General features: G+C 73.7%; 35 protein-coding genes. 16 read left to right on the plus strand and 19 right to left on the minus strand.

The window, feature by feature from the left end:
• Positions 1 to 815 (minus strand): cation:proton antiporter (locus tag AB0F77_RS39125; RefSeq protein ID WP_361958352.1); only part of this gene is annotated, 815 nt, incomplete at its 3' end.
• A 464-nt stretch (positions 816 to 1,279) separates the two neighbouring features.
• Positions 1,280 to 1,564 carry a DUF3040 domain-containing protein gene (locus AB0F77_RS39130; RefSeq protein ID WP_361958355.1) on the minus strand — a complete coding sequence of 95 codons (285 nt, stop codon included), beginning with the start codon at positions 1,562 to 1,564 and terminating at the stop codon, positions 1,280 to 1,282.
• A 264-nt stretch (positions 1,565 to 1,828) separates the two neighbouring features.
• Here AB0F77_RS39130 and AB0F77_RS39135 point away from each other — a divergent pair, with 264 nt between their 5' ends.
• The 5 genes from AB0F77_RS39135 (at position 1,829) to AB0F77_RS39155 (ending at position 8,161) form a co-directional block, all read left to right on the plus strand.
• The gene (locus tag AB0F77_RS39135; protein WP_361958358.1) at positions 1,829 to 2,785 is read left to right on the plus strand and encodes a HAMP domain-containing sensor histidine kinase; all 957 of its coding nucleotides are present in this window, start codon (positions 1,829 to 1,831) and stop codon (positions 2,783 to 2,785) included.
• 38 nt (positions 2,786 to 2,823) lie between these two features.
• The gene (locus tag AB0F77_RS39140; RefSeq protein WP_361958361.1) at positions 2,824 to 3,522 is read left to right on the plus strand and encodes a response regulator transcription factor; all 699 of its coding nucleotides are present in this window, start codon (positions 2,824 to 2,826) and stop codon (positions 3,520 to 3,522) included.
• Between the two features lie 170 nt (positions 3,523 to 3,692).
• Entirely contained in the window at positions 3,693 to 4,886 is a 1,194-nt protein-coding gene (locus tag AB0F77_RS39145; RefSeq protein ID WP_361958364.1) for an EfeM/EfeO family lipoprotein, read from the plus strand.
• A complete protein-coding gene (efeB, locus tag AB0F77_RS39150; RefSeq protein ID WP_361958367.1) occupies positions 4,883 to 6,130 on the plus strand; it encodes an iron uptake transporter deferrochelatase/peroxidase subunit in 1,248 nt (415 codons plus the stop codon). The genes AB0F77_RS39145 and efeB overlap by 4 nt, the downstream gene beginning before the upstream one ends.
• A gap of 186 nt (positions 6,131 to 6,316) precedes the next feature.
• Positions 6,317 to 8,161 carry an alkaline phosphatase family protein gene (locus tag AB0F77_RS39155; RefSeq protein WP_361958370.1) on the plus strand — a complete coding sequence of 615 codons (1,845 nt, stop codon included), beginning with the start codon at positions 6,317 to 6,319 and terminating at the stop codon, positions 8,159 to 8,161.
• On the opposite strand, the gene AB0F77_RS39160 is transcribed toward AB0F77_RS39155, so the two are convergent.
• Together AB0F77_RS39160 and AB0F77_RS39165 are read right to left on the minus strand one after the other, a co-directional pair.
• Positions 8,143 to 8,910, minus strand: coding sequence for a hypothetical protein (locus AB0F77_RS39160; RefSeq protein ID WP_361958373.1), 768 nt, complete (start codon positions 8,908 to 8,910; stop codon positions 8,143 to 8,145). The genes AB0F77_RS39155 and AB0F77_RS39160 overlap by 19 nt on opposite strands.
• A complete protein-coding gene (locus tag AB0F77_RS39165) occupies positions 8,907 to 9,215 on the minus strand; it encodes a hypothetical protein (protein ID WP_361958376.1) in 309 nt (102 codons plus the stop codon). The genes AB0F77_RS39160 and AB0F77_RS39165 overlap by 4 nt, the downstream gene beginning before the upstream one ends.
• Before the next feature lie 334 nt (positions 9,216 to 9,549).
• Here AB0F77_RS39165 and AB0F77_RS39170 point away from each other — a divergent pair, with 334 nt between their 5' ends.
• The 3 genes from AB0F77_RS39170 to AB0F77_RS39180 are packed head-to-tail and all read left to right on the plus strand — an operon-like array spanning position 9,550 to position 14,635.
• On the plus strand, positions 9,550 to 13,305 hold the full coding sequence (locus AB0F77_RS39170; RefSeq protein WP_361958453.1) for a CHAT domain-containing protein: 3,756 nt from the start codon (positions 9,550 to 9,552) through the stop codon (positions 13,303 to 13,305).
• Positions 13,302 to 13,967, plus strand: a complete 666-nt coding sequence (locus tag AB0F77_RS39175) for a hypothetical protein (RefSeq protein WP_361958378.1) — start codon at positions 13,302 to 13,304, stop codon at positions 13,965 to 13,967. Before AB0F77_RS39170 ends, AB0F77_RS39175 begins: the two co-directional genes overlap by 4 nt.
• Positions 13,967 to 14,635 carry an RES family NAD+ phosphorylase gene (locus AB0F77_RS39180; RefSeq protein WP_361958381.1) on the plus strand — a complete coding sequence of 223 codons (669 nt, stop codon included), beginning with the start codon at positions 13,967 to 13,969 and terminating at the stop codon, positions 14,633 to 14,635. The genes AB0F77_RS39175 and AB0F77_RS39180 overlap by 1 nt, the downstream gene beginning before the upstream one ends.
• A 45-nt stretch (positions 14,636 to 14,680) precedes the next feature.
• Here AB0F77_RS39180 and AB0F77_RS39185 read toward each other — a convergent pair whose 3' ends face one another.
• The 4 genes from AB0F77_RS39185 to AB0F77_RS39200 all read right to left on the minus strand — a co-directional run bounded on the left by AB0F77_RS39185 (position 14,681) and on the right by AB0F77_RS39200 (position 22,340).
• On the minus strand, positions 14,681 to 15,256 hold the full coding sequence (locus tag AB0F77_RS39185; RefSeq protein ID WP_361958384.1) for an FHA domain-containing protein: 576 nt from the start codon (positions 15,254 to 15,256) through the stop codon (positions 14,681 to 14,683).
• A 557-nt stretch (positions 15,257 to 15,813) separates the two neighbouring features.
• Positions 15,814 to 17,901, minus strand: a complete 2,088-nt coding sequence (locus AB0F77_RS39190) for an AAA family ATPase (RefSeq protein WP_361958387.1) — start codon at positions 17,899 to 17,901, stop codon at positions 15,814 to 15,816.
• A 72-nt stretch (positions 17,902 to 17,973) separates the two neighbouring features.
• Positions 17,974 to 19,827, minus strand: a complete 1,854-nt coding sequence (locus AB0F77_RS39195; protein WP_361958390.1) for a hypothetical protein — start codon at positions 19,825 to 19,827, stop codon at positions 17,974 to 17,976.
• Positions 19,824 to 22,340 carry a protein kinase gene (locus AB0F77_RS39200; protein WP_361958393.1) on the minus strand — a complete coding sequence of 839 codons (2,517 nt, stop codon included), beginning with the start codon at positions 22,338 to 22,340 and terminating at the stop codon, positions 19,824 to 19,826. Before AB0F77_RS39200 ends, AB0F77_RS39195 begins: the two co-directional genes overlap by 4 nt.
• 243 nt (positions 22,341 to 22,583) lie before the next feature.
• Here AB0F77_RS39200 and AB0F77_RS39205 point away from each other — a divergent pair, with 243 nt between their 5' ends.
• On the plus strand, positions 22,584 to 23,780 hold the full coding sequence (locus AB0F77_RS39205) for an Appr-1-p processing protein (protein ID WP_361958396.1): 1,197 nt from the start codon (positions 22,584 to 22,586) through the stop codon (positions 23,778 to 23,780).
• 94 nt (positions 23,781 to 23,874) lie between these two features.
• Here the strand turns inward: AB0F77_RS39205 and AB0F77_RS39210 are convergent, their stop codons facing one another.
• On the minus strand, positions 23,875 to 24,582 hold the full coding sequence (locus AB0F77_RS39210; protein ID WP_361958399.1) for a 4Fe-4S single cluster domain-containing protein: 708 nt from the start codon (positions 24,580 to 24,582) through the stop codon (positions 23,875 to 23,877).
• Positions 24,583 to 24,876: 294 nt separating this feature from the next.
• Here AB0F77_RS39210 and AB0F77_RS39215 point away from each other — a divergent pair, with 294 nt between their 5' ends.
• From AB0F77_RS39215 to AB0F77_RS39225, 3 genes are all read left to right on the plus strand, one after another.
• On the plus strand, positions 24,877 to 25,506 hold the full coding sequence (locus AB0F77_RS39215; protein WP_361958402.1) for a hypothetical protein: 630 nt from the start codon (positions 24,877 to 24,879) through the stop codon (positions 25,504 to 25,506).
• A 290-nt stretch (positions 25,507 to 25,796) separates the two neighbouring features.
• On the plus strand, positions 25,797 to 26,561 hold the full coding sequence (locus AB0F77_RS39220) for a hypothetical protein (RefSeq protein ID WP_361958405.1): 765 nt from the start codon (positions 25,797 to 25,799) through the stop codon (positions 26,559 to 26,561).
• Positions 26,539 to 28,128, plus strand: a complete 1,590-nt coding sequence (locus tag AB0F77_RS39225) for a hypothetical protein (protein ID WP_361958408.1) — start codon at positions 26,539 to 26,541, stop codon at positions 28,126 to 28,128. Before AB0F77_RS39220 ends, AB0F77_RS39225 begins: the two co-directional genes overlap by 23 nt.
• A 66-nt stretch (positions 28,129 to 28,194) precedes the next feature.
• Here the strand turns inward: AB0F77_RS39225 and AB0F77_RS39230 are convergent, their stop codons facing one another.
• The 8 genes from AB0F77_RS39230 to AB0F77_RS39265 all read right to left on the minus strand — a co-directional run bounded on the left by AB0F77_RS39230 (position 28,195) and on the right by AB0F77_RS39265 (position 36,140).
• Entirely contained in the window at positions 28,195 to 28,392 is a 198-nt protein-coding gene (locus AB0F77_RS39230; protein ID WP_361958411.1) for a hypothetical protein, read from the minus strand.
• Positions 28,393 to 28,570: 178 nt separating this feature from the next.
• A complete protein-coding gene (locus AB0F77_RS39235; RefSeq protein ID WP_361958414.1) occupies positions 28,571 to 29,815 on the minus strand; it encodes a hypothetical protein in 1,245 nt (414 codons plus the stop codon).
• Positions 29,812 to 30,585, minus strand: a complete 774-nt coding sequence (locus tag AB0F77_RS39240; RefSeq protein WP_361958417.1) for a hypothetical protein — start codon at positions 30,583 to 30,585, stop codon at positions 29,812 to 29,814. The genes AB0F77_RS39235 and AB0F77_RS39240 overlap by 4 nt, the downstream gene beginning before the upstream one ends.
• A gap of 280 nt (positions 30,586 to 30,865) precedes the next feature.
• Positions 30,866 to 32,428 carry a hypothetical protein gene (locus AB0F77_RS39245; RefSeq protein WP_361958420.1) on the minus strand — a complete coding sequence of 521 codons (1,563 nt, stop codon included), beginning with the start codon at positions 32,426 to 32,428 and terminating at the stop codon, positions 30,866 to 30,868.
• Positions 32,429 to 32,711: 283 nt separating this feature from the next.
• Entirely contained in the window at positions 32,712 to 33,104 is a 393-nt protein-coding gene (locus AB0F77_RS39250; protein WP_361958423.1) for a Fic family protein, read from the minus strand.
• On the minus strand, positions 33,101 to 33,295 hold the full coding sequence (locus AB0F77_RS39255; protein ID WP_361958426.1) for a ribbon-helix-helix protein, CopG family: 195 nt from the start codon (positions 33,293 to 33,295) through the stop codon (positions 33,101 to 33,103). Before AB0F77_RS39255 ends, AB0F77_RS39250 begins: the two co-directional genes overlap by 4 nt.
• 92 nt (positions 33,296 to 33,387) lie before the next feature.
• Positions 33,388 to 35,232: a TerD family protein gene (locus tag AB0F77_RS39260; protein WP_361958429.1), complete on the minus strand. Its 1,845-nt coding sequence runs from the start codon at positions 35,230 to 35,232 to the stop codon at positions 33,388 to 33,390.
• 149 nt (positions 35,233 to 35,381) lie between these two features.
• Entirely contained in the window at positions 35,382 to 36,140 is a 759-nt protein-coding gene (locus AB0F77_RS39265) for a hypothetical protein (protein WP_361958432.1), read from the minus strand.
• 329 nt (positions 36,141 to 36,469) lie between these two features.
• Between AB0F77_RS39265 and AB0F77_RS39270 the strand changes: the two genes are divergently transcribed.
• Together AB0F77_RS39270 and AB0F77_RS39275 are read left to right on the plus strand one after the other, a co-directional pair.
• Positions 36,470 to 36,754, plus strand: coding sequence for a hypothetical protein (locus AB0F77_RS39270; RefSeq protein ID WP_361958435.1), 285 nt, complete (start codon positions 36,470 to 36,472; stop codon positions 36,752 to 36,754).
• The gene (locus AB0F77_RS39275; RefSeq protein WP_361958438.1) at positions 36,751 to 37,149 is read left to right on the plus strand and encodes a DNA-binding protein; all 399 of its coding nucleotides are present in this window, start codon (positions 36,751 to 36,753) and stop codon (positions 37,147 to 37,149) included. The genes AB0F77_RS39270 and AB0F77_RS39275 overlap by 4 nt, the downstream gene beginning before the upstream one ends.
• Positions 37,150 to 37,509: 360 nt before the next feature.
• Here the strand turns inward: AB0F77_RS39275 and AB0F77_RS39280 are convergent, their stop codons facing one another.
• Together AB0F77_RS39280 and AB0F77_RS39285 are read right to left on the minus strand one after the other, a co-directional pair.
• Positions 37,510 to 38,850, minus strand: coding sequence for a TRAM domain-containing protein (locus AB0F77_RS39280; protein WP_361958441.1), 1,341 nt, complete (start codon positions 38,848 to 38,850; stop codon positions 37,510 to 37,512).
• Positions 38,851 to 38,963: 113 nt separating this feature from the next.
• Positions 38,964 to 41,057 (minus strand): APC family permease, encoded by a 2,094-nt coding sequence (locus tag AB0F77_RS39285; protein WP_361958444.1) that lies wholly within the window; start codon positions 41,055 to 41,057, stop codon positions 38,964 to 38,966.
• A 374-nt stretch (positions 41,058 to 41,431) separates the two neighbouring features.
• Here AB0F77_RS39285 and AB0F77_RS39290 point away from each other — a divergent pair, with 374 nt between their 5' ends.
• Together AB0F77_RS39290 and AB0F77_RS39295 are read left to right on the plus strand one after the other, a co-directional pair.
• Complete coding sequence (locus tag AB0F77_RS39290; RefSeq protein WP_361958447.1) at positions 41,432 to 42,103, plus strand: TrkA family potassium uptake protein; 672 nt, start codon at positions 41,432 to 41,434, stop codon at positions 42,101 to 42,103.
• A complete protein-coding gene (locus AB0F77_RS39295; protein WP_361958450.1) occupies positions 42,103 to 42,777 on the plus strand; it encodes a TrkA family potassium uptake protein in 675 nt (224 codons plus the stop codon). Before AB0F77_RS39290 ends, AB0F77_RS39295 begins: the two co-directional genes overlap by 1 nt.
• Positions 42,778 to 42,908: the final 131 nt, after the last annotated feature.

Raw genomic sequence — 42,908 nt, forward strand, 5'->3', positions numbered from 1 at the left:
GCGGCGAAGAGGTCACGCAGGGGGGCGAGGAGGTTGTGGGCTCCTTCGGCGACTTCGCCGGAGAGGGCGATGCCGACGAGGAAGGCGCCGACGGCTGCGGAGACCTGGAGTTGTTGGGCGAGGCCCGCCACCAACAACGTCAGACCGAGGACGGCGAGCAGCAGGGTCTCGGCGTTGTCGGAGGACACCGCCCGGCTGACGAGCCGTCCGTGCCTGAGCGCCACGTAGAGCACCGCGCCGACCGTACCGAGCGAGATGAGCAGCGTGACCGTGCCGCCCGCGAGGCTCACCCCGGCGAGCAGGGCGGTGAGGATCGGCAGGTAGACCGCCATGGCCAGGTCCTCCAGGACGAGCACCCCGAGGACGACCGGCGTCTCGCGGTTGCCGAGCCTGCGGAGGTCGCCGAGGACTTTGGCGATGACCCCGGAGGACGAGATCCAGGTCACCCCGGCGAGGGCGACGGCGGCGACCGGCCCCCAGCCGAGCAGCAGCGCGGCGACCGCGCCGGGAACGGCGTTGAGCACGAAGTCGACGGCCCCGGAGGGGAATTGGGTCTGGAGGGTGGTGACGAGTTCGGAGGCGCTGTACTCCAGGCCGAGCATGAGCAGCAGCAGGACCACGCCGATCTCGGCGCCGGTCGCGACGAAGTCCTCGCTGGCGGACAGCGGCAGGATGCCACCGTGCCCGAAGGCGAGGCCGGCGAGCAGGTAGAGGGGTATGGGCGAGAAGCCCACTCGTCCGGCGAACCGGCCCAGCAGGCCCAGGACGAGGATGATCGCCCCGAGTTCGATGAGCATGGTGGTGGTGTGGTGCACGGGCGTCTGACCTCCGTGATCGGTCGGTGGCGGCGTCTGTGCCTGCGCGGGTGCCGACGTCCGGCGCCGGGGCCGGGGCCCCGGGCGGGGCCGGACGTGGCTGCCGTCGCGGACACGCGGGCGCGCGCCGTCCGCGGAGGGGACGGGTGCGGGCCGGGTACGACGGCCGGATCGGATGTCGGAGGGACCGGCGCGGGTGCGCGGTCCGGCCGGGCGTCAGCGCGGGACGCGGTGGCCCGGGGCGGCGCTGTCGGTATCGGGAACGCTGTCGCGGGCGGCACTGCCGACACGCGCGCGGACGGCGGCCGGGCCACGGACGACTCGGTCCATGTCACGCCCTCCCCATCACGGCAGCCGGAAACCGGCACACGTCACCCGACGACTGAGCAAGCCAACGCTCAACAGAGCGTAAGGGCTCGGTAAAGAATTCTAGCGCACCCGGTGTTCGGGCACCCCGGTGATCCTCAACGTCGTATCTTGCGCCGCCCCCCGTTCTCCCGGTGCGGGTCGAACAGCTCCACGGCGATCCCCATGACGACCAGGCCGGTGGCGATCATCAGGCCGTGGGGCAGGAACACCCCCGCGACCAGCACGGCCACCCCGGCGGCCAGCCCCCACCAGGCGCCCGCGCGCCGGTACTCGCGGGGCCGGGCAGGGCGCCCGGCGCCGAGCCCGCGGGCGAAGCGGGGATCGTCGCGTTCGACACGTGCTTCGAGATCGACCAGGCGGTCGTCGTCGGACTGGGTCACGGCTCATCCCTCCCGAAACCTGGCACCGCCACGGAGCCGGTCAGTTCGCGTGCCGTGGCGGTGGCCCCCGTAACTCCAGGCTTTCCCCCTCCTGCGACTGCCGCCATCAGGTCCAGCCCTCATCTTTCTTGGTGGTTGCCCCGTACACGAGCCGTCACGCGTCGTGGGCGGGGCGGGTCGAAGATGGGTGTTGCCACGGATGGCGGCGGCGCGGGGCGGCGGCGAGGCTGGAGGCGGGCGTCCGGGTCGAGGAGGCGGTGTGCCGTGCCCCTGTTCTGGCGGATCTTCCTGCTGAACGCCGTCGTGCTGGTCGTGGCCGCCGCGCTGCTGCTGGGACCGGTGACCGTGTCCACGCCGGTGCTGCTGACGGAGGCCGCGATCCTCACGGCCGGGCTCGCCGCCATGCTCGTCGCCAACGCGCTGCTGCTGCGGGTCGTCCTGGCCCCGCTGCACCGCCTCGCGCGGGCCATGACCACCGCGGACCTGTTGCGGCCGGGACCGCGGGCACGGGCCGGCGGGCAGGGCGAGATCGCCGAGCTGATCACGGCGTTCAACACGATGCTCGACCGGCTGGAGGACGAGCGGGCCACCAGCAGCGCGCGGGCACTGTCCGCGCAGGAGGCCGAACGGCGGCGCGTGGCACAGGAGTTGCACGACGAGGTGGGCCAGACCCTGACCGCCGTGCTGCTCGACCTGGAGCGGGTCGCCCGGCACGCGCCGGACGGCCTGCGCGCGCAGTTGCACGAGGTGCGGGAGACCACCCGGGCCGGACTCGACGAGGTCCGCCGCATCGCCCGCCGACTGCGGCCCGGTGTGCTCGACGAACTCGGTCTGGCCCGGGCCCTGAAGTCGCTCACCGGCGAGTTCACCGGGCCGGACCTCGCGGTGCGGGACCGGCTCGACCCGGAGTTGCCGCCGCTCGGCCCTGCGCGGGAACTCGTGCTCTACCGGGTCGCCCAGGAGGGTCTGACCAACACCGCCCGGCACGCCGGCGCCGCCCGCGCCGAACTCGCCCTGCGGCGCACCCCGTCCGGCGTGGAGCTGAGCGTCCGCGACGACGGGCACGGCATCGGCACGGCCCCCGAGGGCGCGGGGCTGCGCGGCATGCGGGAGCGGGCCCTCCTGATCGGCGCCCGCCTCACGGTGGGGCCCGGCCCGGACGGCGGCACGGAGGTACGACTCGACGTACCGCTGCCGGAAGGAGGCCGTACGGACACCTGACCACGACCCACGATCCCCGACCACGGAAGTCCCCCGCCATGCCCATCCCTTCCCGCTCCTCCGCTCCCCTCACCCACCCCTCCGCCCCCTCCCCCACCCGCATCCTGCTCGCCGACGACCACGCGCTGGTCCGTCGTGGGGTCCGGCTGATCCTGGAGGGCGAGCCCGATCTGGAGGTCGTCGCCGAGGCCGACAACGGGGCCGAGGCGGTCGCGCTCGCCCACGCCCACCACCCCGACCTGGCCGTGCTGGACATCGCGATGCCCCGGCTGACGGGGCTCCAGGCGGCGCGTGAACTCGCCCGCGACGAGCCGGGGACACGGGTCCTGATCCTGACGATGTACGACAACGAGCAGTTCTTCTTCGAGGCCCTCGCGTCGGGTGCCTCCGGCTACGTCCTCAAGTCCGTCGCCGACCGCGACCTCGTGGAGGCGTGCCGGGCCACCATGCGCGGCGAGCCGTTCCTCTACCCCGGCGCGGTCAACGCCCTGATCCGCGCCTATCTGGACCTGGCCCGCGAGGGCCGCGCGCTGCCCGCGAGGACCATCACCGACCGCGAGGAGGAGATCCTGAAGCTGGTCGCCGAGGGCCACACCTCGCAGGAGATCGCGGACCTGCTCGTCATCAGCCCCAGGACCGTGGAGCGCCACCGCGCCAACCTGCTCCAGAAACTCGCCCTCAAGGACCGCCTGGAACTCACCCGCTACGCGATCCGGGTCGGCCTGATCGAGCCCTGACCCGCCCCGGCCCGTCCCGCCGCCGCCCCGGCGGGACGTCCGCCGCCCCGGGAACCGCACGGTGAACCAGGGGGGAACTCTTGGTCATGGGTTCTTCTGGACGTCCGTCCGGGGGCGATCCGGTTCCTAGCATGAGGCGTTCACGCACGTCACGATCCTGGGAGGTCCGGATGCCGTCCGGCCTCAGGGGGACACCCGCGCGCCTGTACGGCGCCCTCGGCCTCGTCCTCCTGCTCGTCATGGCCGTGGTGCTCGCCGTCCGGCACTCGGATCGCCCGGCACGCGCCGCCACGCCCGCAGTTCCCCACACCACCGTCGAGGTGTCCCCCGGCCACTGCGGCCGGGGCTGGTCCGCGCCGGTGCCCGGCGTCCAGGTCTTCGACCTGCACAACACGACCGCGGGCCCCGCCGAGGTGTACCTGGAGGACCCGAAGTCCCAGGCCGTCTACGGGGAGGTGGAGGACATCGGGCCCGGCACGACGCGACCGCTCACGGTCCGCCTCGGCAAGGGTGCCTACGCGTTCAAGTGCGTCCCCGACGACGCCGACGCGGTCACCGGCCCCACGGTCCACCTCACCGAGGGCACCGGCGGCCCGGCGGCGCCCGCGCTCACCGTCCACGACCTGATCCCGCCCGCGCTCGACTACCAGAAGTGGGTCGCCGGGGGCCTCGGCACCACGGTCCGGCTGACCGGGGACCTGCGGGACGCCGTCGACCGCGGCGACCTGGCCGGCGCCCGGAAGGCCTGGCTGCCCGCGCACATGGAGTACGAGCGGCTGGGCGCGGCGTACGACGCGTTCGGCGACGCCGACGGCGCGATCAACGGCACGGACGCGGGGCTGCCCGGCGGCGTGCACGACAAGGACTTCACCGGCTTCCACCGGATCGAGTACGGGCTGTGGCACGGCGAGTCCGCGAGCGCTCTGCGGGGCCCGGCCGCCGATCTGGTGAAGGCCGTCACCGCCCTGCGCGACAGCTGGGCCGAGGCCCGCATGGACCCGGCCCAACTGGGGCTGCGGGCGCACGAGATCCTGGAGAACACCGTGCAGTTCGAGCTGACCGGCCGCACCGACTACGGCAGCGGCAGCAATCTCGCCACCGCGCGGGCCAACCTCGACGGCACCCGCGAGGTGCTGGCCCGGCTGCGGCCGCTGCTGACCCCGCGGCTGGCGGACCTGCCGGGCCTGGACGAGGAGATGGACCGGACGCGGCACACCCTCGACTCCTTCCGTACGGCATCCGGCTGGACACCGCTGGACCGGCTGGACCGGAACGGACGGGAGCGGGTGGACGCGGCGCTCGACGACCTGGTGGAGCGGCTGGCCTCGGTGGCCACCCTGTGCGACCCGCGGAGGACCGTATGAACCCGGCCGAGCGTGCGAACCGGTCCGAGCGGGCCGGCGGTGTGGGCCGCCGGGGCTTCCTGCGGGGCGCGGCGCTGGCCGGCGCCGGGCTGGCCGCGGGCGGGGCGGCGGCGCCCGCGACCGCCGCGTCCGACGCGCGGCCGGCCGTGGCCCCGTTCCACGGTGCGCACCAGGCGTCGGTGATCGCCGCCCCGCGCCGGGTCACGGCCTTCGCGGCGCTCGACGTCACCGCCGACGACCGCGCGGGTCTGACCGACCTGCTGCGCGCCCTGACCGAACGCGCCCGTTTCCTGACCTCGGGCGGTATCCCGGACCCGGTCGGCATCACGGGTCCGCCGTCCGACTCGGGCATCCTGGGCGACCGGCTGCCGTCGGGCGGGCTCGCGGTGACGGTGGGCGTCGGTGCCTCGCTGTTCGACGACCGCTTCGGTCTCGCGTCCGCACGCCCGCGCCTGCTCATGCCGATGACGGCCTTCGAGGACGACGACCTGCGTCCCGAGTGGTGCCACGGCGACCTGAGTCTGCAACTGCACGCCGACGACACGGACACCGTGCTGCACGCCCTGCGCGACATCGCCCGGCACACCCGCGGCGGTATGCAGGTGCGCTGGCGGATGGACGGCTTCTCCAGCCCGCCCCGGCCGTCGGGCACCCCGCGCAACCTGATGGGCTTCAAGGACGGCACGGCCAATCCGGAGGTGTCCGACACCCGTGAGATGGACCGGCTGATCTGGGTGGGCCGGGGCGCGGGCGAACCGGACTGGGCGGTCGGCGGCAGCTACCAGGTGGTCCGGCTGATCCGGATGCTCGTGGAGTTCTGGGACCGGGTCTCCCTCAACGAGCAGGAGCGGATGTTCGGCCGGGCCCGCGAGTCCGGGGCTCCCCTGGACGGCGACGCGGAGCACGACGTGCCGGACTACGCGGACGACCCCAAGGGCGACGTCATTCCGCTGGACGCGCACATCCGGCTCGCCAACCCGCGCACCCCGGACACCGCGAAGCAGCGGCTGCTGCGGCGGGCGTACAGCTACGACCGGGGCATGGACGACAACGGCAACCTGGACATGGGGCTGCTGTTCTGCTGCTACCAGCAGGATCTCGTGCGGCAGTTCGAGACGGTGCAGAAGCGGCTGGCGGGCGAACCCCTGACCGATTACATCAAGCCGTTCGGCGGTGGCTATTTCTTCGCCCTGCCGGGTGTGCGGGACGCCCACGACTGGTACGGACGACGGTTGTTGAGCTGATCACCGGGCCGGGGTGCACTACTGCACCCCGGCCCGATTGGTCAATGCATGGTCAATTTTTGGCCAGCGTTCCCAGACCGGCTGTTCATCCTGGCGCCACCAGCCCTCCGCCGATCGGCGGTCCGACGGGCGGAGCATCCCGAGCCGTACAGCGTTATGACGATTCCGCCCGAAGGGTGAACCAGCATGGCCAGCAGGGGAAGACGTACAACGATCAAGGGGCTGGGGGCACTCGCCGGCGCGGCCGCGCTCACGGTCCTCGGCGGGGCCGCGCCCACCTGGGCCGCCGTGCCGGCCGGCCACCACTCCGGCCACTCCTCGACGGCCACCCCCATCCAGCACGTGGTCGTCATCTTCGACGAGAACATCTCGTTCGACCACTACTTCGGGACGTACCCGAAGGCCGCCAACACGGACGGCACGAAGTTCACCGCGGCGAAGAACACGCCCCGGGACATCGACACCCTCGAGCGCGCCGGGCTGCTCAAGCACAACCCGAACCAGTACGCGCCCAAGCGGCTCACCCCCGCGCAGGCCATGACCTGCGACCAGAACCACTCGTACGGCGCCGAGCAGTACGCGGCCGACGGCGGCAAGGCCGACCTGTACGTGCAGAACACCGAGGTCGACAAGTGCAGCGGCGGCCTGTTCGGTGAGCCGGGCCTGGTGATGGACTACTACGACGGCAACACCGTCACCGCGCTGTGGAACTACGCGCAGCAGTACTCCCTCAACGACCGCTCCTTCAGCTCGGTCTACGGCCCCTCCACCCCGGGCGCGCTGAACCTGATCTCCGGTCAGACGCACGGCGTGGTCTCCACGGACCCGACGACCGGCTCGGAGAACCCGAAGCAGACGTCCACCCCGGACGCCTACACGGTGGTCTCGCCGAACGCCAAGGGTGTCGGCACGGTCATCAACGACCCCGACCCGGCCTTCGACGACTGCTCGGACAAGGACCACACCAGCACCAACGCGCTGGCGTCGATGCAGGGCCGCAACGTCGGTGACCTGCTCAACTCCAAGGACGTCAGCTGGGGCTGGTTCCAGGGCGGCTTCCGGCCCTCCTCCGCGTGGGACGGCAAGCAGAGCGACTACGCCAAGTGCGACACCACGCACACCAACGTGGGCGGCGCCGCCGCGGTCGACTACAGCCCGCACCACAACCCGTTCTCGTACTACAGGTCGACGGCCAACCCGCACCACCTGCCGCCGCGCAACGTGGACGAGATCGGCCACAACGGCCAGGCGAACCACAACTACGACCTGACCGACTTCGACGCCGCCCTGAAGTCCGGCAAGCTGCCCTCGGTCAGCTTCCTCAAGGCCGGTGAGTACCAGGACGGCCACGCGGGCTACTCCGACCCGATCGACGAGCAGCACTTCCTGGTGAACGAGATCAACGCGATCCAGAGCTCGCCGCAGTGGAAGTCCACCGCCGTCGTCGTCGCCTACGACGACTCGGACGGCTGGTACGACCACGCGTACGCCAAGCCGCGCAACGGCTCCAAGGACACCACGGTCGGCTCGAACGGCAAGGCCACCGACTCCGCCGCCTGCCAGTCCGGTCCGGCCGCCGCGGGCGGCTACGCGGACCGCTGCGGTCCGGGCACCCGTCAGCCGCTGCTGGTCGTCTCGCCGTACAGCAAGGTGAACAAGGTCGACCACACGCAGACCGACCAGGCGTCCGTCCTGCGCTTCATCGAGGACAACTGGCACACCGGCCGCGTCGGCGACCACTCCTTCGACGCCACCGCGGGCTCGCTGAACGGGATGTTCGACTTCCGGCACTCGAACGGCAAGCAGGTCCTGCTGAACTCGGACGGTTCGGTCAAGCACGTCGGTGCGATCCACGACGTGCGTCCCGTGACCACGCACGTGACCCCGGGTCCGGCCATGCAGAACACGGCCGCGACCACGGACGCCTCCTTCCCGGCCCTGCCGGTGGGCGTCGGCGCGGGCGCGCTGCTGGCCGCGGGTGCGACCGGCACGTTCCTGACCCTGCGCCGCCGTCAGCGCACCACCGCCTGATCCCCCGGTGACCGGCTCGCCACGCGCCGGTCACCCACCGCGCGCCCCGGTGCCCCGCGTCCGACACGCGGGACACCGGGGCGCGTCGGCGTCCGGGCGGCTCGACCCGCCCCGCCCGGACAGGACTCCACGGCGCGGACGGTGAGGGCGTCGTCGAGGCGGACGCGCACCTCGCCCGCCGCCGTGCGCAGCAGCAGACGGCCGTCGCTCACGCCCCGGGGACGGCCGCAGAAACCGCCGTCCGGGGTGACCACCTCCAGCCGGGGCGCGGACCTGTCCGGCCCGTACCAGGTCACGGCCACCGTCGCGGTGAGCGCGGCGGCGCACAGCACCGTCAGCACCACACCCCGCGTCAGCGCCGCCGCCGCGCGCAGGGTCTCCCGGTGGTCGAGGGCGTCCTCGCCCCACACGAACGCACCGGGCGGTGTCTGCTGCACGACGGTGGCCGCGGGCCTGCCGTGCGCGGCGCGCAGCAGCAGGACGCCGCCCAGCGCGCCCGCCGTCAGGGTCAGGAGCAGCAGACAGCCCACCACGACGTCGTAGGGGGCGGCCAGTTCCCTGATGTCGCTGCGGCCCTTGACCAGGCCGAAGCCGACCATGCCGACGAGCAGCGCGGCGAGGCCCGTGCGCCAGGCGGCCGCGGCCTCGCGGACCCGGGCCAGTTCCTGACGCACCAGGTGCCGGCGGTGGCGGGCGGCGGCGCGGTCCGCGGGCGCGGCGGGCGGCCCCGGGAACGCCCGCCAGCTCACCGGCCGTCCCGTTCCAGCACCAGGATCCAGTAGGCGCCGCAGCCCTCGTCGTCGTCCGGGCGGCCGGGGTGCTCCTCGGCGCAGACGCAGGCGACCTGGACGGAGTAGGTGTCGCGGGAGCGGGACGGCCACGGTCCGCGGAACCCGGTGAGGGGGTGGACGAACTGGAAGGGGTGCCCGCAGCGCGGGCAGACACCGCTGAGCACCGCCTCGTGCCGGCCGCCCTCGATCCGCAGTCCGGCGAGGTGCGCGGTCGCGTAGGCGGGGCGGGTGATCTCCTCGAAGGGCTGGGGGACTCGGGGCATCGGGACCTCCTGCGCGTACGGCGCGCGGCAGCCCGCCCGCCTCCCTCGGCCGATGGTGCCAGGGGGCGGGGGCCGGCATCGTGCCCATGGGCCCGCGGTGCCCGTCGCTGCCCCGCTCACGGCCTCTTCTGCGCAGGTCGGGACGGGTTCGGTCCAAAGCCGGTCGCATTCTGGTCGTACGGCACAAAGCCCTCCCCCGTGCGGGTGAGCCGGAGCATCATGACGCCGTGACCGTGCGGCAGGGGGCCGTGCGATCGCCGGGGGCCGGTACCGCTCGGGGGACGGTATCGGCGCCGGCACGGACGAACCGACCGGACGGGGGCGGCAGTTGACGGTGGACGACGGGCTCGGGGCGGGCGCGGACGGGGAGCGCGTACGACGGCTGCTGGAGCGGGCGGACGGCGCCGGGGTGACGTGCGTGGACAACGTGATGGTGCCGCTCGGCCCGGACAAGGCCGCCCGTGAGGCGCTGATCGGCGAACTCGAAGCGCTCGGCGACGAGTGGGCGCCGGGACCGGCGGCCGCGGTCACCGCGCGGCTCGGGGCGTTGGTCGCGGCCCGCTGGGCGGACGGACGAGACCCCGACGACCGGGTGCGGGCCGTCGGTCTGCTGCGCGCCGCACGGCAGGTGCCGGAGCTGGCCGCCGGTGTCCGCCGGGACGCCGCCCGCGACCTCGCCGTACTGCTGCTGGCCCCGCTGCTGGACGTCCCGTCGGGACAGGGCGGCACGGAGGCCCTGCCGCCCGGCCTCGCCCGCTACCTCCCGCTCGGCCTGCCGGCCGCCGTGCAGGGCATGAGCACCCTCGAGGTGCTGCCCGAGGTCGTCGAACTGGGCCGCGAGGTGGCGGGCGACGCAGGCCGGCTGCCGCCGCACATCGAGGCGGTCGCGGCCATGGTGCCGCTGCTGCGGTCCGCGGAGGACGGCAACACCGGCGCGCTGGCGGACATCGTGGCGGCGCTGCCCGGTCTGCTGCCCGACAGCGGTCCCCTGGGCGGACTGGCCCAGGCGCTGCCGTACATGCTGAAGGCGTTCGACGTGGTGCCCTCCGGTGACACGCCCGGCGGTGCCCCCGACAGTGCCTCCGCCGGCACGTCCGACGGCGCGTCCCGCGGCACATCCGACGGCACGTCCGGTGCCGCCCCGGCGCACGCCGTGCGTCCCGCGCCGTCCACCGGGCCGCCCGGTCCGGCGGAGCTGGAGGAGATCGCGCGCTCGCTGGACGCGCCCACCATCCTCACCGAGATCATCAGCCCCGGTTTCATCACGCTCGACGACCTGCGCGCGCTGACCGGGCGGACGGTCGCCGAGGCCGGCTCCGAGGACGGCCCGGCGCGGGCGATCGCGGCGCTGTCCTGTCTGGCCCTCGGCATGCGCACCGGCGAACAGGCCCACTTCGGACGGGCGTTGGAACTGCTCGCCCAGGTGCGCAACGCGGACGGGCCCGTCGACCACGAGACGGAGTGGCTGCTCCAGGCGACCGTCCCCGCGGTGCTGGTCGGCTCCCACATGACCGGCCACAGCCTCCAGGACGGGCAGACCGCGCAGGAGCTGATCGAGGCGGCGCTGGGCCCCGGCGGGCTGCTCGCCGCGGGTGCGCCCGAGCGGCCCGGCGCACCCGGTCTGCTGCTCATGAACCGCTGTCTGAACGCCCAGTTCGCCGTCGACCGCGCCCAACGCGAGCGCGACCTGTCCGCGTTGGACGGGATCCGGGACGAACTCCTCGCCCTGGTCGAGCAGGAGACCGCGGAAGACAGCGAGTGGCGCGGGCTGCCCCGGATCATCCTGTGCGGCCTCGAACTCGTCCGGGTGCAGCTGACCGCCGACCTGTCCGCGCTGCGCAGCGCGGTCGACCAGCACGCCGCCGCCCTCACCAACACCGACATGCTCCCCTTCGCCCGGCCGCTGCTCACCACGATGGAGGCCCCGCTGCTGGCGCTGGCCACCCATCTCGAACCGGACCCCGAACGGGTACGGCGCTCCCTCGCCTCGGCGCGGGCCGCGCTGGACGCGCCCGCCTCCGTGTCCGGTCAGCGCCCCCGCAACCGCATGGCCATCGCGCTCGCCCTGCGCGCCCTGCACACCCGCGAGGCCGACCCGGCGCTCCTCGACGAGGCCATCGCCGAACTGGAGGCCGCCGAGGCCGACCTGGCGGCCGAGAGCGGAGAGGCCCGGACCGACGCCGCCGATCTCGTGGTGCCGCTGCACGAACAGCTGGCCACGGCCCTCGCGCAGCGCGCCGGCTCCGGCGACCCCGCCCACGACGACGCCGTACGGGACCGGCTGGCCCGTGCGCTCGCCCACGCCCGGCGGGCCCTGCGCGCCTCGGCGGACGACGTGCTGCTCCAGCTCGGTGCCGAGCACGGTCTGCGCGCCGCGCGGGCGGCCGGCAGCCTCGGTGTCCTCGCGGCGGGCTGGGCGGTGCGGCTCGGCAGGCCCGAGGAGGCGGTCGCCTGTCTGGAGGCCGGACGGGCCCTGGTGCTGCACGCCGCCGCGGCCGGGACCACGGTGGCCGACCGGCTGGAGGCGCTCGGCGCGTACGAGACGGCGGCGGCCTGGCGGCAGGCCACGGTCGCCGCGGGCGCCGCGGGACCCGCCGTGCTCGACGAGGTGCTCCACCCGGACGCCACCGGAGTGCCCCGGCTGCCCAGCGCCCTGCGCCGGGAGGCGCTGGAACTGGTGCGCACGGCACCGGGCGCCGCGGGCGCGGCGGCGGGCCCGCCGCCCCCGCCGGTCCTCGGCGCGGCGCTCGCCCGCTGCCGGGCCGACGCCCTGGTGTACCTGGTGCCGGGCACCGGTGACGAGCCGGGCGCCGCGCTGCTGCTGCGGCCCGGACTCGGTGTGCGGGCCGTGCAGCTGCCGGGGCTGTCCGCCGCGCACCGCGGCCCGCTGGACGCGTTCGTGCGGGCCAGGGTCGGGCTGCGGCGCAGCCAGGGCTCGGACGCGGGGGACGTCGACGCGATCCCCGCGGTCCGGCTGCCGGGCAGGAAGCTGGAGAAGTCCCTGGAGCTGCTGTGCGACTGGGCGGGCGAGTCGGTCATGGGGCCGGTGCTGGACGCGCTCGGCCTGTGGGGGCGCGCACTGGCCGAGAGCGGGCTGCGCCCGGACGGCACCGGTGAGGTCCCGGAACCGGTCCGGCTGGTGGTCGTCCCCTGCGGCGACCTGGGTGTCGTACCGTGGCAGGCCGCACGGCTGCGGCTGCCGCACGAAGGCCCCACCGCCTCCACCGCCTCCGCCGCGGACGCGGAGCGGGGCGACGCCCCCGGCCACGCCCACCTGTGCGAACTCGCCGTGGTGACCTTCGCCGCCTCCGGTTCCGAACTGGTCCACGGGATACGGCGGTCGAGGCTGCCGGTCGGACAGGGGCAGGCGCTGGTCTCGGTCCCGTCGGTGGACCTGTTCCACGCCGAGGACGAGATCGAGGCGCTGCGCGAGGCGTACTACGGCGGTGCCCGGGTCCTGGAGGAGGACGACGGCTCCGGGAGCAACGACCTGCCGACCCCCGCGGCCGTGCTGGAGGTCCTGGGCGCCGAGTCAGCGGCGGCCGACGGCCGTGCCGCCGTGGTGCACCTGGTGTGCCACGGGCGCGCCGGCACCGATCCCACCCGTTCCGCGCTGTTCCTGTGGTGCGAGGACGACGCGCCCGCCGCGACCGGCCGCCTCACGGTGACCACGCTGATGGACACCCCGCCGGCCGGGGACCGCTCCGGGCCGCTCGTGGTGCTCAGCGCGTGCGAGACCGACCTCAGCGACGCGGACCACGACGAGGCCCTCACCCTCACCACCGCCCTCGTGCACCGGCTGGCCACGGACGTCGTCGGCTCCCGCTGGCCCGTGTCCGACCGGGTCACCCCGGCCCTGATGACGGTCCTGCACCACCATCTCAACGCCGGACTCGCCCCGCCCGACGCGCTGCGGGCCACCCAGCGGTACGCCCTCACCCCGGCCGAGCGCCGGCCGCCGGTGGCGGGGCTGGCCGTGCTCGACCCGTTCCTCGCACAGCAGGACCTCGGGCGGCTCCAGGACTGGGCCGCCTTCATCCACCAGGGCAATCCCGCCCCCGAGCCGCCCAGGAGGGACCCGGCCCGATGACGCCCGACCGACTGATCGCCCTGCTGCACCGCCACTGGGCGCAGACGCTGGCCGAACTGGACGCGGACGAGCGCGCCCAGCTGCTGCGCCGGGTCACCGCGCTCGGCGACGCCGAGGGCCGCGGCCCGACCCGGCGTGCCGTGCGGGACGTGGGCCGGATGCTGAGCAGGCTCCCCGCGCACCACCCCGTCGGCGCGGCGCTGAACGACACCGTGCGTTACGCCGACACGGACACCGGCCGGGACGTCGTCGCCGACCGGGACCGGCTGACCGATCTGCTCGGCTTCCTGTCCGGGCCGCCGCCGACGGCCGAGGAGGTCCTCGACACCACCCGGCGGCGGCTGCTGGGCGCCCCGGCGCGGAGCGCGGACACGGCGCTCGCGGCCGTGACGGACGCGGCGGCGGACGATCTGATCCGGCTGCACCACCCCGAACTCGGCGACCGCTACCCGGAGTTCCAGTTCACGCCCGGCACGGACGGACTGCGGCCCGTGGTGCGCGAGGTGAACCGGCTGCTGCTCGCCGGCCAGGACCCGTGGGGTGCCGCGGACTGGTGGCTGGGCGACAACGAATGGCTGGACGGCGCTCCGGCCGACCTGCTGGACGCGGTGCCGCACGAGCTGATCCTCGCCGCCGCCCGCGCCCTGGTGGAGGACGACTGATGGCCGGCCACGCCCCGCCCGAGGGTGCCCCTATGGTGCCGCTGGTCCGGGTGCTGCCCGCCGGCACTGAGCTGTACCGCTGCCACCGCGAGGCGCGTCCGCCCGAGTCGTTCAACCCCAGCCGCCAGCACGCGTTCTTCGACGGCGACCGGTTCGGGGCCACCGAACAGGACCCGTTCTCCTATCTGTACGCGGCGCTCGACCCGGTGACGGCGCTCAGCGAGGTGCTGCTGCGGTCGGTGCGGTTCGACGGGCCCGGGGCCCAGCGGCGCATCCCCTGGGCGCGCGCGAGCGCGTACTGCCTGTCGGTGCTGCGCACCACCGCCGACCTCACCCTGGTGGACCTGATGAGCGCGGAGGGGCTGGCCGCGGTGTGGCAGGACTCCTGGCTGGTCGACGCGGAACGGGACGACTACGCCAAGACCCGCTACTGGGTACGGCTGATCAGGGAGCACGCGCCGGGCGTGCAGGGGCTGTTGTGGCAGTCCAAGCGCCACCGGCCGCGCGAGGCGCTGCAGTTGTTCGGGGACCGCTGCGGGACGGCTCCGCTGGAGCCGGTGCCCGGGCGCAGGGTGTGTCTGCGGACGGAGGAGGGCGCGGCCGAGGCCCGGCGGCTGCTGGGCCCGGTGCGCGCGACGGTCTCCGAGCGGGAGCCCGCGGGGAGCTGACGCGGGCCGCCGCGTGATGCTGACGTGAGCCGCCGCGGGGGCCGTTCAGGCTCCCGCGGCGGCCGGGTCCCCGCCGGAGGCGCACAGCGACACGGTCGCCTCGGAATGGAGTCCCAGGACGAGGCGATCGCCGTCGGCCAGCGGCCTGGGCACGGCGGGCAGCAGATAGACGTCGTTGACGCGGGTGCCGTGGGCGGTGCCGTCCCGGTGTTCGGTCACCCACAGGGTGCCGTCCGGGCGCAGGGCGACCTCGGCGTGGCGGCGGGACACCGACAGTTCGTCGGCGAACCCGCGGGCCGTGGTGGGCGCCCATTCCGGGTCCCGGCCGAGGCCCCGTACGTCCCCGGGGCGCAGCCGCACCTGCACCCGGCCGCCGGAGAACCGCAGCACCGCCGCGGCGCCGCCGTCGCCTGCGTCGGCCACGTCCACGACGGGGGCCGAGCAGTTGGGGCACGCCTCCACCGCGGCGGGCACCTTGCGCCCGCACCCGGCGCACCGCACGAGCCGCGAGGTTCCGCCGGTGGCGCCGCGCCGCCGTGCGCCCGCGTCCGCGTCCGAGGACGGGTCACCGCCGCCCGGCCCGCGCCCCCGGCCGGGCCGCCGCGGCGCGATCGTGTCCAACGGCTCGTCGTCGTCCCCGGCGTCCCGGGCGCCTTCGCCGGGCCCCCGGGACGAGGGGCCACCGTCCGAGGGCTCGCCACCATCGCCGGGTGCACGCCCACGCCCGCCCGAGCGCCGGGGCGAGAACGTGTCCGGGGGGTCGTCATCGTCGTCGAACACCCAGGGATTCACGCCGGACGCCCGGCTGTTCCCGTCGGACACCCGGCTGTTCCCGTCGGACACCCGGCCGTCGTCGTCGGGCGCCCGGGTATCCCCGTCAGGCGCCCGGGTGTTCCCGCCACACATCGGGCTATCCCCGTCAGACGCGCGGGGGCTCCCGTCAGACAACCGGCCGTCCGCATCAGACACGCGGGTGCTCCCGCCGCACATCCGGCTGTCCCCATCAGACACGCGGGTGCTCCCGCCAGACAACCGGCCGTCCCCGTCGGACGCTCGGGTTTCCTCCTCGGGCCTCGGCGCGTCCCCGGCCCGGTGTCCGGGGGACGGGGTCCGTGTGGGGGGCGGTGGGCGGCGGGGTGTCAGGGGCTCCCAGGGGGCGTCGTCGTCCTCGGGGGGTGTCATCGGTGGTCCGTGTCGTGTTCGACCCGCAGGGCAACCGAGCCGTTCTCCTTGTCCTCCGTCACCTCGGTCACCCGGAGCGTGCCGCGCAGCGACTGCGGCCGGATCGTGAAGATGGCGCGGGCCAGCGGATTGATGAGGTGGGTCTCCAGGGCCATGCCGATGCCCCGCCCCCCGGCGTACGGGTCACGCAGACAGTACTCACCGAGCTGCCGCCGGGCCTGCGGGGCGATCTCCAGCCGGACGCCCTGGCTCTCCCACAGCGCGGCGGCGATGTTGCGGATCGACAGGTCGAGGACCTCCTCCGCCGCGGTCCCCGTGATGAAGCCGAACACGACGACGTTGCCGCCGAAGCGGTTCATCAGCTCGGGCCGTCCCACCTCGGCCTCGAAGTGGCGCCGGATGTTGTGCTTCACCCGCTTCACGAGTTCGCTGTAGTCGTTCTCGGGATGCACGTCCCACACCCGCTGCTTGGTCTGCGGATCGGTGTGCTGCACCCCGAGGTTGGACGTGAAGATGAGCACGCACTCGCTGAAGTACGTGGTGACGCCCTGCCCGTCGGTGAGCCGCCCGTCCTCCAGGAGCTGGAGGAACTTGTCCATCACTCCCTGGTGCGCCTTCTCGATCTCGTCGAAGAGGATGACCCGGAAGGGGTCGGCGCGCACGGCGCGGGTGAGTTCGCCGCCCGCCTCGTAGCCGACGTACCCGGGCGGCGCCCCCACCAGCCGGTCGGCGGCGTGCGCGGAGGAGAACTCGCTCATGTCGAACCGCAGGTACGCCTCCTCGCTGTCGAACAGCAACTGCGCCACGGTCTTGGCCATCTCGGTCTTGCCCGTCCCGGTCGGCCCGGCGAAGAAGAGCACACCGCGCGGCCGGTGCCCGGCGGACGTCGCCTGCGCCCCGGACAGCCCGAGGGCCGCGCGCTTGAGGATGTCGAGCGTCATGGTGACCGCGGACTCCTGCCCCCGCACCCGCCCGGTGAGATGGTCGTGTCCCTGGGCGATCCGCTCGCGGATGCCCCAGGAGCGCCAGGGGTCCTTCTCCACGCCGAGCCGGTAGATGCGCACCGCGTCCGGCATCGCCTCGAAGGGCATGGTCCGTGACAGGGCGAGCCGGTGGCTCTGCCGCATGGCGTCCAGGGACAGCCCGGCCGCGGCCTTGGCGAACGCGGTCACCGGGTCAAGGCGCGAGCGCCGGTCGGGTCCGGCCTGGGGATCGGCCTGTTCGACTCCGGTGCCGTCCCGACGTACGGCCCTGTCGCCGGCCGGGGCGGGCGGGTGCTCCGAGGCCAGCAGCTCGGCCATGCGCCGGCGTTCGTCGGCGTCCGGGCCGGGGACGGCGACCGCGCGGATGCGTTCGGACCCGCTCACCAGCCAGTGCGGCAGGTCGCGGTCGCTGTCGGCGACCCAGATGACCGGGTTGAACAGTTCGCCCGCGCCCGCCGGGTCGCGCGGAGGGCGGTGCGGGGTGACGGACAACGGCTGGGCGTCCTCGGCGAGTTGGACACAGGCCAGGAAGAAGTCCCGCTCGGCGTCGCTGAGCCGGGTGACGTCGGCGCTCAGCCGGGAGGAGTAGTCGATCAGCAGCGCCAGCCGTAGCGGCTCGGCCTCCCGGCCGTCCCGGCGCTGTGCCGTACGGCGTTCCTGGAAGCCGGTGACGATCTCCCGCAACAGCGGTTCTGCCTCCAGGAGTTGGGGCGTACGGCCGCCGCCGCTCTGCCCGGTGCGGGGACTGCGCAGGGCGTCGTTGAGCAGCTCGACCACGATCTCCTGGTCGGGGCCGACCAGGGTGACGAACCCGGTGATCTGGTCGTAGCTCAGCAGTGCGCCGTAGCCGAGGTGGCGCAGTCCGTCCCACAGCGACTCGGGCAGGCTGCGGTCCGTCTCGACCAGCCTCCCGCCGACGCGGCGCTGCGCCAGGTAGCGGTCGCGGATGTTGCCGTGCACCACGAACTGGCTGTGCACCGGGAGTGTGCCGGTGACTTCGTCGACGAAGGGGGGTGTCGGCCGCTGCGGGCTCGCCGCGGCGTGCCGGGACGGACCGTCCTTGACGAGACGGTCCCCCGCCGATCCGTTGGTCGTGCTCACTTGGTGGTTCCTCTCTCGCCGGTGCGACGCGCCGCACCCGCCGGGTCGGGAGGCGGGGCGGCGGCACGCGGGTCAGTGGTGATCGTCGGACCGGTCGTCGATCAGGCGGTGCCGGGGGCCTTCGGTCCGGCGTCGCAGGTCGTCCCGGGTGCGTCCGCCCGGACGGTCCCGGTCGTGCGCGGACGCCCCCGACATGGCCCGGGCCGCGTCCTGCGGGCTGCCCGGGGCGACGGTCTCCGAGTCGAAGCGGAAGTCGCAGTCCAGGCCCAGGCGGGCGACGGCGTGTTCGAAGTCCGCCGCCCACCCCTTGGCCTCGGCGCAGCGTTCCGCGTCGCGGGGCGAGGGCGGCCCGGCCCTGCGGGTGGCCAGGGCGATGCCGTCCGGGCGGACGGTGACCTCGATCCAGTGGTCGGGTTCCCAGCCGGGCGGCACGTACGTGGTGTACCGCTCGCCGGACGCGGACTCGTACCACTCGGTCCGGCCGCCGCTCAGGGCGCCGAGCAGTTGGGCCGTGCTCTGCTGGACGTAGCGGTGTTCCAGGTGTCCGAGCCGTTCGTCCACCGCCGCGCGCACCCGGTCCCGGTCGGCCGCGCCGAGGGGACGCCCCTCCTCGACGGCCCTGCGCAGCAGCGCCACGACATCACCGGCGGGCGGCTCGGGCTCCACGTCCGAGGGCACCTCGGTGGTGAGGAACTCCAGCTGGGCCGCGGCCTGGACCAGCGCCTCGGCGCGCAGCCGGACCCGCCGGCCGGCCTCGGCGGCGAAGAGCCTGGCCTCCTCCAGGTGCTCCGCCGCGCCGGTGCCGTCGCCCTCACGCGCGCAGATCAGCGCGTAGTGCAGGGCCGTGACGACGGGCTCGGTGTCATCGGCGGTCGCGTCGGCGGGCAACTCGGCCAGCAGGCCGGCGGAGACGGAGGTCACCTCGTCCTCGTCGGCACCCCTGGCCCGAGCGACGGAAACCGGCCCGGACCACGCAGCCGACCCTCCGACTCCGGCCGGCCCACCGACTCCGGCGAACCCGGCGGACCCAGCAGACCCGGCAGACCCGGCAGACCCGGCAGACCCAGCCGACTTGGCCGACCCGGCCGACCTGCCAATCCCAGCGGTCCCAGCGGTCCCGCCGAACTCGCCGACCCCACCGGACCCGCCGACCCCAGCGGACCCAGCGACCCCGCCGGTTCCGTTGCCCCCGCCGGTCCCGCCGAACTCGCCGGTCCCGGCGGTCTCACCGGACCCCGCACCCGGCGCCGTCCGCGCGGCGGCCCGTCGCCCGGCCCGGCGCCGCTCCGCGAGGATCCGCTGCCACGCCGTGTCCCGCGGGTCGGCGACCTCGTCGACGGCCACCGCGCACTCCCAGGCCGACAGTTCGGCCTCGGCCCGCTCGATGGCGCGCTCCGCCTCGGCCACCGCCTCCCGGGTGGCGTCCAGGCGGCAGCCCACCGGCTGGACCGGCGGCGGCAGCACGGGCGCGGGCGGCGGGGGCGAGCCCGGCGGGGTCCCCCGTGCCGCGCGGGCGAGCCGCCCGGCGAGGACGGTGCGGCGGGCGTTGACCCGGGTGGCGGCGAACGCGGCGCTCTCCCACTGCTGGGCGGCGCCGCGGGCGGCCTCCTGCTGCCGCAGCAGACAGCGCTGCTCCTCGGCGGCGCGGACGGCGGCGTGTGCGAGCACCCCGGTGGCGGCCATGGCCGCCCGCCCCGCCAGCAGCGCCCCGCTCATGGCGCCGAGCGCGATGGCGGCCGGTTCCAGCAGTTCGTGCAGCGCGTGGACCAGGCCGTGCACGGCGTGGTCCACGGCGCCGGAGACGTCGACCATGGATATGTGCGGCAGTTGGCTCGTGACGTCGGTGGTGGAGACGGGCGACGACGTGTCGTACCCGTACGTCGGCAGGACGTCCTGGATGCCGGCGTACCCCTCGGCGGAGCTCATGCGGTCCTCCCCTCGGGGACGGCGGGTCGGGCGCGGCCGTCGCGGACGGCGGCCTGGAGGGCCCGCTGCCGACGCAGTGCGCGCCGCCAGGCCCGGTCGCGCCGCACGGTCCACACGGCGAGCGCGACGACGGTCCCCACGGGCCACAGCCACGGCGCCCACAGCAGGACGTACGGCAGGACGACCGTGAACAGGACCGCCACCAGCAGACCGGCGACGAGCCGCGCCCAGCGGCCGCCGAGCACAAAGCGGCCCGGTCGTTCGGCGGTGCCGATGACGAGTCCGGCCAGCGAGTGCGAGGGGTGGTAGCCCGGTGGTCCGATGCGGACCGCGATCCACAGTTCGAGGGCGTGGACGACGAGCGCGCCGGGCATCGCCAGCAGCCAGCCCATGACGACGGCGGACGGCGGGGCCAGTCCCGCGGCGTCGGAGAGGGCGATGACGAAGCCCCACGGGGCGCAGACCAGGACGGCGCCCAGGACCGCCCAGCCGAGGTTCGGCAGCATGTCGAGCCGGCGCATCGCGACGTCCAGTCCGTCGCGGGCGGCGGCCAGCGCGACGGCGGCCTCCTGGCGCTGCCGCTCCTCCAGACGCGCGAGCCCCCGCGCCGCGTCGTCCTGGGCCAGGGGCAGGAGCATCCGCGCGGCGAGCGGGCGCAGCGGGTCGTCGGCCTCGTCGAGCAGCCGCTCGAACCAGGGGACGCGGACGGCGAGCGTCTGTGCCCTCCCCTGCGCCCAGCGGGTCCAGCCGCCGGCGATCTGCGGCAGCCGCGCGAGGTGCAGCAGCCGGGCGTCCACGGCGGTGTCCCGGGCGAGTGCGGCCCGTACGAGGCGTCGGCGCAGCCGGGGGTGGCGCAGGGCGAGTTCGTCGGCCTGCGCGTCCCAGGCGTCGCGCAGCCGCCGCCACTGCTCCTCGGTGGCGGCGAGCTGTTCGCCGCCGGGGCGGACGGCGAGGGCGGTGAGCAGTCCGGGGTGGCCGAGCGCGACGACGAGGTCACGGGCGTCCCGGTCCCCTTCGACCGCCTGCCGTACGAGTTCGGGGAACTGGTGGCCTTCGAGGCCGGCGCCGTGCCAGGTGACGGGCAGGTGCGGACCGAGCCGGTTCAGGAGCCGGGCGAGGGTGACGGGGTCGGGCGCGTCGGCCAGCCGGGTGCGCAGGGCCTCCAGCGGATCGGCCCCGTCGTCGCCGCCCGCCGTGTCGCCGTCCCCGGTGTCGCGGCCCGTCGTGTCGCGGCCCGCCCCGGCCGCTCCCGCGGCTCGCGCCGCGCTCGCGGCCCTCCTCGCCCTCGGGACTCGCGCGGCGCGTGTGCCTCCCCCGGCTCCCGCCGCCGTGCCCCGCACGAACTGCCCCAGCCACTCGACCAGTTCGGCGCGCCGGGACGCGGCGGACAGCAGCCGCTCGGCACTCGGGTGGCAGCGGTCGAGCGCCTCGGCCAGTTCCTCCGGGTCGGTGTACTCCTGCCCCATGAACGTGAAGGGCGGCACCCGCGGTCCGGGCTCGGAGGCCGGTCCGGGCGGGGGCGCCGCCGCCGACCGGGTGACCGGCACGGGGTCCTCCCGCTCCGGGTCGAGCCACTGGTCGACCTCCTCCGCGCCCCAGCGGTGCTTCAGGGACCGGGTGAGCAGTCCCTCGCACAGGGCGCGCAGCCGGGGGTCGCCGATGTCGCTCAGGTCGATGTCCTCGGTGCTGATGCGCCTGAGGACGAGACCGCGTTCCCGCAGCCGGATCGGGTGGGCGCCGAGGGCGAGTTCGGCGGTGAGCATGCCGAGGGACCACCAGTCGACGCACGGGTCGACGGTCTGGACGACGGCGGCGGCCTCGGGTGCGACGTAGAGCGGCTTGCCGGTCCAGCGCCGTACCCGCTGGGACGCCCGCGGCAGGGTGGCGCCGATGTCGACGAGGACCAACCGCGGCTCGCCGTGCGGGCCTTCGCGGACGACGACGTTGTCCGGGGCGACGTCGCGGTGGACGAGGCCGCGCCCGTGCAGCGCGGTCAGCGCCGCGTGCAGTTGCCCGACCACGCTCCGCACGTGCTCGGCGGGCAGCGGGGAGCCCTCCCGTTCCTGGTGGCGCTCGCGGTACTCGGTGAGGGTGGTCTCGCCCGCCGAGGCGCAGACCTCCCACACCATGCCGGTCGCGACACCCCGTTCGAGGACCTGGGTCAGGTGCTCGTCGATGCGCTCGCGCAGGACCTCGTGGACCCTGCGGTCGGGGGCGAAGAAGTGGTGGTAGCCCTTCCAGACCAGCGGAACGCCCGCGGGCCCGAGCCGGGGTTCGCGCTCCACGACGCGCAGCACCACGGCCTGTTCGGGGCGTGGTTCGCCGGTGCGGCCGGCGCCGAGCTCGGCCAGCCGCTCGAAGCGCCCGCGCAGTTCGTCTGGCAGGTCGTGCAGCTCGGGCCGGGCCTCCCGGCCGCGCGCCGGGTCGGGTTCGACGTCCGGGAATTGATCGGTCGGCGGAACGGCGTTCCCCGCCGCGCCCGACGCTCCGTCAGGTGGTGCTTCGGTGCTCATGTGATTCCCCCCGCCGAACAAATACCACGCGAAAATATGCCCTCAACGGCGCCCGTCGAACTTTTATCACTTTCCGATTGCTTCCGATCGAAGAAAGAAGACCCGCGTGATCGCATATGAATAAAACGCGAAAGGGATCGAAAGAGAAACGACAGCGGGGCCGTCGACCCGGCGTCCGGAGGCTTTGTGCGGATCGCGCGAAAACCCTGCACGCCCCGGGGAGCACGGACCTATCGTGCTGGCATGGGTCTGGCACACCGCCCCGCGGCGCCCTCGGAACTCCCCCCGCACCACCAACTCGTCGCCGAACTGCGCGCCCTGCGCAAGGCCGGCCTCCCGCGCGTCCGGCAGACACCGCATCCCGGTCTCGCCGCCGCGGCGACCGCGGCGGGTCTGCCGACGGGCCCGGAGGAACCCGCCGCGGGCATCGAACGCCTGCTGCGGGCGGCGGTCCACTGGCTCGACGGCTCCGCGCCACCGCCGGGCGACCACCTGGCCCCGGTGCCGCCCGACGCCGGCCCGGTCGGTGAACTCGCCCGCGCGGCGGCCCATTCGTTCGGGCTCGTCGGCGCGGGCTCCCAGATCGCGGGCGAGCGGCGCAAGGCGGCGGCCGCGGTGTTCGGCGTCACCACGGAGAGCTTCCGGCACCGTCAGGAACACCAGGTGATGGACCGGCTGGCCGACGCGGTGCTGGCCCTGGCCGGAGCGGGCACCCCGCAGGACGGGAGCCCGGACACCCGGGAGGCGTCCCCGGGCGGCCCGCCCGGGTCGGCCCGGATGACCGACCCGCCGGTTCACTACGACACGGCCGCGCCCGGCGGCCCGCCCGCGCACCCGCCCATCCAGGTGCACCTCTCCCCCATCGAGCTGCTGCGCGGCATCGACATCCTGGTCTCGTCCGAGAACACGTACCTGGAGATGTCGAAGATCTTCCGCAACACCGTCTCCGGGTCGCTGCGCCGCGCGGCTGCCGTGCGGGACGAGACCAACGCCGTCGTCGACGACCCCCTCGCCCGTGAACTGCGCGGCTGGCTGGCCCTGCACCACCGCAGCGGCCTCCAGGTGCCGCCCGGCACGGTCGTGCCCACCGGTCCCGGCGCGCTCGCCGAGCGCGGTGTCCGCCGGGTACTGCACGCGGCGGTCGCGGTGCCCCGGCGCAACGGCAACGGCTACGAGGCGTGCGAGCGGACCGTGGTCGACGCGGTGGCCGCGGCCTTCCGCGTCGCGGCCGGCGAACGGGACGCGTACGACCCGCCGTTGGCGTCCCTGTGCTTCCCCGTGCTGGGCGCCGGACGCGGTGGGCTGCCGCCCGAGCGGGCCGCCCGGTGGCTGCGCTGGGCCGTGGAGGAGGAGCTTCGCGCGGACCCCCGTTGGACCGTCCACCTGGTCACCCGCACCCCGGCCCTGATCCCCGTGCTGCGGGGCGCCGACCAGGACTGAGCGGTGGCCGGGGGCACCGACGGGGGCCGAGCGGCGGCCGGAGGCGCCGACCGGGGCCGAGCGGCGGCCGGAGGCGACCGGGGCCGAGGGGTGGTCAGGGGCGCCAGCTGGGCGCCGAGACCGGCAGTCCACGGCGGGCCCCCTCCCTCTCCCACGCGGCCAGGTCGCCGCGGCGCGGAATGCCGTACCAGCGCACGGGCCAGGTCCCGTCGGGCGCCCGCCGGTCCACCACGACCTGGAGCCCCACGTCCCGCGGGTCCCGGGTGCGGGTGAGGTGGGGGCCGTAGCGCAGGTGCCCCAACTCCGTGCGCGGGCAGAGCCGTTGGTTGGCCGAGCCGCGCCAGACCAGGTCCGTCGGCTCGGCGGTCCTGAACCGGCCGGTGACCACGGCGTCGGCCGGTCCGAGCGCCGCCCGCTGCTCGGCGCCGAGTTCGTCCTCCTCGTACCCGGTGTAGACGAGCAGGTCGGGCGCCCCGCCGTCGGGCGCCGGGCGTACGGCGGGGGCGCGGCGCAGTGCGTCCGCGCCCCTGAGGAGCGCGCCGAGGCCGGCCGGCTGGTCGCACGGCTCCCCGCCGCTCACGGTCAGCCCCGACGCGCCCCGTTCCAGGGCCCGTTGCCACAGGGCGAGCAGGTCGGCCACGGGGACACGGGTGCCGCCGGCGGGGTCCCAGGTGTGCCGTGACATGCAGCCCGGGCAGGCCAGCGCACAGCCCTGCACCCAGATGCCGAGCCGCGTTCCCGGCCCCAGGGTGAGCAGCGGCAGGTGTGCGCCGCTGACATCCAGCCGTTCCGTGTTTCCCAAGGTGTTCCCTCCCCTGTGTACGGGGAGAAAAGTATTCGCCCCGGCCCCCGCGCGCGGCAATGCCGGAGCGGTTCCGTTCCGGATCGGAACCGGACCGAATCCGGAACAGAAACGGACTCATTCCGGCTCCGGGACAGGTGCGGATTCTTTCGCCCCACACGTATGTCTTTCATCACATATTCCGCTACGCTCATTCGCCTTGGCTTTCTCATTCCACACCGCCGACGCGCGGACCGTACGGAAAGCCGATCTTCCGTGCCTCGGGGAAGGCACACGCACATAGGGGGACCTCCGGTGGACACCAGACACAGCGTCACGCGCTGCCTGCGCCAGTGCGGGCTCGACCTGCGCAGCTCGGTGCGCAGCCGCCTGCGGGGACGGCTCGACGGGGACCGGCTGCGGGTGACCGCCGCCGACCACGACCCGGCCTCGCCCGAACTGATCACGCCGTACGTGCAGGAGGTGCGGCTCATCGCGGAGCGCGCCACCGTCGAACTGCGCGGACGGCTGCTGCGCGACCGGCACGCGCTGGCGGCGGGCATCCACTCCGGCGCCGTCGCCGTGGTCACCCAGTACGAGGTGCGCCGCAGCCCCTCGCCCGCGCTGCTGGACCGGTGGGGCCGCTCGGTCGCCGAATGGCGCACGGCCGCGGCGCACTGCCGTACCCGCGCGGAGTCGGTCGTCGGCGGCGCGAACCTGCGGCTGGCGCACTACTGGGACGCCGTCTGGCAGCGGCAGGCCGCCGCGGACGGGGCCCGCCGGGTGTGCCCGCACGCCTGGCTGCCGGGCGAGATCGCCCTCGACGCCGGCTGGCAGGACCCCGACTCCTGGCTCACCGCGGCCCCCGGGGCCACCACGGCGCTGACGACGGCGCTGCGCGTACTCGACACGGGCCACACCCGCACCGGACGACACGCGGCCTAGGGCGTGTTTCGAAAGTAGCGCCGTCCGCCCGGAGGGCGGGGCCCGCGGCGTCTGGTGCGTGCAATCGCAAGGCGGAGGATCGCCCTCGTACTGGATGTACTCGGGCGTTCCGACAACGCGGCGAGTGTGCGTGCCAGGCGTCGCGGGCCAGGCGGGACTTTCGAAACGCGGCCTAGGTCGGGCGCGTACGGCGCCGTTCGTCCTCGCCCGCCGGGCGTCACCCCCGGCGCGCGGGTGCGTCGTCGTGCCGTACCTCGATCCACCCCACCACTGCTGTGAAAGCGAGTCGCATGAACAACGCACTGCATCCGGTGCGCCTCCGTGTCGTCCTGGCGGCCGCGCTGGCCCTGGGCCTCGCGGGCTGCTCCAACCCGCCCTGGAAGTCCGACGACAAGGGCGCGGGCAAGGTGCCCTGCGGCCTCGTCGTGGACGGCTCCGGCTCCGGGACCAGCGACGACACCGGCATCGACGTCAAGAAGAAGCTCCAGGAGACGCTGATCCCGTTCCTGGACGACCGCAACTGCTCCTCGCTCGCCTACGCGCCCGTGACGGCCTCCTCCTGGACCTCGTCGTGCCGTCGCTCGCCCGTCGACCTCGACCCGAGGCCGAGGACGAGCACCGACGACCGCGAGGTGCTGCGGCAGCGGGCCCGCAACACCGCGATCAACGCGTCCGTCGAGATGCTCGACTGCGCCCGGGGCCAGAACGGCTCGGACGTGCTCGGCGCGCTCGGCCGCATCGCCCAGACCCTGCGCGAGACGCAGGACGGCGCGGCGGACCACGCGAGCGTCCTCGCGGTCAGCGACTTCGACCAGGCCGACCGGGAGTTCCGCCTCTCCAGGGAACCCCTGACGACCAAGGCCGAGCGCACCCGGGCCGTCAACAAGCTCCTGGCCGGCCGGGAACTCCCGGCGCTGCGCGGGATGGACCTCTACACGGTCGGCTACGGCAAGAACCCGACCCGCGAACCCTCCACCTACGAGGGCTTCGACCAGTTCTGGACCGACATCCTCACGACACGGGCGAAGGCACATGTCCACCACGACGCCGAATAGCGACCCCGACGAGCCCACTGCGCGGCGCTCCCCGATCGACCGTGTGCTGCGCCGCGAGGACGGCTCGCGGCGCCGCGTCTTCGCCGCGTTCGGCCGGCAGCCCCGGCCCGACGTGCGGCGCATGCCCCTGGTCCTGGACGACCGCGCGCAGCGACGGCTCGTCGAACGGGCGCGGAAGCAGGGCGCCGAGGACGGCGGCGGCACGGCGCTCGACGTCGTCGTGCTGTCCAGCGGCGTCCTGCCGCCGTACGCGGCCGAACTGGCCGCCCGCCGCGACCTCGTGCGCGAACTGATGGAGGAGGAGGCCGCCGACCGGGAGACCCGGGCCTCTGGAGAGGACGCCGAGGCCCGCAACCGGATCGTGCGGGAGGAGGCGGGGGTCGCCCTCGCCCAGACCCGGCTGGTCGAGGCGGAGCACGACGTGCGCCGCGCCCGCGAGCAGCTCGACCTGCTCGCCCACCGGGCGATGCGCTGGCAGCGGCTGCGCGACGCGGTGCGCGAACGCTTCGAGCGGTCGTGGTCCGGCGCCGGGACACGCCCCGGCACCACGGACCGCGCCGACGCCGACGACGCCGCCACCGCCACCGCTCCCGACGCCGGCACGGGTCCGTCGTCGAAGCCGGACGACTTCGACGACGACGATTACCAGAGCCTCAACCCCGTGGCGGCCGACCCGAATCCGGCCGCGACACCGACGCCCGCGCAGGGTGCGGTCGCCGCGTCCGTGGAGGGCTGGGAGGGGCTGCGGGCCCGCGCCGCGATGCCGGAGAAGCTGGTCCTGTTCCTGCTCGTCCTGGTCTTCGCGGTCGAAGTGCCCATCTACTGGGTGGCGTTCGAACCGTTCCACGGCGTGGGCAGCTCCAGCTCCGGGGTGCTCAACGCGACCCTGGCGCTCTCCGTGGGCGTGCTCATGCTGGCGGTGCCGCATCTCGTCGGCCGCGCGCTGCGCGAACGCGGGGCGACGGGCGCCAGCCGTCCGGCGGGACCGGCCGCCCTGCTGTTCCTCGCCTTCTGGGTGGGCTGCACGATCACGCTGGGCATCCTGCGCGCGAAGACGGTCCTGGCCGAGACGCCGGTGGAGGCGCCCACGGGCGCCGCCGCCGGATTCGACGGCGCGGCCACGAGCGTCCCCTCCCTGGCGGACAGGCTGCAACTCCAACCGCAGACCGTCTACTGGATGTTCGTCTCGCTCCTGCTGCTCTCCGGCGGGATCGGCCTGCTGGCCGGGCTGCTGCGCGAGCACCCGTACGTCGACAGCTTCCGCTCGGCGCTCGAACGCCGCCAGGCCCGCGGTCACGAACTGGCCGCCGCGCACACCCGGTTGGCGGCCGCGCGGGCCCGGGTCGACTCGTCGGGCGAACGCGCCGAGCAGCGCCGGCGGGCGGTCGACGCCCGGCTGCGGGCGGCGGACGAACTCTACGAGACGGCGGCGGAGGCGCACCGCCACGGCCTCACCTCGGCCGCGGCCGACCCGGCGATCACGGAGGCGGCCCACAAACGCACCGAATCAGGGGCCCCGCTCCTGCCCCCGTCCACGACCCGACGCCCACCCGCCCCGCGCCGCTGATCCACGCGGCCCCCTCCGGTCGGGCCCGCACGGCCCTTCCGGTCGGGGCCGCTCGGGCCCGACCGGTCAGTCCCGCTCGCGCAAGTACCGGTTCCGGTAACTCCGCACCCGGCGACGGGACTCACGCATCTCCCCGGTGGCCGCGGCCACGATACGAAGACCCTCGGCACTCGGCGCCATCAGGCGCCGGTCCCTGCGCACCAGGACGATCGTGCAGGCGACGACGATCAACACGGCGACGCCGAGAGGGATCAGGAACGACACCACACTCCTCCTCAACTCCGGGCTCCGGTACCGGCCACGACCGGCACCGGAGCCCTCACAGTGCTCCCCGCACCCCATGATGGGCGCCCCGACGGCATCGGAACACTGCCAGGTCCCGGCAGTGTTCCCTCCTCCCGCCTGCCGACAACCACCCGGCCCCCTCTCACTCGCCCCTCTCTCACCCGTCCCCGCTCTCGTCCGGATCCTCCGGGCAGTACCGGATTTCGGTGGACGCGGGTCCGGGCACCGACGTGACGGGGAGGCGGTCCGGGCGCACGGCCCAGATGCCCTCGGTCAGACCCGTGCCCCAGACGATGCCACCGCCCGGGGAGAGTCGCTCGATCGCCGGGGGGTCGTCGCAGATCCACGGAAGCGTCTCCTGGGCCACCAGGTCGTCGGCGCGCAGCGAGTTGGTGGTGGGTGTGCCACCGCCCTGGGTGCGCAGCCGGATCACTCCGGTGCCGGACGGTGTCCAGACCTCGTGGCGCCGGCCCAGCATCGGATTGGTCAGCGTCTCCGACGTCCCCGGCAGGGGCTGGGTCGCGTTGTCGACGAGATCGAGCGTCGTCGCGTCGAAGCGGGCCACGGTGTGGGGGAGTTCGTAGCCGGAGGTCTGCACCAGCAGGCTGCCCCGGAGGAGCGCCATGTGGCCGAGGCCGCCGACCGTCCCCTCCAGGGCGGCGGAGTCCGTGCGGGCGGTGACCTCCAGCGTGCGGGGGTCGAGGGCCGCGATGCCGTCCGACGTGGGGACGTAGAGGCGGTCGTGGCCCACGGCGACCTCGCCGGTGCCGAACGACATGTCGCCCACCGGGAACTCGCCGGTGACCCGGTTCTCCCCTGGGTCGACGCGCAGCAGTCGTGAGCCACGCCGGTCACCGGCCGTCCCCCGGTCACGGGCTCCGGCGTCCGGTTCGGTCGGCGCCATCACCCAGACCGAGCCGAACGCCTCGACCAACGGGATCTCGAACACGAACGCCGGGTCCGGGGGCGTGCCGGTCAGCTCGATCTCGGCCCGCGGGGCGCCGTCCGGGTCGGCCAGCGCCCTCCGCGGGTCGTAACGCCGCAGGTACGTCCCGTCCGTCGTCCACAGCGAACCGAAGGCGCCGAGCAGTGCCCGGGCGGGGTCGCGGAGCACGGATCGGGGCAGGGCCTTCTTCTCCGCCCGGGTCTGGACGCGGGTGATCGCCTTCAGCGTGTCCAGGCCGCGGCCGGTGACGGACGACGTCGTCGTCGTGTTCCACCACAACGCGCCGCCCGCGACGACCACCGGGCCGTCCGCCTCGGCCGTCTCCACCAACTCGACCGGCTGCGCCGGGTGGTAGGACCCGACGGGAGCGGGCTCGCCGTCGGCGGAGCAGCCGGTCGACGCCCACAGCGGCGCGGTCAGCGCGAGCAGCAGACGGACACCCCGGTGGAACCTCAACGGCCCGGCCCCTCGCACCCCTTGGACTGCCCGGCCAGGAACAGGCCGCCCTCGGTCCACGCGCACTCGGCGGTCCGTCCCGAGGTCGCGGTCACCCGGAAGGGCTTCCCGTGGTCGTCGATGACGAGGGTGCCGTGCTCGCCCGCCGAACTCCACCGCACCTCGATGTGCCAGTCCACGTCGGAGCGGGTCGACACGGCCTGCGCCGCGAAGAGTTCGGAGTCGGCCAGGGTCACCCGGTAGGGGAAGTCGATCGCCCGCCCGTCGGCGTCGGCACCCACCGGTTTCAGCGTGGGGTGTTCCTGGTCCAGATCGATCTCGACATAGCGGTACGGCTTCGTGCCGCCGCAGAAGACCTTGGCCTGTGTGCCCTTGAGCGGTGGACGCCGCTTGTCGACGACCACTTCCGGATCGCTCAGCACCACCTCGGCCGACGAGGTCCCCTGGAGGTGGAAGCCGATCATCTGGGGGTCGGCCCGGACCGCTTTGTTGTCCCGGGCCCACTTCGGCCACTCCACCCCTTCGGGGACGCGGAGCGTGGCCGCCTTCGCCGGCACCAGCCAGCTCAGGCCGTCGCAGTACGCCCCGGCCCGGCTGTCGGTGACCACCGTGGGCGGGCCCGGCTTCTCCGGGCCGAGGCCGGGCACGTGGTCGGAGGCCCGGTCCACGACCTTGTCACCGATCGGAGCGAGGATCGAGGTCAGGACGATCAGCAAGATCGCCGTCAGGGTGAGTCCCCCGGCCACCAGACCGCGCCGCAGCACGCTCATCCGGGCCCACGCGCTACGCAGCCACCGCGGCCGACGCCGCCCACTTCCCGCGGCACCGGAACCTCCGGTACCGCCGCCGCTCCCGGCGCCGCCGGAACCGCCGGAACTCCCGGAGCCCCCGCCCCTGCCCCCGCCCCCGGCCGCGCCGCCCGAACCGGTGCCGGCCCCACCCCCCGCACCTGACCCGGTACTTGCCCCCGTACCCGCTGCCCCCGTCGTACCCGCCATCGTTGGTCTCCCCCTAGGTCTTCCGATGCCTCGACTGCCGACCAACAGACGTCTAACAGACGTCCACGAGCGCCTCGGGCGCGTGGAGGGCCGTGACCCGGTCCCGGATCAGTTCGGCCACGACCCCCGCCTCCGAACCCGGCTCCCCCTCCGCCGAACCCTGCTTCCCCTCAGCCAGGAGAATGGTGAGGGTGTCCTCGTACTCGATCGACTCGGCGCCGGGCGCCGCCCGGTCCACCTCGGTCCTGGCCGCCCCGAGCCCGATCCCTTCCGCGCCCCGCACCCTCCGCAGGTCGTCCTCGACCGCCCAGGTCAGGGCGTGGGTGACGTGGAACGAGGTGGCGGCGGCCGGGTCGTCGCCGGGGAACATGACGCTCAGCCCGTCCCAGCGCAGCAGCGTCTCGTCCCGCGAGCAGATACCGTCCCCGGCGATCTCCCGCCGGTCCGTGGGCGGACCGTAGTGGTCGGTCAGCCACTTCGTGAGGGCCAGCGGGCCGCGGTCGTAGGCGAACGTCCGCGCCGCCGCGCCCTTCGCGGGCACGGCCCGCAGGGCGTCCGCGTCGATCCGGAGCGCGGCGTTCGCACCGGCGCCGGCGGGCCGTCCGGTGCCGGGCCGCGCCGCCTCGGGATCGAATACGGTGAGGTCGCGCACGGGCGCCGCCACGGTCCCGGCCGGGGTCCACGCCCGCAGATCGCGACTGGACCACACCCGGACGGAGGCCCCACCACCCGATGCCCCCTGGGTCCCCTCGCCCGCGTCGACCGGACCGGCAGCGGCGAACCAGGTGCCGTGGGAGAACGTCGCCGCGGTGAGCGCCGGTTCGCCGGGGCTCCACTTGGTGTCGGTCCACACATGCCCGGTCGGACTCCCACTCACCCGCCCGCGAGCACTCCCGCCCTCACCAGCACCACCACCAGCACCCGCACCCGCACCCGCACCCGCACCCGCACCCGACGCAGGCTTACGCCCCACCCGCTGCGGTCCGACCGCCGCCCACCGCTTCCCGTCGTGGGCGAGGCCCACCGGACCCGCCATGGCGGCGAGCCCGAACGGCACCTCGCCGTCCAGGCTGCGTGGAGGCCCGGGGTCGTCCGCCGTCGGGTACCAATGGCGCCCCTGGTCGACACTGGCCAACGGCCGGACGCCGCACAGGGCCGCCCCGGCGCAGTCCCACACCAGCATCAACCAGCGGCCACCGCCGTGCGCGAGGGCCAGGGGACGCAGGCCGGCACGGGACGACTCGTAGACCGAAACCTCCTGCCAGGAACGGCCGTCGGTGCTGCGGTACACCGGGATCCGCCCCCTGGGACCGCCGTCCGACCCGACCGCCAGCCAGGTCCCGCCGGCGCCGAGGGCCACGTCGGCCAGCGGAGTCGGCAGGTTCGCGGCACGCTTCCAGCGGAGACCGTCGTCACTGCCGTACACCACTCCGCGCCCGGCCCGGTCCGTCCCCACGGCCACGGCCCGGTCACGGGACGCGGCCACCCCGTACAGGGACGCGGGCAGGGTGGCGCGACGCTGCCAGGAACCTCCGTCAGGACTGCTCCACACGGCACCGGACCGGTCCGCGGGACCCCAGGTCCCGTACGGCCGATCCCCCGAGACGGCCACCATGATCCGCTCCCGGGGCCGTGACGGCGCGCTGTCGTCCGCACCACCCCCGGAACACGCCGCCGTACCCACCGTCAGAATGCCCACGGTCATCAGAGCGACGACGTTCCGGCACCACGAACGCACCACGGATCCCCCTTGCCGCGGACGAGAACTCCCCGTCACGAAGCATGACGATCCGTCACCTCACACGTCGCCCTTCCTCAGCCCCCGATGCACAACCGTGACCTCTCGGACAACCCACCCCTGACCATCCGGACCGTCACAACTCCCCTACCATCGAACGTCAGGACACGGGAAACCAGACCGCCAACCGCCCGGCGACGACCGGCACATCAACGATGTCCTGCGCAACATCCTCAACGAACGGCCCAGCGACGGAGACGGGCGGCGGGACGGTGCCTGCACTGCCGCCGTTGAACCGCAGGAAGACACGCATGGCGAGCCAGGCGGTGCGCTTGTTCCCGTCGACCAGCGCGTGATTACGGGCGACGGAGTGCATCAGCGCCGCAGCCTTCTCGTGCGGCGTGGGATACAACTCGGCCCCGAACACATGGGTCCGGGGCCGCTCGACGGCCGACACCAGAAGCCCCATGTCCCGCACGCCGTGCCCAGTACCGTTGACTGCACACGCAATGGCCAGGACCTCATCGATCTGGAGGTACCGCACTTCGGTCACTTGAGGTAGTCCAGGATCTCCGCGTCGCTGTCCATGAGCTCGGCCAGAACGTCATCGACCTTCAACTCGGCCCGATCCAGCGCCTCACGAATGGCCTCGATGGCAAGCTCCTGCTTACTGCGCCCCTCCCGCCGAGCACGCTCGGTGAGCTTCGCATCAAGGTCATCGGGGAGCCGAAGCGTCATCGCCATACAGCGATGATACCTGCGTGGTATCTAGGCGTCCTCGGGATCGCTCACGATCACGCATCCCTCGGCCACCCCTCTCGAACGGGCCCCGTCGGTCAGTCGGTGACGTCGACTCCGTAGCCGCGGGCCAGGTCGGCCAGGCCGTGGTCGTAGCCCTGCCCGACGGCGCGCAGCCGCCAGCCTTCTCCGCGGCGGTAGAGCTCGGCGAGGATCATGGTGCGCTCGGTGGTGGCGGCGTCCAGGGTGGCCCGGGCGGTCGCAGCCGCGCCGATCCCGCGGGTGGCGGTGATCTCGATGGCCCCGACGTCGGAGAAGGTCGCGGCCCCGTCGATCGCGGCGGCGATCACGACCCGGTGGACCTCGAAAGGCAGACGCTCCAGGTCGGCGGTGACGGCCTGTTCCGTCGGACCGTCCGTGGCGAGCCGCACCGTGCCGTCCGGATGCTCGGGGGCTCCGTAGAAGACGAAGTCCTCGTCGCCTGCCACCTGTTCCCGAGCGTCGACCGCGAAAGCGACGACGTCCACGTCACAGGCGGTCTGCTGACGCCACGTCGCGGCCACCGTCCAGGCCGTGCCGGTGTCGGACAGGTCGATGACGGCGCCTCGGACCCATACCGCTGCCGTGTCCGGCTGGTCGCCGACCGCGCTCCGTGTCGGCACACGCGTGGGCATAGCCGTCGGTGCGAGGAGCCAGGCGGCGTCGTGCACGCGGAGGCCGAGCGCGGCGATGCGACTCATGCGCCGGTCCGTTTCGCCGCCGGGCAGCACGACGACGTCGGTCACACCGGCGGAGAGATTGACGGCAGCGGAGGCGCCAAGGGCGACAGCACGCGCACGTGCCTCGGCGGCCTCGTCATGGGTACCGCCCAGGACCAGAACCCTGCTCCCGGTGAGCGACCGGTCCGCCGTGGCAGTGGATGCGGCCGGTGCGGCGGTCCGCTGTGCCGGAACACTCGGCGTCGACGCAGGCAGCACGGTGGGTGCACGCACGGGTGTCTCCGCCGCGCGCCGCTCCCGGGCGGCGCCCTTGGCCTGGCCGGGCCGCACACTCTCCAACAGCCGCAGATAGGTCGGCTCGTCCACGAGCGGGACGCCCTCGGTCGCGGCACGATCCAGCTTGGCGGATCCGGCGCCGGGGTCGTTGGTGACGACGACGCTGGTCCGGCCGCTGACCGACGTCATCATGTTCAGTCCGGCCGCCACCGACCGGGCGATCAGTTCCTCACGGGAGACGCGGGTCTCCCCGGTGATGGCGACCTTCATGCCCTGTACCAGGGGCCCACCCGCCGTGAAACGGCCCGGATTGCGGTACGCACAGGGCGTCTTGGGGACGTACGGCTTGTAGTCCTGGCGGGGCGGGCACTCCAGGAGCGGCAGGGACAGGCCCAGTCGCTCGGCCGCGCTCAACGAGCCGCGCAGAATGCCGGAGAGCACCCGTACGTCGTCCTGCGCGTCGTGGGCCCTCTCCTGGCGCACCCCGTAGTGCGCGGCGAGCGTGCCCAGCTTGAGATCGGGCGTCGCAGGCCCGACCAGACGGTTCAGAGCCAGCGTGCACAGCCGTCGGCTCACCGGGACCCAGGAACGGACGTGGGCGAACTCGTGGGCCAGGAAGTCGTAGTCGAACTGCGCGTTGTGGGCGACCAGGACGCGGGAGCTGAGCAGTGTCCCTACCTGCGGTGCGATCTCCTCGAAGGTGGGAGCGCCGGCGAGACGGGCCGGGGTGAGGCCGTGGATGTGCACGGGGCCGGGGTCGCAGCCCGGGTTCAGGAGGGTGGAGAACTCCCCCGTCCGGCGGCCATGCGCGTCCAGCGTGAGGATCGCAAGCGAGAGGATGCGGTCCCGGCCGGGTCTCAGCCCGGAGGTCTCCACGTCCACCAGCGCCCAGTCGTGGACATAGCCGGGAAGGGTGGGCCACTTCGGACTCGACGACAGCAGGGCCATACGAGGCTCCCCTCCCCCGGGTGCGGCGGGCGGCACGCCCTCTCCACGGTGCTGATCGACCGGTGGGATTTTCGCACGCACCGAGCACCTTTCGTGGCGGTTCCCTAACGGAGAGCCACAACCACTGGAGCACCACCACTGCTCCGAGGTCACCAGTCCCCGTAGTCCTCCACCAAGTTGCCGATGAGCGCGAGGAGGGCGTCGGCGCGGTGCCGGTCCTCGCACTGGGCGCGCAGTGCCTGGTGGACCTCCCGGAGCCGGGCCAAGGCGGCCGGCTCACCGTCCTCCACCTCTCCGAGCAGCGGATCCGAGATCAGGTCCATGCAGGAACTGAGCAGCGCGCGGGTGCCCGGGGACGGCGGGGTGGGGTCGGGAGCGACGTAGGGGGTTGTCAGATGGCGGGCGGGATCGGTGAGGCTCCAGCCGACGACGGCGCCGCGCTGGACGAGGAGCGCGACATCAGGAGCGATGCCGATACGGGCCTCCAACGGCTCGTCCAGTACGTCGAGGTCGCGCAGACAGACCAGCACCGCGTCCCCGGGAGCGCGGCACAGCACCGTGCACATCTCGTGCCGGAAGTCCCGGACCTCGTCCGCGCGGAGCCCGCCCGGGCGTACGGCAGGCATGACGGGAAGGCGGGTGAAGATCTCGGCGGCAGCGGACAGGTACGGCATCTGGAGTTCGACCCCGACCAGTTCCCGACTGTCCGGGGCGAACCGGAAGACATCGGGCGTGTCCCACAGCCACTCCTGGCTGCCGAAGGTGTCCGCGAGGAACCGCTCACGCTCCCTCACGTCCACGTACCGCACGACATCCACGGAGTTACCCGTGAAACGGGGGGTGATGTGCAGCGAATCGTCCGTCACCGTCGCCCACCAACCGCCGTCGAACGACCGTCTCGCGGTCATCTCCGCCCTGTCCGATCGGCTCCGCCGGGGCCCCGGAACAGCAGGTCAGGCGCCCTTCGCCGCGGGCTCCAGGATCGCCACGCACTCCACGTGATGCGTCATCGAGAACATGTGAATCAAAAGCATGTGAAAGAAAACCGCAGCTCAGCGGGGCGACGAGAGCAATTCTGGCCGGGTTCGATGTGCGTTACGGGCGCTACGTGCGATCTCTTGACGCACGACCCACCCGGCACGGAAGCCCCTCCGACTCTCGGCGACGGAGGCCCTGGCGCGAGCAGGGAATCAGCCAGGACTCCGCTTTATAGCATTCGAAATGCTATACTCGCGTCATGGCTGACGACGACACCAACTTCCTCCCCGGCGACGGCCCCACCAGCGGCATCTCCGTCTCCCTTGCCGCCGGCACTCTGCAGGCAATCCGCGAGCGGGTCGGGAAGCGGGGCGTATCCGCCTACCTGGAGAAGGCCGCGCAGCGGCAGATCGAGCGCGACAGCCTGGACGAGCTGATCGCCGACTTCGAGAGTGTCAACGGCCCCGCCGATCCGGAGGCCGTGGCCGCCAAGCGGGGCAGACTCACCGGCACCCCCTCCTCCGGGGCCGGTGCGGCCGCGTGAGTGGCGCTCTGATCCTGGACAGTGAGGGACTGGCCAAGGCCGTCCAGCGCGACCGCGAGGTCCACGAGTGGCTCACCGCCGCCCGCGACGCCGACTGGCCCGTTGTCACTTCGGCCGCAGTGCTGGTCCAGGTGATCCACCCCCGGATCAATGACGCCGCGCTGAAATGGACGCTCTCCCGGCTGCGCGTCGAGCCGGTCACTCAGGCCACCGCCCAGTCAGCGGCGACCCTGCTGCGCACAGCCGGACTGCACGGCCATGAGTACGCCATCGATGCCATGCTCTGCGCCACCGCCCTCGCCCAGCCGGGTCGTGTCACGATCCTGACGTCCGACGTCGAAGACATCTCCATGCTCACCGCGGACCACACCCGGGTCGTGGCCGAGAAGGTCTGACGCAGCCAGGGCCGGCGCCAATCCCTGCTTGCACCCGTAACGCCGCTGGACGCCAAAGGGAGTTCGCCGCAGGGCCATGCACGGTACTCGCGGGCGCCGTCGCACGGCGCGGCCCTAGATGATCTGGTCCAAGGGGTCAGCGATCGTAGCGATCAGTGAGCGTAGGACGGTTTGTCCGGTGACGTCGTTGTGCCAGATCGCGTGGCGGTCAGCGCGCGGCTGACCGAATACCTCACCCGACGCACCGCCAGAACATGCGTCAAACGTGGGCCGGAAGGGCCTCACGTGCGTCGGACATGCGTCAGGACGTCGCCCGTGACGCCCACGGTGCACATCATGCACACTCGACGAAACAGCAGGTCAGGCACCTTTTGTGGCAGGCTCAAGGATCGCGACGCATTCAACGTGATGCGTCATCGGGAACAGGTCGAACGCGCGGAGTGAGCGGACGCGGTAGCCGCCCTCGCGGAAGTACGCCAGGTCGCGGGCCAGGGCGGCCGGGTCGCAGGCCACGTAGGCGATGCGGCGGGCGCCGAGGGAGGCGAGGTGGGCGACCGTCACGCGGCCCGCGCCCGCGCGGGGCGGGTCGAGGACGATCAGGTCGACCTCCGTGATGCCCGTGCGTGGCAGGACCGACTCGACCTTGCCCTGTTCCACCCGCACCCGCGGGAAGTCGGTCAGGTTGTGCCGCGCGTCCTCGACCGCGCGCTTGCTCGACTCGATGCCGAGCACCGCGCCCTTCTCGCCGAGCCGGTCGGCGAGCGCGCCCGCGAACAGGCCGACGCCGCAGTAGAGGTCGAGCGCCATCTCGCCCTTGCGCGGCAGCAGCCCCTGCATCACCGCGGTCACCAGGGTGTCCGCCGCCTTCGGGTGGACCTGCCAGAAACCGCCGTTGCCCACCCGGTACGTGCGGCCGTCGGCGCGCTCGCGCACGAAGGGGCGCCCGTGCACCCGGTGCACCCCGCCCGAGCGCTCGTCGACGCGCTGCACCGACACCGGCCGGTCCAGCTCGACCAGGGGCAGCCGGGCGCCGGGGCGCGGGGTGAGGATCACCTGGCGGTCCTGCGAGCCGGTCGCCGCGATCGCCTCCACCGTGTCCATGCCGGACCAGTCGCGCTTCTCGATGCCCAGCTCGCTCACGCCCGGCGCGGCGATCATGCAGTGGTCGATGCGCTCCACCTCGTGCGAGCGGTGCCGGCGCAGCCCGGCGCACCCCGCGGGGTCCACGGCGTACTGCACGCGGGTGCGCCACTGCGGCACCTCGCCCGCCGGCAGCTTGTCGCCCTCGGCGGGCATGACCGTGCCGTCCCAGCCGGCCTCCTCCGGGGTGAGGCCCGCGAGGCGCTGCAACTGCTCGGCGATCACCTCGCCCTTGAGGCGGCGCTGGGCGCCCGGCTTGGCGTGCTGCCAGTCGCAGCCGCCGCAGCCGCCGGGTCCGGCGTAGGGGCAGGGGGTCTCGACGCGGTCCTTGGACGCCTCCAGCACGGTCACCGCGTCGGCGCGCAGGAAGCGTGCGCCCTCCTCGCCCTCCGTCACCCGGGCCACGACCCGCTCGCCCGGCAGCGCGTGCCGGACGAAGAGGACCTGGCCCTCGGCGGTGCGGGCGATGCAGTGGCCGCCGTGGGCGACGGGGCCGATCTCGACCTCGTACTCCTCCCCGACCAGCGACCTCGCCTGCGACTTCTTCGGTTCTGCCTGCATGGCGGGGTGACTCCAGACGGGGGAACGGGTAACGGCCCGCAGACCGGACCGACAACAGCCCACCAGTCTACGGCGTCCCCCGCGCCCGTCCGTCCGCCCGACGGGCGGCACCGTCACTCCTTGGCGCCGCCGACACCACCGCCCACGCCCCCGCCGGTGCCGCCGGTACCGCTCGGCTCCTTCGGCCTCGCCGACACCGGGCCGCGGCGCACCGCACCCGGGGCGCTCCACTCCTGGCGCCGCCGGGCGCGGTCGCGGGCCGCTTCGGAGGACTGGAGCTGGTAGGGCACCGACGTCACCATCACGCCGGGGGTGAACAGTAGCCGGCCCTTGAGCCGCAGCGCGCTCTGGTTGTGGAGCAGGTGCTCGTACCAGTGGCCGACGACGTACTCGGGGATGATCACCGAGACCGCGTCGCGCGGGGACTCCTTGCGCAGGTTCTTGACGTACTCGATGATCGGCCGCGTGATCTCGCGGTAGGGCGAGTCGAGGACCTTCAGCGGTACGTCGATGCCGCGCCGCTCCCACTCCTCGCGCAGCGCCTTCGTCTCGGCCGGGTCGACGTTGACGGTGAGCGCCTCCAGGGAGTCCGAGCGCATCAGCTTGGCGTAGGCCAGGGCGCGCAGGGTGGGGCGGTGGATCTTGGAGATGAGCACCACCGAGCGGACCCGGGACGGCCGTACGCTGTCGTCGCTCGGGCCCTCGGGCGCCGCGATCTCCTCGGCGACCCGGTCGTAGTGCTTACGGATCGCGGTCATCGTCGCGTAGAAGATGCACATGCCGAGCAGCGCGACCCAGGCGCCGTGCGTGAACTTGGTGACGAGCACGACGACGAGCACCAGGCCGGTGAAGAAGGCGCCGAACGCGTTGATCGCCCGGGAGCGGATCATGTGGCTGCGCCGCGCCGGGTCCTTCTCGACCGCGAGGTGCCGGTTCCAGTGCCGGACCATGCCGGTCTGGCTGAGCGTGAAGGACACGAACACGCCGACGATGTAGAGCTGGATGAGGCGGGTGGAGTCGGCGCCGTAGATGAACACCAGCAGCGCGGCGGCGCCGGCGAGGAGCACGATGCCGTTGGAGAAGGCGAGGCGGTCGCCGCGGGTGTGCAGCTGGCGCGGGAGGTAGCGGTCCTGGGCGAGGATCGAGCCGAGCAGCGGGAAGCCGTTGTACGCGGTGTTGGCCGCGAGGAACAGCACGAGCGCGGTGGCCGCGGCGAGGACGATGAACAGGAAGCTGCCCTTGCCGAAGACGGCCTCGGCGACCTGGGAGATCACCGGGTTCTGGACGTAGTCCGGGCCGATCGGGACGCCGTCGCGCAGGAGGTCCCCGGCCGGGTTCTCGGCCATGCGGACGTTGGTGGCCATGGCGAGCACGATGATGCCGCAGAACATGGTCACGGCGAGCAGGCCCATCATCGCGAGCGTGGTCGCCGCGTTCTTCGACTTGGGCTTGCGGAAGGCGGGCACGCCGTTGGAGATCGCCTCGACGCCGGTGAGCGCGGCGCAGCCGGAGGAGAAGGCGCGCAGCATCAGGAAGACGAGGGCGAAGCCGGCGAGGCCCTGGTGCTCGGCCTTGATGTGGAAGCCGGCGGTGGGCGCGCGCATGGTGTCGCCGAGGACCAGCCCGCGGAAGGCGCCCCACGCGATCATGATGAAGACACCGGCGACGAAGACGTACGTCGGGATCGCGAAGAGGGAGCCGGACTCCTTGACCCCGCGCAGGTTCATCAGGGTCAGCAGCACGATCACGGCGATCGCGCACAGCACCTTGTGCTCGACGACGAAGGGGACCGCGGAGCCCAGGTTCTCGATGCCGGAGGCGATGGAGACGGCGACGGTGAGGACGTAGTCGACGAGCAGGGCGCTGGCGACGGTGAGGCCGGCCTTGGGGCCCAGGTTGGTGGTGGCGACCTCGTAGTCGCCGCCGCCGCTCGGGTAGGCGTGGACGTTCTGCCGGTAGGAGGCGACCACCGTGAACATCAGCACGACGACCGCGAGCGCGATCCAGGGGCTGAAGTGGTAGGCCGACACGCCCGCGATGGACAGGACCAGCAGGACCTCGCCTGGCGCGTACGCGACGGAGGACAGCGGGTCGGAGGCGAAGACGGGGAGTGCGATGCGCTTCGGCAGGAGCGTTTCGCCCAGCCGGTCGCTGCGCAGAGCGCGCCCGATCAGGATCCGTTTGGGCACGTCGGTCAGTTTGGACACGACAGAGGATGGTAGGCCGTCGAACACCCACCCGCCCACCCGTGGTCCCGGATCTGCCTCTTGAGTGAACTCCAAGACCCGTGAGCGTGCGGATTCCGTGGTCGGTCTTCCCCCCGTGCCTAGATGGCAAACCCCGTCCCTCCTCGCTCTTTCGGAGGTTCCATGCCCGCGACCGCAGAGCTGATCGGTGCCGTGGCCGCCCTCGTCGTCCTCGGAATCCTCACGTTGTGCAGCGTGCGCAGCATCACTCGCCGCTGATCGCGGCAAACCCCCGCACGGGGGTCCCCAGCCCGGACGGTGCGTGTGTAGCTTGGGCCTCGGTCTGAGACCCTGATGGGGCTGAGCAGTCATTTTTGAACACCGGAAGGACGGTTGTGCACATCGTCATCATGGGCTGCGGGAGAGTGGGTTCCGCTCTCGCCCAGACCCTGGAGCAACAGGGGCACACGGTCGCCGTGATCGACCAGGACCCCACCGCCTTCCGTCGGCTCGGCCCGGGATTCACGGGACGCCGGGTCACCGGCGTCGGCTTCGACCAGGACACCCTGCGCGAGGCCGGCATCGAGGAGGCGGGCGCGTTCGCCGCCGTCTCCAGCGGTGACAACTCCAACATCATCTCGGCGCGGGTGGCCCGCGAGATGTTCGGCGTGGAGAACGTCGCGGCCCGTATCTACGACCCCCGCCGTGCCGAGGTCTACCAGCGGCTCGGCATCCCGACGGTGGCGACGGTCCGCTGGACGGCCGACCAGATGCTGCGCAGGCTGCTGCCCTCCGGTGCCGAGCCGCTGTGGCGCGACCCCACCGGCGGTGTGCAGCTGGCCGAGGTGCACACGTCCGAGGCGTGGGTGGGCCACAAGATCAGCAGGCTCCAGGAGGAGACCGGCGTCCGCGTCGCGTTCCTGACCCGGCTCGGCGAGGCGGTCCTGCCGACCTCGCAGACGGTGCTCCAGGAGGGCGACCTCGTGCACGTGATGATGCGGACGGACGAGGTGGACAAGGTCGAGGCCGTGTTCGCCCAGGGTCCCGAAGAGGAGGTCGGTCACTGATGAGGGTCGCCATTGCCGGTGCCGGCGCCGTGGGCCGCTCGATCGCGGGCGAGCTGCTGGAGAACGGTCACGAGGTCCTGCTGATCGACAAGGCGCCGACCGCGATCTCGGTCGAGCGGGTGCCGCAGGCGGAGTGGCTGCTGGCCGACGCCTGCGAGATCACGTCCCTGGACGAGGCGGCCCTCCAGCGCTGCAACGTGGTGATCGCCGCGACGGGCGACGACAAGGTCAACCTGGTCGTCTCCCTGCTGGCGAAGACGGAGTACGGAGTGCCGCGCGTCGTCGCCCGGGTGAACAACCCGAAGAACGAGTGGCTGTTCAACGAGGCGTGGGGCGTGGACGTCGCCGTGTCCACGCCGCGTCTGATGTCCGCGCTGGTGGAGGAGGCGGTGAGCGTCGGCGACCTGGTCCGGCTGCTGCGCTTCAGCCACGGCGACGCCAACCTGGTCGAGCTGACCCTGCCGGAGGAGTCGGCGCTGGCCGGCACACAGGTCGGGGACGTCCAGTGGCCCGAGGACACCTCGCTGGTGACGATCATCCGCGGGACCCGGGTGCTGACGCCGTCCAGGGAGGACTCCCTGGAGCCGGGCGACGAACTGCTCTTCGTCGCGGCCCAGGCCCGCGAGGGCCAGCTGGAGGACCTGCTGTCGGTCCGCCGCGAGGACGAGGACTGACGGCTTTCCGCCGCGCTACGACGTGGAGGGGCGCCCCGGGGCGCCCCCGACGGCCCCCCAACGACTGAGGGCGCCCGCCCCCAACCCCCCGCCGCGGCCGCGCGGGGGGGCGGCGGCGAGGAGCACACGCC

The organism is Streptomyces sp. NPDC026672, from assembly GCF_040638185.1.
Taxonomy (GTDB): domain Bacteria; phylum Actinomycetota; class Actinomycetes; order Streptomycetales; family Streptomycetaceae; genus Streptomyces.

Bases quoted from the DNA above. Each gene is read 5' to 3' on its own strand.
- AB0F77_RS39245 (WP_361958420.1), bottom strand. From the start codon at position 32,428: ATGGTGGCCGTCTCGGGGGATCGGCCGTACGGGACCTGGGGTCCCGCG.
- AB0F77_RS39205 (WP_361958396.1), top strand. From the start codon at position 22,584: ATGGGTCTGGCACACCGCCCCGCGGCGCCCTCGGAACTCCCCCCGCAC.
- AB0F77_RS39175 (WP_361958378.1), top strand. From the start codon at position 13,302: ATGACGCCCGACCGACTGATCGCCCTGCTGCACCGCCACTGGGCGCAG.
- AB0F77_RS39295 (WP_361958450.1), top strand. From the start codon at position 42,103: ATGAGGGTCGCCATTGCCGGTGCCGGCGCCGTGGGCCGCTCGATCGCG.
- AB0F77_RS39240 (WP_361958417.1), bottom strand. From the start codon at position 30,585: ATGAGCGTGCTGCGGCGCGGTCTGGTGGCCGGGGGACTCACCCTGACG.
- AB0F77_RS39195 (WP_361958390.1), bottom strand. From the start codon at position 19,827: ATGAGCTCCGCCGAGGGGTACGCCGGCATCCAGGACGTCCTGCCGACG.
- AB0F77_RS39260 (WP_361958429.1), bottom strand. From the start codon at position 35,232: ATGGCCCTGCTGTCGTCGAGTCCGAAGTGGCCCACCCTTCCCGGCTAT.
- AB0F77_RS39220 (WP_361958405.1), top strand. From the start codon at position 25,797: ATGAACAACGCACTGCATCCGGTGCGCCTCCGTGTCGTCCTGGCGGCC.
- AB0F77_RS39165 (WP_361958376.1), bottom strand. From the start codon at position 9,215: ATGCCCCGAGTCCCCCAGCCCTTCGAGGAGATCACCCGCCCCGCCTAC.
- AB0F77_RS39265 (WP_361958432.1), bottom strand. From the start codon at position 36,140: ATGACCGCGAGACGGTCGTTCGACGGCGGTTGGTGGGCGACGGTGACG.
- AB0F77_RS39270 (WP_361958435.1), top strand. From the start codon at position 36,470: ATGGCTGACGACGACACCAACTTCCTCCCCGGCGACGGCCCCACCAGC.
- AB0F77_RS39255 (WP_361958426.1), bottom strand. From the start codon at position 33,295: ATGGCGATGACGCTTCGGCTCCCCGATGACCTTGATGCGAAGCTCACC.
- AB0F77_RS39145 (WP_361958364.1), top strand. From the start codon at position 3,693: ATGCCGTCCGGCCTCAGGGGGACACCCGCGCGCCTGTACGGCGCCCTC.
- efeB (WP_361958367.1), top strand. From the start codon at position 4,883: ATGAACCCGGCCGAGCGTGCGAACCGGTCCGAGCGGGCCGGCGGTGTG.
- AB0F77_RS39225 (WP_361958408.1), top strand. From the start codon at position 26,539: ATGTCCACCACGACGCCGAATAGCGACCCCGACGAGCCCACTGCGCGG.
- AB0F77_RS39200 (WP_361958393.1), bottom strand. From the start codon at position 22,340: ATGAGCACCGAAGCACCACCTGACGGAGCGTCGGGCGCGGCGGGGAAC.
- AB0F77_RS39155 (WP_361958370.1), top strand. From the start codon at position 6,317: ATGGCCAGCAGGGGAAGACGTACAACGATCAAGGGGCTGGGGGCACTC.
- AB0F77_RS39280 (WP_361958441.1), bottom strand. From the start codon at position 38,850: ATGCAGGCAGAACCGAAGAAGTCGCAGGCGAGGTCGCTGGTCGGGGAG.
- AB0F77_RS39180 (WP_361958381.1), top strand. From the start codon at position 13,967: ATGGCCGGCCACGCCCCGCCCGAGGGTGCCCCTATGGTGCCGCTGGTC.
- AB0F77_RS39140 (WP_361958361.1), top strand. From the start codon at position 2,824: ATGCCCATCCCTTCCCGCTCCTCCGCTCCCCTCACCCACCCCTCCGCC.